The organism is Pedococcus soli, assembly GCF_054782575.1.
In genome coordinates, this window is sequence record NZ_BAAGSF010000004.1 from 1,295,384 (window position 1) to 1,352,838 (window position 57,455).

Annotated in this window: 48 protein-coding genes, 1 tRNA gene and 1 riboswitch (2 of these 50 running past the window's edge); of the genes, 18 read left to right on the forward strand and 31 right to left on the reverse strand. The window is 66.4% G+C overall.

The features are described 5' to 3' along the window. Positions 1-805: the 5' portion of a D-alanyl-D-alanine carboxypeptidase/D-alanyl-D-alanine-endopeptidase gene (locus ACYVKF_RS12245; RefSeq protein WP_460966622.1), read on the reverse strand. Its footprint begins 512 nt before the window's first position; 805 of the gene's 1,317 nt are visible here — the first part of the coding sequence; its start codon is at positions 803-805; its stop codon lies off the left edge, out of view. Positions 806-970: 165 nt separating this feature from the next. Here ACYVKF_RS12245 and ACYVKF_RS12250 point away from each other — a divergent pair, with 165 nt between their 5' ends. After that, the gene (locus ACYVKF_RS12250; RefSeq protein WP_056919732.1) at positions 971-1,192 is read left to right on the forward strand and encodes a hypothetical protein; all 222 of its coding nucleotides are present in this window, start codon (positions 971-973) and stop codon (positions 1,190-1,192) included. 24 nt (positions 1,193-1,216) lie between these two features. Here ACYVKF_RS12250 and ACYVKF_RS12255 read toward each other — a convergent pair whose 3' ends face one another. Both ACYVKF_RS12255 and ACYVKF_RS12260 read right to left on the reverse strand, forming a co-directional pair. After that, complete coding sequence (locus ACYVKF_RS12255) at positions 1,217-2,083, reverse strand: alpha/beta fold hydrolase (RefSeq protein WP_056916483.1); 867 nt, start codon at positions 2,081-2,083, stop codon at positions 1,217-1,219. 97 nt (positions 2,084-2,180) lie between these two features. Beyond that, the gene (locus ACYVKF_RS12260; RefSeq protein WP_460966624.1) at positions 2,181-2,675 is read right to left on the reverse strand and encodes a MarR family winged helix-turn-helix transcriptional regulator; all 495 of its coding nucleotides are present in this window, start codon (positions 2,673-2,675) and stop codon (positions 2,181-2,183) included. 73 nt (positions 2,676-2,748) lie between these two features. On the opposite strand from ACYVKF_RS12260, the gene ACYVKF_RS12265 reads away from it, so the two are divergent. After that, entirely contained in the window at positions 2,749-2,934 is a 186-nt protein-coding gene (locus ACYVKF_RS12265; RefSeq protein ID WP_460966626.1) for a hypothetical protein, read from the forward strand. A 3-nt stretch (positions 2,935-2,937) separates the two neighbouring features. Here ACYVKF_RS12265 and ACYVKF_RS12270 read toward each other — a convergent pair whose 3' ends face one another. Continuing rightward, on the reverse strand, positions 2,938-3,186 hold the full coding sequence (locus tag ACYVKF_RS12270; protein WP_460966628.1) for a hypothetical protein: 249 nt from the start codon (positions 3,184-3,186) through the stop codon (positions 2,938-2,940). Between the two features lie 130 nt (positions 3,187-3,316). Then, positions 3,317-3,727, reverse strand: coding sequence for an ankyrin repeat domain-containing protein (locus ACYVKF_RS12275; protein ID WP_460966630.1), 411 nt, complete (start codon positions 3,725-3,727; stop codon positions 3,317-3,319). Between the two features lie 166 nt (positions 3,728-3,893). On the opposite strand from ACYVKF_RS12275, the gene ACYVKF_RS12280 reads away from it, so the two are divergent. Together ACYVKF_RS12280 and ACYVKF_RS12285 are read left to right on the forward strand one after the other, a co-directional pair. Then, positions 3,894-5,144 (forward strand): AGE family epimerase/isomerase, encoded by a 1,251-nt coding sequence (locus tag ACYVKF_RS12280; protein ID WP_460966632.1) that lies wholly within the window; start codon positions 3,894-3,896, stop codon positions 5,142-5,144. Positions 5,145-5,378: 234 nt separating this feature from the next. Then, entirely contained in the window at positions 5,379-8,537 is a 3,159-nt protein-coding gene (locus tag ACYVKF_RS12285; protein ID WP_460966634.1) for a hypothetical protein, read from the forward strand. A gap of 61 nt (positions 8,538-8,598) precedes the next feature. On the opposite strand, the gene ACYVKF_RS12290 is transcribed toward ACYVKF_RS12285, so the two are convergent. Continuing rightward, positions 8,599-8,913, reverse strand: coding sequence for a DMT family transporter (locus ACYVKF_RS12290; protein ID WP_460966636.1), 315 nt, complete (start codon positions 8,911-8,913; stop codon positions 8,599-8,601). Positions 8,914-8,924: 11 nt separating this feature from the next. After that, positions 8,925-8,985, reverse strand: a riboswitch (guanidine-III (ykkC-III) riboswitch). Positions 8,986-9,041: 56 nt separating this feature from the next. Here ACYVKF_RS12290 and ACYVKF_RS12295 point away from each other — a divergent pair. After that, positions 9,042-9,563 carry a hypothetical protein gene (locus ACYVKF_RS12295; protein ID WP_460966638.1) on the forward strand — a complete coding sequence of 174 codons (522 nt, stop codon included), beginning with the start codon at positions 9,042-9,044 and terminating at the stop codon, positions 9,561-9,563. Positions 9,564-9,635: 72 nt separating this feature from the next. Here the strand turns inward: ACYVKF_RS12295 and ACYVKF_RS12300 are convergent, their stop codons facing one another. The 4 genes from ACYVKF_RS12300 to ACYVKF_RS12315 form a co-directional block, all read right to left on the reverse strand. Then, entirely contained in the window at positions 9,636-9,833 is a 198-nt protein-coding gene (locus ACYVKF_RS12300; RefSeq protein ID WP_460966640.1) for a hypothetical protein, read from the reverse strand. Between the two features lie 99 nt (positions 9,834-9,932). Beyond that, positions 9,933-10,577 (reverse strand): hypothetical protein, encoded by a 645-nt coding sequence (locus ACYVKF_RS12305; protein ID WP_460966642.1) that lies wholly within the window; start codon positions 10,575-10,577, stop codon positions 9,933-9,935. A gap of 314 nt (positions 10,578-10,891) precedes the next feature. Beyond that, positions 10,892-11,062: a PGPGW domain-containing protein gene (locus ACYVKF_RS12310; RefSeq protein ID WP_460966644.1), complete on the reverse strand. Its 171-nt coding sequence runs from the start codon at positions 11,060-11,062 to the stop codon at positions 10,892-10,894. A gap of 410 nt (positions 11,063-11,472) precedes the next feature. Further along, complete coding sequence (locus ACYVKF_RS12315; RefSeq protein WP_460966646.1) at positions 11,473-12,012, reverse strand: hypothetical protein; 540 nt, start codon at positions 12,010-12,012, stop codon at positions 11,473-11,475. A gap of 369 nt (positions 12,013-12,381) precedes the next feature. Between ACYVKF_RS12315 and ACYVKF_RS12320 the strand changes: the two genes are divergently transcribed. Genes ACYVKF_RS12320 through ACYVKF_RS12330 form a run of 3 tightly spaced genes read left to right on the forward strand, consistent with a single transcriptional unit; the run spans position 12,382 to position 18,248 of the window. Continuing rightward, a complete protein-coding gene (locus ACYVKF_RS12320) occupies positions 12,382-14,301 on the forward strand; it encodes a DNA methyltransferase (RefSeq protein WP_460966648.1) in 1,920 nt (639 codons plus the stop codon). Then, positions 14,298-17,222, forward strand: a complete 2,925-nt coding sequence (locus tag ACYVKF_RS12325) for a DEAD/DEAH box helicase family protein (protein ID WP_460966650.1) — start codon at positions 14,298-14,300, stop codon at positions 17,220-17,222. The genes ACYVKF_RS12320 and ACYVKF_RS12325 overlap by 4 nt, the downstream gene beginning before the upstream one ends. Before the next feature lie 30 nt (positions 17,223-17,252). Next, entirely contained in the window at positions 17,253-18,248 is a 996-nt protein-coding gene (locus tag ACYVKF_RS12330; protein ID WP_460966652.1) for a DUF2971 domain-containing protein, read from the forward strand. Positions 18,249-19,041: 793 nt separating this feature from the next. Here the strand turns inward: ACYVKF_RS12330 and ACYVKF_RS12335 are convergent. The 3 genes from ACYVKF_RS12335 to ACYVKF_RS12345 all read right to left on the reverse strand — a co-directional run bounded on the left by ACYVKF_RS12335 (position 19,042) and on the right by ACYVKF_RS12345 (position 21,472). Beyond that, entirely contained in the window at positions 19,042-20,211 is a 1,170-nt protein-coding gene (locus ACYVKF_RS12335; RefSeq protein ID WP_460966654.1) for a hypothetical protein, read from the reverse strand. Continuing rightward, complete coding sequence (locus tag ACYVKF_RS12340; protein ID WP_460966656.1) at positions 20,208-21,077, reverse strand: protein kinase domain-containing protein; 870 nt, start codon at positions 21,075-21,077, stop codon at positions 20,208-20,210. The genes ACYVKF_RS12335 and ACYVKF_RS12340 overlap by 4 nt, the downstream gene beginning before the upstream one ends. Positions 21,078-21,274: 197 nt before the next feature. After that, a complete protein-coding gene (locus tag ACYVKF_RS12345; RefSeq protein WP_460966658.1) occupies positions 21,275-21,472 on the reverse strand; it encodes a hypothetical protein in 198 nt (65 codons plus the stop codon). Between the two features lie 91 nt (positions 21,473-21,563). Between ACYVKF_RS12345 and ACYVKF_RS12350 the strand changes: the two genes are divergently transcribed. After that, positions 21,564-22,535 (forward strand): tyrosine-type recombinase/integrase, encoded by a 972-nt coding sequence (locus tag ACYVKF_RS12350; RefSeq protein ID WP_460966659.1) that lies wholly within the window; start codon positions 21,564-21,566, stop codon positions 22,533-22,535. 28 nt (positions 22,536-22,563) lie between these two features. On the opposite strand, the gene ACYVKF_RS12355 is transcribed toward ACYVKF_RS12350, so the two are convergent. The 8 genes from ACYVKF_RS12355 to ACYVKF_RS12390 form a co-directional block, all read right to left on the reverse strand. Beyond that, positions 22,564-22,639 (reverse strand) — tRNA-Arg (locus ACYVKF_RS12355). Between the two features lie 118 nt (positions 22,640-22,757). Continuing rightward, the gene (locus ACYVKF_RS12360) at positions 22,758-23,693 is read right to left on the reverse strand and encodes a M78 family metallopeptidase domain-containing protein (RefSeq protein ID WP_460966661.1); all 936 of its coding nucleotides are present in this window, start codon (positions 23,691-23,693) and stop codon (positions 22,758-22,760) included. After that, complete coding sequence (locus ACYVKF_RS12365) at positions 23,693-27,106, reverse strand: DEAD/DEAH box helicase family protein (protein ID WP_460966663.1); 3,414 nt, start codon at positions 27,104-27,106, stop codon at positions 23,693-23,695. The genes ACYVKF_RS12360 and ACYVKF_RS12365 overlap by 1 nt, the downstream gene beginning before the upstream one ends. Continuing rightward, positions 27,103-28,215, reverse strand: coding sequence for a restriction endonuclease subunit S domain-containing protein (locus tag ACYVKF_RS12370; protein WP_460966665.1), 1,113 nt, complete (start codon positions 28,213-28,215; stop codon positions 27,103-27,105). The genes ACYVKF_RS12365 and ACYVKF_RS12370 overlap by 4 nt, the downstream gene beginning before the upstream one ends. A gap of 8 nt (positions 28,216-28,223) precedes the next feature. Beyond that, positions 28,224-29,741, reverse strand: a complete 1,518-nt coding sequence (locus ACYVKF_RS12375; RefSeq protein WP_460966667.1) for a type I restriction-modification system subunit M — start codon at positions 29,739-29,741, stop codon at positions 28,224-28,226. A 344-nt stretch (positions 29,742-30,085) separates the two neighbouring features. Continuing rightward, complete coding sequence (locus ACYVKF_RS12380) at positions 30,086-30,610, reverse strand: hypothetical protein (protein ID WP_460966669.1); 525 nt, start codon at positions 30,608-30,610, stop codon at positions 30,086-30,088. A gap of 412 nt (positions 30,611-31,022) precedes the next feature. After that, the gene (locus ACYVKF_RS12385; protein WP_460966671.1) at positions 31,023-32,084 is read right to left on the reverse strand and encodes a hypothetical protein; all 1,062 of its coding nucleotides are present in this window, start codon (positions 32,082-32,084) and stop codon (positions 31,023-31,025) included. A gap of 81 nt (positions 32,085-32,165) precedes the next feature. Beyond that, positions 32,166-33,461, reverse strand: a complete 1,296-nt coding sequence (locus ACYVKF_RS12390) for a hypothetical protein (RefSeq protein WP_460966673.1) — start codon at positions 33,459-33,461, stop codon at positions 32,166-32,168. A 476-nt stretch (positions 33,462-33,937) separates the two neighbouring features. On the opposite strand from ACYVKF_RS12390, the gene ACYVKF_RS12395 reads away from it, so the two are divergent. Next, the gene (locus ACYVKF_RS12395) at positions 33,938-34,150 is read left to right on the forward strand and encodes a hypothetical protein (protein WP_460966675.1); all 213 of its coding nucleotides are present in this window, start codon (positions 33,938-33,940) and stop codon (positions 34,148-34,150) included. 1,050 nt (positions 34,151-35,200) lie between these two features. Here the strand turns inward: ACYVKF_RS12395 and ACYVKF_RS12400 are convergent. Further along, positions 35,201-35,563, reverse strand: coding sequence for a hypothetical protein (locus ACYVKF_RS12400; protein WP_460966677.1), 363 nt, complete (start codon positions 35,561-35,563; stop codon positions 35,201-35,203). Between the two features lie 46 nt (positions 35,564-35,609). On the opposite strand from ACYVKF_RS12400, the gene ACYVKF_RS12405 reads away from it, so the two are divergent. The 3 genes from ACYVKF_RS12405 to ACYVKF_RS12415 all read left to right on the forward strand — a co-directional run bounded on the left by ACYVKF_RS12405 (position 35,610) and on the right by ACYVKF_RS12415 (position 38,517). Beyond that, positions 35,610-36,437, forward strand: coding sequence for an LEM-3-like GIY-YIG domain-containing protein (locus tag ACYVKF_RS12405; protein ID WP_460966679.1), 828 nt, complete (start codon positions 35,610-35,612; stop codon positions 36,435-36,437). Positions 36,438-36,936: 499 nt separating this feature from the next. Beyond that, positions 36,937-38,034, forward strand: a complete 1,098-nt coding sequence (locus ACYVKF_RS12410) for a hypothetical protein (protein WP_460966681.1) — start codon at positions 36,937-36,939, stop codon at positions 38,032-38,034. Between the two features lie 6 nt (positions 38,035-38,040). Further along, entirely contained in the window at positions 38,041-38,517 is a 477-nt protein-coding gene (locus ACYVKF_RS12415; RefSeq protein ID WP_460966683.1) for a hypothetical protein, read from the forward strand. Between the two features lie 164 nt (positions 38,518-38,681). Here ACYVKF_RS12415 and ACYVKF_RS12420 read toward each other — a convergent pair whose 3' ends face one another. Beyond that, the gene (locus ACYVKF_RS12420; protein ID WP_460966685.1) at positions 38,682-39,254 is read right to left on the reverse strand and encodes a hypothetical protein; all 573 of its coding nucleotides are present in this window, start codon (positions 39,252-39,254) and stop codon (positions 38,682-38,684) included. A gap of 175 nt (positions 39,255-39,429) precedes the next feature. Further along, entirely contained in the window at positions 39,430-43,500 is a 4,071-nt protein-coding gene (locus ACYVKF_RS12425) for an AAA domain-containing protein (protein WP_460966687.1), read from the reverse strand. Positions 43,501-43,788: 288 nt separating this feature from the next. Between ACYVKF_RS12425 and ACYVKF_RS12430 the strand changes: the two genes are divergently transcribed. Together ACYVKF_RS12430 and ACYVKF_RS12435 are read left to right on the forward strand one after the other, a co-directional pair. Continuing rightward, positions 43,789-45,285, forward strand: a complete 1,497-nt coding sequence (locus ACYVKF_RS12430; RefSeq protein ID WP_460966689.1) for a hypothetical protein — start codon at positions 43,789-43,791, stop codon at positions 45,283-45,285. A 170-nt stretch (positions 45,286-45,455) separates the two neighbouring features. Further along, positions 45,456-47,987: a DEAD/DEAH box helicase gene (locus ACYVKF_RS12435; protein WP_460966691.1), complete on the forward strand. Its 2,532-nt coding sequence runs from the start codon at positions 45,456-45,458 to the stop codon at positions 47,985-47,987. 101 nt (positions 47,988-48,088) lie between these two features. Here the strand turns inward: ACYVKF_RS12435 and ACYVKF_RS12440 are convergent, their stop codons facing one another. The 4 genes from ACYVKF_RS12440 to ACYVKF_RS12455 form a co-directional block, all read right to left on the reverse strand. Continuing rightward, positions 48,089-48,487: a hypothetical protein gene (locus ACYVKF_RS12440; protein ID WP_460966693.1), complete on the reverse strand. Its 399-nt coding sequence runs from the start codon at positions 48,485-48,487 to the stop codon at positions 48,089-48,091. A gap of 248 nt (positions 48,488-48,735) precedes the next feature. Beyond that, positions 48,736-50,022: a hypothetical protein gene (locus tag ACYVKF_RS12445; RefSeq protein ID WP_460966695.1), complete on the reverse strand. Its 1,287-nt coding sequence runs from the start codon at positions 50,020-50,022 to the stop codon at positions 48,736-48,738. A 203-nt stretch (positions 50,023-50,225) separates the two neighbouring features. Next, entirely contained in the window at positions 50,226-51,191 is a 966-nt protein-coding gene (locus tag ACYVKF_RS12450; RefSeq protein ID WP_460966697.1) for a hypothetical protein, read from the reverse strand. 18 nt (positions 51,192-51,209) lie between these two features. Further along, positions 51,210-51,629, reverse strand: a complete 420-nt coding sequence (locus ACYVKF_RS12455) for a hypothetical protein (RefSeq protein ID WP_460966699.1) — start codon at positions 51,627-51,629, stop codon at positions 51,210-51,212. Between the two features lie 139 nt (positions 51,630-51,768). Here ACYVKF_RS12455 and ACYVKF_RS12460 point away from each other — a divergent pair, with 139 nt between their 5' ends. Next, positions 51,769-52,437, forward strand: coding sequence for a hypothetical protein (locus tag ACYVKF_RS12460; protein WP_460966701.1), 669 nt, complete (start codon positions 51,769-51,771; stop codon positions 52,435-52,437). A gap of 536 nt (positions 52,438-52,973) precedes the next feature. On the opposite strand, the gene ACYVKF_RS12465 is transcribed toward ACYVKF_RS12460, so the two are convergent. Beyond that, the gene (locus ACYVKF_RS12465; protein WP_460966702.1) at positions 52,974-53,324 is read right to left on the reverse strand and encodes a hypothetical protein; all 351 of its coding nucleotides are present in this window, start codon (positions 53,322-53,324) and stop codon (positions 52,974-52,976) included. A 159-nt stretch (positions 53,325-53,483) separates the two neighbouring features. Here ACYVKF_RS12465 and ACYVKF_RS12470 point away from each other — a divergent pair, with 159 nt between their 5' ends. Continuing rightward, positions 53,484-54,398 carry an NrtR DNA-binding winged helix domain-containing protein gene (locus ACYVKF_RS12470; RefSeq protein WP_460966704.1) on the forward strand — a complete coding sequence of 305 codons (915 nt, stop codon included), beginning with the start codon at positions 53,484-53,486 and terminating at the stop codon, positions 54,396-54,398. Between the two features lie 209 nt (positions 54,399-54,607). Continuing rightward, positions 54,608-56,731 (forward strand): GmrSD restriction endonuclease domain-containing protein, encoded by a 2,124-nt coding sequence (locus tag ACYVKF_RS12475; protein ID WP_460966706.1) that lies wholly within the window; start codon positions 54,608-54,610, stop codon positions 56,729-56,731. An 8-nt stretch (positions 56,732-56,739) separates the two neighbouring features. Here the strand turns inward: ACYVKF_RS12475 and ACYVKF_RS12480 are convergent, their stop codons facing one another. Then, positions 56,740-57,288, reverse strand: a complete 549-nt coding sequence (locus ACYVKF_RS12480) for a hypothetical protein (RefSeq protein ID WP_460966708.1) — start codon at positions 57,286-57,288, stop codon at positions 56,740-56,742. Next, positions 57,285-57,455 carry the end of a hypothetical protein gene (locus tag ACYVKF_RS12485; protein ID WP_460966710.1) on the reverse strand. The gene runs 306 nt beyond the window's last position, so only the last 171 of its 477 coding nucleotides appear in the window; the start codon falls outside the window, past its right edge; it ends in the stop codon at positions 57,285-57,287. The genes ACYVKF_RS12480 and ACYVKF_RS12485 overlap by 4 nt, the downstream gene beginning before the upstream one ends.

Sequence of the window (57,455 nt, forward strand, 5' to 3'; positions counted from 1 at the left end):
CGAGCAGCATGGGCCCGACGATCTCCCCGACGGTCTGGCCGGCCGAGGTCGCGATGACGGGGGCGTCGACGGCAGCCCGCCCGCGCCCGATCTTCGTGGCGGTCACGCCGTTGGCCTCGAGCTGGGCGGCGAACAGCTTCGCCGCGTCGATGGTCGTGTCGGAGTTCTGCCGTCCGTCGACCACGAGGGCACGCAGCCAGGTCGTGTCGTCGGGGATGTAGGAGGACTTCCACCCCGTCGCGATGGTGGGGGCGGGGAAGAGGGAGTCGTCGGCATACAGGCGGACCGTGGTCCGGCCGGCGGACCTGAGCGTCGCAGCGGTGGTCCGGGCCAGGGCCGCGAGCTGGCCGGAGCTGAACGCCGGGTCCCCGGAGCCGATGAGGATGACCTGGTCCGACCACGGTCCACGCTTGACGCTGGTGACGAACCGGTACGAGGAGCCGAAGACGCGCAGCGCGTCGGTCGCGGTGACGAGCTTGGTGGTGGAGGCCGGCATCAGGGCGGTGGTGCCGTTCCTGCTCCACACGACACGACCGCTCGCGGCGTCGACGACGGCGCCCGTGAACGACGACCCGAACCGTGCGGTCGTCGCCCGGACGTCCAGCTTCGCCTTCATCCGGTGCTCGGCGGGACGGAAGACGACGGTCGGCCGGGTCGGGTCGGGCGAGATGGGCACCGCGTGGGCGGGGGAGAGCGCGAGGCCGGAGACCACGGCGCTCGCGAGCGCTCCGGAGGCAAGCACCCGCGTCAGCCGCGTGCGGCGGGGCGGGGACGTGCGGGTGGAGCTCGTCAGGGATGGGGTCATGAGCGTCCTCCGGGGGCGTGGCGCGGTCTCCGTGGCGGAAGGGGCGCCTGTGACGTGGGAGGACGGTAGCGGCGGGGAGGGCGGGACCGGGGCGATGTCGGCGAGGTCTGACCGGACGGACGATCCCCCTGCGCGCGCCACAGGTGCGGGCCGCACACTGGTGGGGTGAGATCAGCCTGGCAGTTCAGCGCCATCTGCTACGGCGTCTTCATGGTGGTCTGGTACGCCCAGCGCGTCCGTCGCTGGCGCCCACGGGGGTATGCCGACGCCCCCCTGAGGTGGAAGGTCGCCAACTTCCACCTCATGTCCTACGGCGTGCTCGACGCGATCGTCATCGTCGGGTTCCTCGTCAGCCTGTTCAACGCGACGTTCCTGGCCAACGTCTGACCCTTCCTCCGTGGGCGCGTCGCGTCAGGCGTCGAGCACCTCGCGGAGCTTCGCGGCGAAGGCCTCCGGCTGGCCGCCGTACCCGTGCTCCCCGCCCATGAACCCACCGTGGTGGCTCGGGAAGACGACGACCTCCTGACCGAGCGCGGTGGCCAGCGCCTCGGTGGACCGCGCCGTGATCGTGCCGGCCGACTCGACCCCTGCCGCCAGCACCAGCCGCACGGGAGTGGCGCGCAGGACCTCGAGGTCGGGGCGGTAGGCGGTGATCGCATCGGAGACCCCGGACAGCAACGGGTCGTCCCGCCTTCCGTCGTCCTCGGAGGACATCCCGAACTGGGCGGGGTCGGGGAGGGGCTGGGCGGCATACGCCGGGGTGAACTCGCCCGACCACGAGGTGAGGCCGATGAACGCGGCCATGCCGGCGCCCTGGCCGCGCTGGTGGTAGGCGTCGTGGACTGCTCGTTCCGCGGCGAAGGCGGCGTCGGCGTCAGGGAGGACCGCCAGCAGCGGCGGCTCGTGGGCGACGACGGTCGTGACGTCCTCGGGGTGCGCGGTGACGAGGGCAAGGGCGCTCACGGCCCCGCCGCTGCTGGCGAACATCTCGACGGGACCGGCGCCGAGGTCGGTGATGACGGCGTGGTGGTCGGCGGCGTTCTGCTCCGGGGTCTGCACCAGCGAGCCGTCGGTGCGCTCGCTGCGGCCGAGGCCGCGGACGTCGTAGGTGACGACGGTGCGGTCGCCGAGCAGCGACGCCAGCGTCGTGAAGCCCTCGGCTCCCATCGGGGCGCCGACGAGGAACAACGGCGGGCGGCCGTCCGCGGTCGGGAGCGGGCCGTGGACGTCGTAGGCGAGGGTGACGTCAGGGGTCTTCAGGTGGCGGGTGGTGGGCATCTCGGGGCTCCGGTTCCTGGGTGGCAGGGGTGGCGCGTGCGGGCACCGCCCGGCGGTGGCTGCAGTGGAGACCGTCGCGCCCGCGAGAACTCATCGGTCAGGCAGACCCCTCGCGGTCGACGGCGTCGATCAGGCGGGTGAGGCCGTCGCGGAGGTCCTCGACCTCGGGCAGGCCCATGCCGAGGCGCGCCATGATCGCCGGCGGGATGCGCTCGGCCTGGCGCCGGGCCCGGCGGCCCTTCGTCGTCAGGGTGATCGCCAGGGCGCGGTCGTCCCGCGGGTCGCGGCCACGCGCCACCATGCCGTTCGCCTCGAGCCGCTTGAGCAGTGGCGAGAGGGTGGCCGGCTCGAGGCTGAGCCGCGCCGCGAGGTCGGACACCTTGAGGGGCGACTGCTCCCACAGGGCCAGCATCACGAGGTACTGGGGGTGGGTGAGGCCCATGGGTTCGAGCAGCGGCCGGTAGAGCCCGATGACGTTGCGCGACGCAACCGCGAGGGCGAAGCAGACCTGCCGGTCGAGCGCGAGCAGGTCTGGTGCGCCGCCAATTTCGGGGGCCGCGGAGGTCGGGTCGGTACGAGGGGAGCGGGACACGATTTCATCCTATGCATATGCGGGCTTACAGTTAGGTATCAAATCATTCGTGTACTAACTATTAGGCGGACGCATGGCTGGCAGGGGCAGGAACGAAGGCCTCTCGGTGGGCTACCGGATCGCGTACGGCGTGAAGTACGTCGGGTGGCACCTCTTCGGTCCCGCGCAGCTGACGGAGGCCGCCGACCCGCACATGCGCCTCAAGCGCGCGCGTGCGGCGAAGGTCGAGGCTGCTCGCGCGGCTCGGCGCGACGCCTGAGCGTCAGTCCCGGGGGGTCGACCCGGTCACCCTGGCACGGTAGAGGTCGTCCACCTTGGCGCCGATCCGGACCAGCCCGACGCCGAGCAGCGTCCAGCCCAGCAGCACGAGGAGGGCCGCGGCCGCAGGGTAGAACCGTGAGTCCTCCGAGCGCGTGACGAGGTGCACGAACAGGCCCGCCGGGATGGCGACGAAGGCGCCACCGATGAGCTCGGCTGACGAGCGTCGGGCGAGCTGGATGTCGGTGCTCATGGATCCCCCCGGGTCGGCGTCGCACGGCGAGCGTCGCGCGAGAGCGGCGAGGTTACCGGCGCGAGGCCTCGGGTGCGCCCCGAATGCGCCCCGAATGTGCCCCGAATGTGCTCGGAACACCCGAGCGCGGTCAGCTGGCTCGGCTGCTCGTGAGGTCGACGAAGTACTGGGCCACGTCGTAGTTCGCGATCCGCAGGGCCCCGATCCGTGGAGAGGTGCCGTGGTTGTTCTCGGCGTCCGGGTCGGCGCCGGCCGCGAGCAGGGCGAGGATGGTCTCTCCTCGACCCCGTGAGGAGGACATGGCCCGCCACAGCGGGGTGTTGCCCCACTGGTCGCGCGCCTCGAGGGCGGCCCCTGCCGCGACGAGCTCGGGCACCACGTCCGCCTGCTGGTTCTGGGCGGCGAGGTGCAGGGGGGTGTACCCGCCGGTGTCGGCGAGCGTCACGTCATACCCCTGCGACAGCAGCTGGCGCACCAGGGCCAGGTCGCCGTCCGCAGCCGCGTAGTGGAGGTCGGTGCGACCCTCACGGTCCAGTTCCATGCCCCGTATGGTGCCCAAGGCCGGCTCCGCACGTGGTGGGTTTCGAGCGTTCTCAGCCGGTCGGAGGAGGTAACAGGACTCCTCGGTGGGAGTGAAGTCGGACCCGGTGCCTGAATCAGTGGAGAATCGATGGAGCGAGCCCTGCTGCCACCTCTTGAAAGGCGCCATGACTGACATCAGACGGACCCCCGAGACCACCACCCGCTGGGCCGAACGCCCGGCGCACCGGCTCTGGGTGCAGGAGCGGTTCGCGCGGATGATCGAGTTCGTCGGCCCGAGCGTCCTGCCCGGCGGTGGGTTCGCCTACCTCGGGGGTGACGGATCCCCGATGCCGGGGCGCGAGCCGTCGCTGCTGCTCACCGCCCGCATGACCCACGTGGCCGGCCTGGCTTCGGTGCTCGGCATCCCCGGCTCCGAGCGTCTGCTGGCCCACGGGCTGGCGTCACTGGAAGGCGCCTTCAGTGACGAGGCGCACGGCGGCTGGTTCGGGACGCTGGAGCGGACCGGGCGCAAGACGGCATACGAGCACGTCCACGTCGTCCTGGCGGCGGCGTCGGCGCTGGCCGCGCAGGCCCAGGGGGCCGCGTCCGTCGGTGACCCACAGGCCCTGGCGCGCGAGGTGACGCGAGTCGTCGAGGAGAAGTTCTGGCGTGAGGACGAGGGTGCGCTGTGCGAGTCGTGGTCGGCGACGTGGGACGACCCCGAGGAGTACCGCGGGGCGAACGCCAACATGCACGCGGTCGAGGCGTTCCTCGCGATCGGTGACGCGCTCGATGAGGACGTCTGGCACGAACGGGCGCTGCGGATCTGTGAGCGCATCGTGAACCAGCACGCACGTGGTCGCGACTGGCTGCTCCCCGAGCACTACGACGCGCAGTGGCAGGAGCTGCCGGACTACAACATCGACAACCCCAACGACCCGTTCCGCCCGTATGGCGCGACGTACGGCCACCTGCTCGAGTGGGCTCGCCTGCTGTGCGGCCTGCACGCCTCACCGCGCGTGCAGGCCGGTCCCTGGGTGCTGGAGGCAGCCGAGGCGTTGGCGCGGAAGGCGTTGTCCGCGTGGGGAGTCGACGGCCGTGAGGGGCTGGTCTACACGGTCGACTGGAACTCCGAGCCGGTCTCCGACGTCCGGCTGCACTGGCCGATCTGCGAGGGCATCCAGGCGACCGCGCTGCTCGGCGGGCTGACCGGTGACGACGAGTGGGAGCAGTGGTACCGCCGGCTGTGGGACCACGCGGCGGCGTACTTCGTCGACACCACAGGCAGCTGGATCAACGAGCTCGACGAGGACATGAACGAGGGTTTCGTGGTGTGGCCGGGACGTCCCGACGTCTACCACGCGACCGGTGCCTACATGGCTCCGCTGCTCCCCGCCTGGCCCTTCATGACGGTGGCCGCCGCCCGGCTGGGCTGACGCACGTCGCGCGCCGGTCCACGCAACCGGCCGCAAACCTCACTCTATTGACGGAGACGCCCGCTGCCCCGCCTGCGGGACACTGGCAGGCGCATGTCGGACCGTCGAAGCGGGGATGCCATGGCCGAGGAGCAGGGTTCGGGCGAGGGAGAGGCACGCCGTCCGCCTCGACCACGGGACCGTGGCCAGGGCAGGACCGGTCCGGCGCCGTCACCCTCGAGCAGCTCCTCGAGCATGCCCGCGCTGGACCCGACCCAGATGGTCGAACGCGACTGGCTGCACGTCGGTCGACCCGGCAAGGCCCTCGAGGACCGCGCCATCGAGGTGGAGATCCGCACAGCGCGCAAGGTCTGGGCCGTCGTCGCGGCGTTCACCCTGGTCCTCCTGCTGCTCAGCCTGCTCCGCGCGACCGGAGTCCTCCCGCTCGGGGAGGTGCGCCTCGCCGAGGGCGAGTCACGCGTGCCGGTGGAGGACGGCGACAGTGCGTGGCCCCGGGCCATGCTCGCCCTCCTCCTGCTGCAGGTGGCGACCCAGTTCGTCCTGGTCCTGCTGGTCGTCGAGCACCGCTACACCGCCGGGAGCACACGGGTCGGGGCCCGCAGGGTCGTGGAGAAGCCATCCGCGAAGCATCCGTCGTTCAGCTCGTCGGTGCGAACCCTGCGCGGCTGGGTCCGCGCGACCCCGGCGCCGCCCCGGATCAAGGTCCTGCGCCTGGTCCTCTTCGTCCTGGTGGGTGCCGCGGTGGGGATCGACTGGGCCCGGTTGTCGTGGTGGCACACCGTCCTCATCGGTGCGGTCGCGGAGGTCATGGCCGCCGCGGCATACCTGCTCACCGTCCGTGGGCTCGCGGACCGGCGCCGGGAGCTGCCCGGGACCGGGGGAGGTGCGCCACCGGCCGGAGCCCCACCCACCGGGACCACCGCCGTGGTCGACACCCGAGACGCCGGGCCGCTCGCGATCGGTGCCTCCGGCGGTGGCATCCGCGCGACGGCGTTCGCCCTCGGGGGGATGCACGCGCTGCAGGACCACGCCAAGGAGCTCGGCCTCGACCGGGTCGAGGACGAGCCGGCGATCTTTGCCGTCAGCGGTGGCAGCTACATGGGCGCTGCGCTGGCCCTGCGGCGCCGCTTCGCCGGGGACGGCTCGCCGGTGCCGCCGATCCCGTGGACGCAGAGCTACCGGCCGAACTCGTCGGAGATCGAGCGGCTGCGTCGACACACCCGCTACCTGTTCGAGCCAGTGGCGCGATGGCGGGACGGGTTGGTCAGCCTCGTGCTCGGCGCATCGGTCAACGTCATCGTCGTCGGCCTGACGCTGCTGTTCGCGACGTTGGTCAGTGCGACCCTTGCCGTGACGGTGGGTTTCGTTGCAGCCCATCGGGTTGCACGAGTGGTGGACAACACGCCAGTCGTGCTGGTGGACGGGCTGCAGCTGGCTCCCTCGTGGGGCACCGGGCAGTGGCTGGGCCTGCTCAGCGTGCCCATCGCCTGCCTCGTCGTGGTGGTCGGGCTGACCGTGTGGGACTGGAGGGGGACGGCGGTCTTCGACGACACGGATCCCGACCAGCCGCAACGCGATGAGACCATCGCGACGCGAGACAAGGTGGCGCGCTGGCGTCCCCTCGTCCTCGGGGTGGCCGCGGTCTGGCTGGCTGTCGTCGCGGGGCTGCCGGCCGCCCTGGTGGGGGTGACGACCCTGACCACGAGCGACAAACCGACCACCCTCGGCGCGGCGGCACTGAGCGGGCTGGGGTTCGGGACCCGCAGCATCTGCGAGGAAGCGGCATCGCAGAACATCGCCAAGGCCGTCAGCAAGGTCAGCCTCGAGGCCCGGATCAGTCCAGACGAGGCACGCAGTGTCGATGCCGGCGCGTGCGGGTACGAGACCGAGGTGACCCGGACGCTGGTCACCAAGGGCGACAAGGACCCCGCCAACGACGTGCTGCTGAAAGGGGATGACCAGGCGGCGCGGGACCTGGCCGGCGCCACCCGCGTCTCGGTCCAGATCGGTGGCATCTCGGGGCTGTTCCTCGCGGTCATCGGGCTGCTCCGGCGAGGCCCGTCACCCGAGGCGGCGGCCGAGGCGAATGTGATGGCGCGGGTCAAGCGGTACCTGCTGACCTGGCTGCCGCTCGCGATCGTGGGACTGGTCGCCGTGTACCTCCAGCTGTTGTGGATGTTCCACTACCTGATCGAGCTCAAGGGTCCCTTCACGCCGACGTTCGTGGCGTGGAGCGCGCTGCTCGTCGCTGTGGCGTGCTTGCTCGCCTACCTCGTCGACGCCAACGCGACCTCGATGCACGGCTTCTACCGGGCGCGGCTGGCGGACGCGTTCTGCGTGGGGATCGACGCGACCACGGGCCGTGCCGTCGAGCTTCCACCTGCACAGGTATACCGCTACTCCGACCTCGACGGCATCGGGCTCAACATCGTCGCGACGCTCAACTCCAAGGCCCCGAACGAGGCGCCGACGATGCGCGGCGGGTTCCCGGTCGTGTTCGGACCACAGGGGATCCGTGTCTTCCGGGAGGAGGGCACCACGGTGACGGTCCCGATGCGGGAGTACGAGGACTTCGCCGGCGCCGGTCGCACGTCCGTGATGGCGTCGGTCGCGATCAGCGGCGCCGCCATCTCGCCACTGATGGGGCGCTTCGGCATCCAGATGGCGCCGTACCGGTTGCTGCTGACCCTGTTCAACCTCCGCGTCGGCACGTGGGTGCGCAACCCGCTCCACACCCACACCCCGGTCCTGGAGCGGCCGAAGGGCTGGCTGTGGCTCACGAGCAAGCCCGGTCTGACGAAGATCGCCGTGGAGGCCGCGGGGCGGCTGTCGGCAGACGACCGGTGGATCTACCTCAGCGACGGTGGGCACCTGGACAACACAGGGCTGGTCGAGTGCGTGCGCCAGCACGTCACCTCGGGTGGTGATGCGGCCCGGCGGATCCTCATCTTCGACGCGAGCAACGACCCGCCGCAGTCGTGGTCCGCCGTCGGCGACGCCATCGCCGTCGTCCGGGCCGACCTCGACATCGACCTCCAGCGGCAGATGATCGAGGACGAGCCGCCGTGGTTGCGCTGCTACCGCGACCCCCGCGGCCTCGAGGTGGTGGTGGTGAAGTCCGTCCGCGTCGAGCCGCCAGCCGCGGGGGCGACCGGCGTCGACTGGAACGCCGCGCTCCCGCCGAACGTGCAGTCGTTCCAGATCAACAACAAGGACTTCCCCCGAGCGCCGACAGCGCGGCAGAAGTTCGGCGACCTCGAGTTCGAGGCCTACCGCGGCCTCGGGTATGCCGCGACCGTCACCTCGCTGCGCATGTGCCACTGGATCCCCGGAGCACCGCGGCGGTCCACCGCGCGGCCGAGGCCACAGCCGCACATCGCCGGGCTGCCCTGACGGGTTCCGTCACCGGGGTGACCGTTGACCACGAACAGTGGAGTCACCCCGGTGAGCAAGGTCAGTGGGCGAGCTTGAGCCCGACCACGCCGGCGACGATCAGGCCCAGGCACACCAGCCGTGCCGCGGTCGCCGGCTCTTCGAGCGCGACGATGCCGTAGACGGCGGTGCCCACCGCGCCGATGCCCACCCACACGGCATACGCCGTGCCGACCGGCAGGGTGCGCAGCGCGAAACCGAGCCCTGCCATCGAGGCGACCAGGGCAACCGCGAAGATCGCGTTGGGGAGAGGGCGCGTCAGCGTGCGTGACTCGGCCAGGGCAGAGGCCCAGACGGTCTCGAGGACCCCTGAGACGACGAGTGCGATCCAGGACATGACACACCTCCGGGGCACCGTCGTGTCCGACCGGGTACGGCGCGCTCGTCCGGAGCCTTGCTGAGGCTTGCCCAGATTCTACAGGCCGACCTCTGGTCGCCGGCTCCGCAGGTTCCTAGGCTGACCTCATGGCACCCGGGAGGGCCTTGCAGCACCGAGTCGCGGCGGTGGACGTCGCCGAGGACGTCGTCGTGCGGCAGTACCGGTACCTCCTCACGACGGCGTCGGTCGACGCACTCCAGGGGATCCACGTCGAGGTGATGGGGAGCCTGTCCGTGGCCGACCGGGCGAGGGTGCTGGGGGCGTTGCTCGACGCGTTCGCGACAGGTCGTCACGTGGACGCCACCGAGACGGACAAGGTCGCCCACCTCGTCGCCGTCGGCGCCCATCGTGCACCGCTGGCGTGGTTGGACAGCCTGGGCCGCACGTTCGCCCGGCGGCTGGCTGCGGGGGTGCTCGACACCGAGGCGTCGTTCGGGCGTTTCAACGGGTATGCCGCGTGGGACGGCGAGTCGCCCGAACCTGTGGAGGATCCCGGGCCGAACGACGGGTTCGACCCCCGTGGGGTGGGGGATGCCAGCACGGCTCGCTACCGCACGCGCGTCAACAGGGACCCGCGGATCTACCTGTATGGCGCCACCGGAGTCTGACTCCAGCTGGCCCGCAAGGCTTGTCCGGCGGTAGGTCGGGCTCGGCAGGCGGGCTCGGCGGGGCTCAGCCGCCTACAGGGCGCCGTGGGTGGGGTCGAAGTGCTCACCCTGTCGTTGGCGCGCGGCCTTGGCCGCCCAGTCCTGCCAATCGTCCTCGGTCGGTTGGTAGCGCCGGCGCCGGACGATGGCCGAGATCACGATCAGGACCCCGAGCATGATCAGGAAGGGAAGCAGGATCCAGAACGCGACGGTCCAGAACATCGTCATCACCGCTTGCGGAGTAGGGATGATCGAGCTTCCAGTCTCCCGCGGCTGCGACCCTGGCGACAAGGGACAGATCGGACCACCTGAGGGCGCGAACGAGGACGGTCAGGCCTCGCGCCGCGACTCTCGTTCGTCGTGCGCCACCTGGCGACGGAGCTCTCCGTCCGGATCGAGCCACCGCAGGGCGCGCCGTTGGATGAAGAGGCCCAGGGCGATCGAGGCGGCCAGGGTCGCGAGGTTGAGGAGCCACCGCAGGAAGTCGCTGTCAATGTTCGGCGAGATCGTTCGGTAGACGAGGTACGCAGCCATCACGAGGACGACCCAGGCCACCATCGCGAGGTACCGGGCGAAGAGGAAGCCGCGGACCGACAGCCGCGCCGGGCGAGACCTGGGTTCCTCGCCCAGGCTCAAGAACGCGATGTTCGACGGCACGTCGTCCATGTTGATCCAGGGCCTCGGATCCACTCCGTGCTCCATCGCCCTGCGGATGAGGTGACCGGTGGCTGCTCGTCGCCGATCCCCGGGCTCGTGGACCGTGCCGGAGGCGTGCTCGTTGCGGTCGACGGGTTCGCCCGCGGCTCGGCGCTTCTCGATGTCGTCCCGGATCGACTCCAGCAAGGCCGTGAACTCGCGCTCGTTGTCGAAAGCGGCGACGACGACGTGCCGCCGCTCGTGTCGCGCCGGGTCGTACCGGTAGTGCCGGACGACGAACCGCCGGATGCTGTCGTCCTCCGCATCGACCCTGGCCACCTGGGCAGCCTAGGCCCACGGACGTCTCGGGCGGGGGTCGTCAGTGGCGCACGCCAGAGACCCCTCGCTCTGTTGTGGTCCGGTGGCGCCGGAAGGCGAGGACCGGGCACCGATGCGGTGGCGGAACGGCGGCACCGGTGGCACTGCGGAAACGTGGTGGTGCCCTCGGGCAGATTCGAACTGCCGACACCCGCTTTAGGAGCGAGCCCAGGGGTGGACAGGATCGCGGACTCCATTGCGCTGCAACGGTTCCTGCCCTTCTTTATGCCGGGTGGTTCTGGCTGTTCCGGACCCTGTGGGTACCTCTCAGGTACCTAGGCGGCAGGCTTGCGGTTTCCGGCTGCCGTTGTGGCACGGACGAGGAGTGCCGCCACGAGAAGCAGGACTCCAGGCACAAGGAGCAGCATGCCCGGCCCGGGCAGTGGAATCAGGATCAGGCCAAGGATGGTGAGGGTCACTCCTGCGGCGGCAAGCAGCTTCAGCACGCGTTTCAGTATGCCGTGCATCGACCCGAGCCGGATGTGCTTCCGGGTAACGGAGCCGAGCGTAGGTTTGTCGCGTGGGCATCATGGGCTGGCTGGGGCGACTCTGGCTCTTCCGTGCGTTTAGGCGGACAGAGGGTTGGGCTGACATCCCCCCTCCCACGGTTCCACCCACGGCGCCGCCCGTCTTCACAGACGCTCCCCGGGACCCGGGCGGTCACACGAAGCCACCGACCCGATAGCGGAGCAGGGGAGCCGGCCGGAGTGGTCGGGTCAGGGGTGGCCGCAGGCCATCACGTAGTGACGCGTAGCGCCCTTGATGCGACCCGGAGGCTGGCGGAGAGTGGAGCGCAGGGTCGGCGGCAGGTGACTTGGCGTCAGGCAAGTGGCACAGCCGTGTGTGGGTTGCGCCATCAGCCATGGACGCCCAGTTCCTGGCGCATTGCGTTCTGGGTGCCAACTAGTGCCAGCTGCACGATGCCCGGGTCAGCGTCTTGGTCGAGGATGCCGGCAACATCTTCGCGCGTGAGGGCTCGCGCCAACGAGCCAATGTGCTCGCGGACGTTGGGGCTGGCAAGCAAAGTTGCCTGCCAACGAAGCGAGGCGTACTGCTGCTCGAGACTAGCCATGCCCACGGTCGAATCAGCTGCTGTGCTGTCGGCGGAGGTCGGCCAGCCCTCCTTGGCGGCCAGGTTGTCGCCTAGGGTCGTCTCGCTCCTCGCGTGGTGTGCGAGTGCAACGGCGATGAATCGCCCGTACACATCGCGGCGAGCTTCCCAGAGGCGGCGTTCATGGTCTGCAGCCAACTGGCGGTCAAGGTTGGCGCTGGTGTTGACCAGGGTTCTAATGGCGCTCCGATTCTGCAGAAGCGTGCTTGCCAAAACGCCGAGGATGGTTCCGACCATCGCAATGGCACTCCCGACGACAACCGGCTCTCGCAGGACCTGGGGCATGCAGGCACCGTAGTCGGGGCGGAGGATGATTCCGACGGGGACCCATGGCGGGGTGCCGTCCTTCCTGTGGGCGCGGGGTGCGGTGGGGTGCGCGTAGGGCGCGAAGCGCCCGGAGCGCAGGGCCCCATCGCGGGGCCCCGCGTCTCGCGGCGAAGCCGCGCTTGAGCCAGTAAGGAAAGTTCTCACGAACCGCCACGACAGCACGCCACGACAGCACGCCACGACAGCACCAACCAAGGGCGCAGTCCGGCGTGGCATGAGACGACGGCTTCATGAGGTTCTGCCGATATTCGTCGTTTGGGAGGGTTCGGGGCCATTGACGGCGCAGTCCTCGTTAGAGTCGCGGCGAGTCCCATAAGGAGGATCTAGGTGAGCAAGTCGCTGTTGGAGCAGTTGCCGGGCATCGTCGCGACGGGCAAGCGGCAGGCCGCGCAGATACTAGAAGAGCTCGACCGGGACCACCGGGTCACGCTCCAGACCCGTGAGCTGGTGATTCCTAGCCGCGACACGGCAAGAGCGAACCTGTTCGGTGACGCCACCAAAGCAGAGGCCGATGTCATCCTTGCGGGCGGTCTCGGGCAGATGAATCGAATGATTTACGGCGACAACTTGCTTGCCATGGCCGCGCTCCTCGCGGGCGACGACGAGACACCTAGTCTGCGCGGCAGGATCGACCTCATCTACATTGATCCGCCGTTCGACTCGAAGGCTGACTACAGGTCGAAAATCGTGCTGCCAGGTGCCACGCTCGACCAGCGTCCGACCGTGTTGGAGCAGTTTGCGTACTCGGACACTTGGGCTGATGGGAGCGCGTCCTTCCTCGCCATGTTGACGCCGCGACTCGTCTTGATGCGCGAGCTTCTCTCGGACTCGGGGAGCATCGTCGTTCACAGTGACTGGCATGTCGGTCACTATGTGAAGATCGTGCTCGACGAAATATTCGGGAAGGAGAACTTTCGCAACGAGATCGTGTGGCACTACTACAACAAACTGCAGGGAAATGTCGGACGGTTTGCGTCCAACCACGATGTTCTGTTCGCCTACAAGAAGCTGGGCAAGCCGGTCTTCAACGTCATCCGCGAAGCTCGTGACAAGCCCAAGCGACAGCAGAAGAGGGCGTGGGACCCAGCGACGAAAACTCTCAAGCAGGCGCGAGACGAGCAAGGAAACCTCGTCTATTACGAGGACACTCATCGCATGCTTGACGACGTCTGGCGATTGCCTTACATCATGCCCGCGGACAAGATTCAGAAGTTGAACTATCCGACGCAGAAGCCCGAGACATTGCTCGAGCGAGTCATAGAGTCTGCGTCGAACGAGGGCGATCTCGTGGCAGACTTCTTCGCGGGGTCTGGTACCACAGCTGCGGTTGCCGAGCGCTTGGGGCGTCGATGGATTGCGTCTGACCTCGGCAAACCCTCGGCGATGATGACGCGAAAGCGGCTGGTAGATCTTGATGCGCGGCCATTTCTGTATCAGGCCATCGGCGACTACCAGGTGGAGCAAGCCCGGTCGACTCTGGGGCGCTCGTTTCGCGTAGGAGATCTCGCCAAAGTTGTGCTCGACATCTATGGGGCGCTTCCGCTCCCCCCCGGTGAGAACGTGAACGGCAGTCTTGGCCGGCTGCCCCACACGAAGACCTTGGTGCTAGCGGATAGCCCGTCGAAGCTCACGACCGTCTCGACCCTTCGGCGGGCTCAGGGATATCGCGACAGCAAGCTGGGTGGCTTCGACAGGGTCATTGTGTTGGGTTGGAACTTCTCCGCCGGAATTGGTCACGATATTGACGCGCTTGGCGACGACAAGCTCGAAGTTCTGGTGATCCCGCCTGATTTGCTCGATCGGCTCAAGAAGCGAGGGGCGGGGAAGCTTGCTGGCGAGGTCCGATTTTCCAGCCTTCAGTACCTCCAAGCCAGCGTCACGTCGAGGAAGTCCACTGCAGATGGAGAGGAACTGCAGGTAGCGCTGGACAACTACGTCCTACTCTCGCCCGATGCGATCAATCTGGACGAGAAGAACCGCGAAGCGCTTCAGAGGGTGATGAACAGCGAGCCGCTCGCCCTGATCGAGTACTGGGCTGTGGACCCCGACTACGACGGCCAGGTGTTTCGCTCCGTCTGGCAGGACTATCGGGGCAATACCGAGAACGACGATGACGCGTTACGTGTCGTCACGAAGGCACAACTCGAGTTGGTCGCCATGGACGGGACGAGAAATGTCTGCATACGTGCGGTCGACGTCTTCGGATTTGAGTCAGAGGTCGTCATCGAGGATGTGGATCTCGCATGAGTTCCCCGACGTTCCCGCTTGCTGACGGGCTGGCGAAGATGGTGGACCAACAAATCGCCGAAATTATGGCGGGTCGCGATCCGGCGCTGATTCACCAGGTCACCCCAGTCACTGCCGAACTGCTCCGGTTCTGGTTTCAGCAGGATTACTGCGACGTCCGGGACGCAAATTTTCACGAGGGCCAGCGCGCGGCCATCGCCCACGTTATCTACGCACACGAGGTGCTCGGTGCCCGATCATTGAGTGACCTTTATCAACTCGTAGCTCCGGAGGCGATGCTCGAGGACGGTCTGTTGGGAGAGGTCACACGCGAGCGCCACCAGCACCCGAAGTACGCGGCGAAGATGGCGACAGGGACGGGGAAGACCTGGGTCTTGAATGCGCTGCTCGTGTGGCAGTTCCTGAACAAGAAGGCTCTTCCGAGCGACGAACGATTCACTAGCAACTTCCTACTCGTCGCGCCAGGACTCATCGTGTATGACCGACTCCTTGACTCGTTCCAGGGCAAGACTGTCGACGGCGAACGCGACTTCACCACAAGCGACATCTATCGCCAGCAGGACCTGTTCATTCCCGACAATTACCGTCAGTCGATCTTTGGCTTCCTTCAGTCCTCGGTGGTGACCAAGACCGACATCGGACGCAAGGTGACGGGCGGCGGCATGGTCGCAATCACCAACTGGCACCTACTTGCTGGCGTCGAGGACGAGAACTTTGTAGATGCCGAATCGCGCGTCGAAGCCCCTGGCGAAGACATCGATGCAAAGGCGGCCGTTGAAAGCCTCTTCCCGTTGACGCCGGGGACAGCCGCTGGAAACTCCTTAGACGTCCTCGATCGTAGGTTCGCTCGTGGGGGTCCCCTGCAGTACTTGATCGACCTACACGACTTGATGGTGTTGAACGATGAGGCGCACCACATCCACGAGGTGCGCACGGCGGGAGAAGTCACTGACGTGGAGTGGCAGAAGAGCCTGCTGGAGATTGCTGCCACCAAGGGCCACAGGTTCATCCAGGTGGACTTCTCCGCGACTCCGTTTAACGAGATCGGCAACGGCAGGAAGAAGAGCCGCCAGTACTTTCCGCACATCGTGGTCGACTTCGACCTCACCAAGGCGATGAGGGCTGGCTTGGTCAAGTCTCTTGCACTGGACAAGCGCAAGGAGATCGCAGCTCTCCCTCTCGACTTCCGCTCCGAGCGAGACAGCGCCGGAACAGTTATCGGGCTCTCGCAGGGCCAGCGGGTCATGCTTCAGGCCGGGCTTACCAAGCTCCGAATCCTGGAAGAGCAGTTCGCCAAGACGGATCCTGGCAAGCACCCCAAACTCCTTGTGGTCTGCGAGGACACCAATGTCACTCCACTGGTGGAGCAGTATCTGCACGAGAGTGGCATGGGCGCCGATGAGGTCTTGCGCGTCGATTCGGGGCGCAAGGCCGAGCTAGCCCAGAAGGACTGGGAGCCAATTCGCGAACGGCTCTTCGACGTTGACCGTCACCTGACGCCGCGCGCCATCGTTTCCGTGCTGATGCTCCGAGAGGGTTTCGACGTCTCCAACATCTGCGTCATCGTGCCGTTGCGGACCTCGCAGGCTTCGATCCTCTTAGAGCAGACCGTGGGCCGTGGTCTGAGACTCATGTGGCGGGGCGACGACACGATCGATGAGCTCAAGCGTGAGACACGCCAGCGCATTGCCAACGCTCAGGAGCCGGACAACTACTTCGACGTTCTATTCGTAGTTGAGCACCCTGCCTTTGAAGAGTTCTACCAGGACCTGATCGCCCAAGGTTTGGCCGGAACCGTCGGTGACGACGCAGATGAGAGGAACCCCCGCGGCGACCTAGAGAGCGTAGACGTCAAGCCCGGGTATCAAGCGTTCGACTTCGAGATTCCAGTCATTTTTCGGGACGCGGATGAAGAGTTGAAGGCTCCGTCTCTCGACCCAAGCACGTTGCCGCCGAGCAAGTACCCCGTCGACTTTCTGATCAGACAGATTGGAAAGGGTGACCAGTTCGCATCGCACGACCAGCAGAGCGGCACTCAGTATGGCGACTACCGCGTTCAGGGCGGAATCCTGAGCGCCACCGGCTACAACGATTACCTGTCGCGCATGACAAACAGGATCACGCATGCGTTGGGTGCCAACATTACCAAGAGCGCAGCCAAGTTCAAGGAAGTGAGCCAGTACCCCATTCTGCAAGCGCACGCCCCCCTTCTGGTCGGCTGGCTTGATGTCTATATTCGCACCCGCCTCTTTGGAAAGGAGTTTGATCCGCACGCTAATGAGAACTGGCGAGTCCTTATGATTGATGATGTAGCGCAACATATCGCTGGCGCTTTCGCGACGAGACTTACCGAGCTGCAGGAGAACGTCCAGGCAAGCGAAGCCCAGGTGCGCCACATTCTTCTGTCTGAAGTAAAAACAATTCCCGTCCGCTCGACCTCCGCTGTCGAGGTCAAGAAGTGCATTTATCCGAAACTTCCGATTCCAACCCACAAAGGAGGTCTGGAGAAGCGCTTCATCGAGTGGGTCGACAAGGACACTAGGATTGAGGCGTTCTGCAAGATCCACGAGCACCGACACCAAAGCATGCGTCGACCTTACCTAAAGGCAGACGGGATGCCCGCGCAGTATTCGCCCGACTTCATTGTGCGCACGGATGGTGCCGTATATGTGGTCGAGACAAAGGCCCAGTCAGCAATATCGGATGAAAACGTCCGGCGCAAGGAGCGGGCTGCACTCTCGTGGATCGAACAGATCAACACGCTGAAGTCTCATCAACGGATGGATGCTGAGTGGTCGTATGTGCTCCTCGGCGAAGACTTCGTCAAGAACTGGGAATCCAAGGGGATGCGAGCCTCGGAGGCGTTGGAGATGGCTCGCCTCCGTCGCCCGGATGCTGCCACTCAGACGACGATCTTCTGATGTTTCGACCTTCCCCGAGGAGGTTGTGGCATGGCTCTCTATGAGAGTGTGAATTGGAGCCCTCCCCGTCGGCTGGACGCCTCCGCGAGCGTTTTTCACTACACGTCCCCGGGGGGCCTATTGGGAATGCTGGAGACGGGCACGATCCGGGCAACCGAAGCATCTGGCCTTAACGACGTCGCCGAGATTGTTCAGGGCCAACGCTTCGTGCGCGAGAAGATCGACGCCCTGCCGAGCGGCGAACTCCGTGACGACCTGCTGTTTGCCCTAGAGCAGGTGATGGACGCCAACGGTCCCGCGGCATCAGACGTTTTTGTTCTTGCAGCATCCCTCCAGAACGACGACGCGAACCAGTGGCGCCTTTATGGTGACGGGGGACGAGGCTACTGTGTCGAGCTCGACTCCTCAGCGCCGTTGACCGTACTGACCGAGCACGCGCCCTCGTCGACTCCCGTTGCCGGGGGCGCGAGCGGCTCGAAGCTCGACTTTGGTTTTATCCAGGATGTCGGCTACGTGTCTGCCTGGTCTCGGGTCCTCTACGATGACGCCGCGAGGCAAGAGGCGTTTGACGACTTGGTCATGTGGGCTGACACGGCCCGTTCACTCGCGGATGCCGCTGAATGGCCAGATCCTGAGTCCGGCGATCCGACGCCGCACCAGGAGTATGCATACGATCTGTCGCGCGCCGTGGCGTCGCTTACGCGGTGTATCAAGGCGTCAGGCTTTGCTGGCGAGGACGAGGCACGGGTCCTTGTCTCGTTCCTCGTTGGTGACAAGCACGCCCATTTTCGAGCCGCGGAGTACGGGATAGTCCGTCACTTCGAACTTGCGAAAGCGATCGGCGGCAACCCGAAAGCGGTGCACTTCGGCGTACGGTCCAGTTCCGAGGCCCTGCCGATACGATCAGTGCGACTGGGGCCCTCGCTGAAGCCCGACTTGTGCACGCCGGCCGTGCGCTCTTTGCTGGTGCGGCACGGTTACGCAGACTCCACAACGATCGAGTTGTCTGGGATCCCCCTTCGATGACAACGTAGCGACCGGGGGACGACTCGCGGCCGGGAGCCCTCGGCTATGGCTCACATGTTTGGGCCTGGTCTTCGGCGCGAAGTTCCGCAACTACTATTGGCCGACTCAAGACGCACGCGGATGAGGAGGTCTTGGTGGAGTTGAGTGCTGACCGCGGACGCGGACGCCGTGTTGGCGAACCAACTCATGAGCTGGCACTCACTCGCGCCCTCGGTTCCTCTATCGGTGAACTCTTTCGGCCGGGCCCGGGTCGAACGACGTACATCATCTTTGAGCCAGAGGTGGGGCGCGGTCGGCCGGACGCCATTGCAGTCCAGATCTCGGCGTTTGCACTAGGTGCGCTGCGTCGCGAGGGACTTCGGTTGCCCCACCTGACCGCATCGCGAGCTGCCCTAGCTTCAGACGAGACAGATGGCTTTGGGGTTACTGGTGCTTATGGCCGCCAGTTGAGGACGCGGATCCGCACGGCGGGGTGGACCGAGCGCCGAGCGACCTCGGTGTCCAACCTGATCGTGGACTCTCTCGCGGTAGAAGCGAAGATGAAGGACTGGCGCCGGGCGCTGCGTCAGGTTGCCGCGTTCCGTCCCTACGCCCATCGAGCAGCGCTGCTCGTGCCGCAGTCACTGACGGCGCGTGTTGACCCGGTTGGCTTGGATGTCTACCAGGCCGGCTTGCTGCGTGAGGATCATGGGCAAGTGGCTTGGGAGCGATCTGCGCCTCGTCGGGAGATAGATCCAGCGGCTTCGGCTTGGCTCGTCGAACTGCTCGTCCGAGGCCTCGACAACGGCACTGCTTACAGCGCCTCCGAGTTGGCCAGACCGTCTAGGGCGCCCAAGAAGTTCTCGATTCTCGAGGAATAGCTTGGTGGCAAGGCGATGCCTAGGGCGGCGGCCTTCTGCAGCCTTTTTGAGGCCCGCTCCAGCCTCTTGGTGACGGCATCAACCCTCCGCCCGATATCAGGCTCACCCGCGACCTCATCGGCCAGCCAAGCCAACACACGAAGGTGCTGTTCTTGTGCCTCCGAACGCGACCAGGTCGTGAAGGGTTCGGACGCGAATCGTTTGACGTATCGGTCGGCGAAGAGGTCGTCACGAAGTTCGCTGTCGAAGAGTGGCGAGGCCTCCGCCTCTGCCTTGAGCGGGACCCATAGTCGAGACAGGGAGATCCGTGCGATCGGCGGCTGCCCTCCAGCTGCACTGGGCTGCCATTTTGACACCGAGAATTGGCGAAGCGAGTAATTCCACCCGGAGCCGGACCCGTCTGCCCCAGCGGCCAGACCCAAAATCCCCTCGAAGTCCGAATAGCCCCATAGCACCTCGTAGTCATTGAGTACCGACAATCGGTAGATCATACGCAGGAGATTGGTCAGCCGGTTCTTATCCCAGGGCAGCGGTGGATACTCTCGGCGTCGTCTATCGACGAGCAGGTAGAACCCTCGAACGTCCAGCGTTGTTGCAACGTCAAGCCAGTCTTCGACTGTCTGCCAATCCGAGAAAGCCGCCTCCTCGACAACAATGGAGGCAAGGGTGTTTTCTGCCCCCCACTCGGACGCTGCAGTTCTCGCCAACTGAATGGCCAACGGCGTCCACACGTCTGCAAAAGCGCCTTGAAGAACCGTCGGAGCTATCTTCAAACCATCGACACCTATCGCCCTGTTGGCAAGTTCGACCGAACGAACCTGTGCCGTCGTGGCGGCGGCGTCTTGTGACCAATGAATCTCGCTGAGATCCAGTCCATGACTGTCATGGCAGCGCGCGGAGCCGGCCGGTGTTGCCGCGTAGATGTAGGCCTGAGGGTCAAGCAGGACTCTGAGGTCCCGTGACCGTGCGTCCTCCGCGGTCAATCCGAGCGCATCACGGTCCTCATCGGCCGGACTCAGTACGAGGCCGGATACGTGTCCCGCACTAGCGACATTGGCAATTTTGGACGCCTTGCCGTATCCATGCTGGATGAAGAAGGTCACGAGTCCTCCTCGAGGATCTGGAGTGGCTTGTCCACGGAGCGGTAGCGTCCCGCGGGGCGTTCCGCCAATAGCCGAACGATCATGTTGACCACGTGAGGCGGCAACGCATAGCCATCGAGTTCGATCGCGCTGAAGCTAGCCATTCTCCGCCGGTACTCGTCAGGACGGATGCCTGTCTGCCAGAAGGGGTGCTTTCCGGTGGCGGCCTCAAACGCGACGATCCCGATTTGATACAGATCAGTACGGAAGTCGATGGTGGCATAGCGACGTGCGAGGAACTGCTCTGGAGCAGCATATCGCGCTGTCTTAGGCGACGTCATGAATGACTCGGTGATCGCCGAAAGGTCAGAATGAAATGCGATGCCTAGGTCTAGCAGAACCAGGTCGTCGCCGTTTTGAATGATGTTCCCCGGCTTAATGTCGCGATGAACGATCCTCGACGGACTTTCCCACATTGCCTTAACTGCACGTAACATGTGAAGCAGGACCTTTTGAGAGAGTTGCGGTCCCGCTTGGCCGGCCGCTATTGCTTCCTGGAGGGTGGGCCCAGGATAGAACGGTTCGACATACCACAGGTGTTGGTTTAGCCCGACGTCGCGAATGCTAGGTCTCTCCGAGAGCGTCACTACGTGAGGGCAGTCAACAGACTCCATGGCTAGCAACTCGCGCGCGAACCGCTCAGGGATATCCGCGAGATCGTCATCCGCCCCGATGACGGGCTCTTTGATGATCTTGACGACGAGGTCGGCCTCATCTCGCCGTCCTCGGTAGGCGACCTTGAAGGCGCCAAGTCCGAGACGCGGTGTCACAACCCCGTACTCCTGGAAGGCGGCAACTGCCTGGGCTTCGGTGAAAGGTGGTTCCACGGCCCCCCCAGCGTGGTTGATCTAGTCGGGGCGATCTTGCCACGGTTTGAGGCATGCTTCGTCTGTTTCGCGGCTATTGATACAGGCGGTGCGCCACTCGACGTTTTCCGCGTCCCGGCAAGAGCGTGCGCTGTCGTGTCTCGAAATCGGAATCGTGAATGGTCCAGCATGAGTCGTCGATGGCTCTGCGCGTCCCTTCAAACTCTATTGGTGTCGATGAGGCGCCGTGTATAGCCAGCCGCGACCAGCCGCTGGAAGCCGTCCATCACCTCGGGTGCCAAGGGCTGAGGTGTGGCGAAGCCTTGGTCCGCGTAGACCCAGATTCGCTGAGTGTCGCCGACGAGCATGTTGAGGACCTTGTCCTGGTCGCCGATGGCATCGATGTAGGCGACCAAGGTTTGAGGCCGCGATGAACAGACGACGTCGAGTTCGGGCCACAGCTTCTGGCAGGTCGCGTACGCGCGGCGTTGTTGGTAGGGCCGGCTGATGACGGTCGCGGACCTGGCCGAGGAGTTTCGTGAGGCGAGGAAGGGTCAGGTGTCGGTGCGGGCCTGGGAGTCGGACGAGAGCGCCCTGCGGGTTCACATCGTGCCGGCCTTCGGGAAGCTCCCGATCTCGTCGGTCACGCCTCCCTTGGTCGAGCGATTCCTGGTCGAGCTGGCAGTGTCCCGGTCGGTGCGGACTGCGGCTCGGGTTCGGACCACCCTTGGGGGCCTATTCAGGTATGCCGTGAAGACGCGGCGGTTGCAGGTCTCGCCCGCGGAGCTCGTGCCACTCCCGCACCCGGACTCGAGGACAGGCAAGGTCGTCGAGGTCGACCCGTTCACCGTCGCTGCACTCCTTGATGTGGTCGACTCGCAGCGCGAGTTGTCGCCCGGAGGGGCCGACATCACGTTGGTGCTGGCTCTTACCGGTCTGCGGTTCGGGGAGTTGCGGGGGCTGCGTGTCCGAGACGTCGTGTCCGTTCCCTATCCAGGCATCGTGGTCAAGCGATCCATTCCGCAGTCCGGGCTGACGGGTGCGGTCATCGAGCGGGCCACGACCAAGAGCGGCCGATCCCGGATGGTGCCGTTGTCTGAGCTGGTCCTGCCGGTGGTGATGAAGGCGGCGGAGGGCAAAGGGCCGAACGACTTGCTCTTCCCTGCGCCCGAAGGCGGGTACCTCCACGCTCAGAACTGGCGACGGCAGATTCACTGGAACACGACGGGACTCGGGAGGCGTCCGCACGACCTTCGGCACACGGCGGCATCTCTGTGGATCGCGGCCGGGGTGGACATCAAGACGGTGTCGTCCTGGCTCGGTCACTCGACGGCGAAGCTGACCCTGGACACCTACGGGCACCTGATGGGGACGGACGCGGACAGGGCTGCCTTGGACCGGGTCAACAAGGCTCTTGGGAACCGAGCGGGCACCCAGCGGCCGAAAACGTCGGAGTCGGGAAGCGACGGCGAGGGGTGAAAATGGCCTCTGACCTGCGAAAACGTGGTGGTGCCCTCGGGCAGATTCGAACTGCCGACACCCGCTTTAGGAGAGCGGTGCTCTATCCCCTGAGCTACGAGGGCGGGGCATGGCTGAAACCCTCGCTGTAAGTCTCGCTGAAACCACGGGCGGTGGAGGCCATGCCTGAGGAAGAGTAGCCGACGCGCGGGACCGGTCGCGAAGGCGCACCCCGACTGTGTCCTACTTCCGTTTGGGGCTGTCGCCTTGGCACATCTCGATGACGCGGCTGGCGGCCCGGGTAATGGTTGACCAGTCGCCGTCGATCTCGGGGGCTCCGGGGTGGCAGTACTGGTCGAGGTGTGCCGGCAGCTTGGCCTCGGGTGCCACCCGTCGAAAGACGAGTTGGGCGGTTGTCTCGGCTTCGAACTCCTTCTGTACGTGGGGCACCGCACGGCGATCCTTCCACCATGCCTTCGGAGCGGTGCCTAGGTGGCCGCAGTAGAGGTGGCCGAGTTCGTGCGCGAGTGTCGCCAGTTGCTCAGTGCTGCTGTACGTGGAGTTGAGCATGCACTCGAAGTTGATTGGGACGATTTTTCCGACCACCTGTCCGTCCCTCGAGTCGGTTCGCATGGATTGACGAGACTTCGAGATCTGGAGAGAGCCAGCCAGGACGTGGCCGGTGCGTCCTTCGAGAACGCGGACACCATCGTGCTTCGCGTTGATCTTGACCCAGGACAGCGCGAAGTCGGCGTCCTGGATGTCCTGCATGGCATAGGGGTTCGACAGTTCGGGGGGAAGCGCTCTCGAGTCCTCGTTGCCTTCTGTTTGGGAGACGTCGTACTGGAACATCACCGGGCCGCCGGGGACAAGCAGAACGATCGGGCGCTCATGTGGCCGTATGGTCCGTCGCCATCGATCGCGCCACTCATGAGCAGGCAGTACATGCCGTACTTCCGGACGCTGGAGAACCGCCAAGATGCCGTTGAATGGGCGGTACTGGCGGAAGTTGGAGACCTGCCGCAGGAGGTCGTTGACGCTGGACGCAGCCCCTGAGGTGACAGCTTCGCGGACCATCCAGTCGATCGATCGGCGGGCGCGGACTACCTCGCTCAACTTCGGCTGTTCTTCGGTTGGCAGTCCGAGATCGAGAACCCATTGCCCTCCGATTTCAGTCATCAGGCGACCGTGGCCGTAGGTGCGGCGTTCGCCCGGATCTGGTCGAGGACCAAGATGATGCGGTCGACTTCGTGATCCTTGAAGAGCATGTCTGGCCCCTGCGGTGCGTTGTCGGTAAAGGGTGACTCGTACAGGCGTCGCGCTTCCACCTGTCCGTTGTCCGTCAGGTGCTGGATGATCAGGTTCACGAAGTGAAGTTGGGCTGCCGAGTACGTCGTCCCTTCCAAGTAGTCGGCGAACGCTTCTGTCGCCGCCTCCCGATCGAGCCCAACCAAGGACCGGACGAAGAGTCCGAGTCCGTGGGACTGCTCTGTGGCGATGGCGATGTCCTCCGGAGTCCCGGCGGCACTCTCGACCAACATTTGCTCCAGAGCGCTCAAGTCCTCGGGCGTAAGCGGCCGGTTGCGCCGCAAACGCTGCAGGGCGACGTGATCCTCATGGTCGCGCAGGTACGCCCGAGCCTTCGCGCGGAACCTCTCCGGATTCGTGCCGACGCTGACGCCGGGCAGGACGATGATGGTGCTGTCCCCGAGTTCATCCTCGAAGTCGGTGTAGATCGGAGTCCGCTTTGCCTTTTCGATGAAGCGGACAAGAGTGCGTAGTCGTCTGCGGGCGAGCTCGAGCATCGGCAGCGTGACGTCGAACCACCACTCGTCGCCGGCGACGCTCTCCAAGAGGACCTGCTGAGCGGCGACGGACGGAATGGCTGCCTGACCAAGAAGTGCGGAGGCGATGTCCTGGACCTGCCGCCGCAGTCGTTCCGCGAGGAGTGTGTCGCTCTCGAGCTGGGCCAGTTGAAGGCGCAACACGATCAGGTCGAAGCGCTTGGCGTCCTCGTCGTCGTCGCGCAAGGCGGAGGGTCGACCTGCCAGGTGTTGCGCGATTTCTCCGGCATCCTCGGGTGACAGGTCGTGCCATGCGGGCAATGCGGCATATCTCTCGACCCACTGACGCGCAGGGCGGACGAGGAAGTTGTCGACGTTCATCCCTTCGACGATCTGCTGGAGGTGACGTGCGGTGTCGGTCCGAAGGCCGCCGAGCGTTTGTGTTCCGTCCGCGTCGTTGTCGTAGGTGGGGTGTTCACCGTCGAGGGCGACGAGTAGGCCAAGCCGCGTCTCGAAGAGCCGCTGGGCCAGTGATTTCTGGACTGATCCCTCGGATCCGGCGCCAGCCTGACTGAAGAACTCGAGGTTCTGGCAGAAGTCGAAAACGTAGAAGTTCTGCTTATCGCCTCCCGGCCCGTACAACTCAGGCCGAAGTCGAGTGCCGCGCCCGATCATCTGCCAGAACTTCGACGTGGACCGGACGAGCTTGAAGAAGACGAGGTTGACCACCTCAGGCACGTCGATGCCGGTGTCGAGCATGTCGACAGAGATCGCGATGTGGGGGGCCTTCTCTGGGGTGGAGAAGTCGTCGATCAACGACTGGGCGTACTCGGTCTGGTAGGTGATGACGCGCGCCAACTGGCCGCCATACTCGGGGTAGGCGAGGTCGAAACGTTGCTGGATGAACTTCGCGTGCTCGTTGTTCTTGGCGAAGATGATGGTCTTGCCGATCCGGTCTCCTCCGGCGACCTTGTGGCCCTTGTCCATCAGCGTGGCCAACGCCTTGTCGACCGTGTCCGCGTTGAAGAGCCATCTGTTGAGTTCCTCGGCGCCAACGGCGTCAGGCACGACACCTTCCTCGGACCACTCCAGGGAGTCCCAGTCGTCCTTTTCCGCCTCGGAGAGTTGGGCGTAGCGGATGCCTTCACGCATGAAGCGCAGGGGCACTGACACCGGAACAGGAGGGACCAGGTATCCCTCGGCAACGGCCTCGTCAAGGCTGTACGCGTCGGTGGGGACCCCGTCCTCAAGGTGGAACAGTCGGTAGGTGTTGCGGTCGATCTCGTCCTTCGGTGTGGCTGTCAGCCCTACGAGACGGGCGTCGAACCAGTCGAAGATCGCTCCGTACTTCTGGTAGATCGACCGGTGTGCCTCGTCGATCACGATGAGGTCGAAGTAGCCGGGCCCGAAGGTGCGGCCGCCCGAGTCGGTGTCGTTGATGAGTCCGACCATGGTCGGGTACGTCGAGACGTAGATCCGTCCGTCCGTGATCTTCTCGGTCACCAGGTTGACCGTGGTCGCGGACGGCAGGTGGGTCTTGAATGCGTTGGTTGCCTGGTTGACGAGCGCGACTCGATCGGCCAGGAAGAGGACGCGCTTCACCCAGCCGGCGCGCATCAGCTGGTCGGAGAGCGCGATGACGGTGCGGGTCTTCCCAGAACCGGTCGCCATAACCAGCAGGGCGTCGCGCTGCTTGGCTTCGAACGCCTCGCCGACGGCCGTGATGGCTCGCGTCTGGTAGTGCCGCTCAACGATGTCGCGGTTGATCTGGGTGGTGGCGAGCGGCAGCTGGGTTCGCCGTCGCTGCACCATGAGTGCTAGCTCGTCTTTGGTGAAGAAGCCCTGAACTGGCCGGGGCGGGTAGCCGGCCTTGTCGTCCCAGAGCCAGTTCTCGTACCCGTTGGAGTAGAAGATTACGGGTCGTTGTCCGGTCATCTGCTCAAGGCAGTCGGCGTAGAGCTTGGCCTGCTGCTGCCCGACCGCCGGGTCGCGGCTGGTGCGCTTCGCCTCGATCACTGCGAGGGGCAGGCCGTCATCGCCCCAGAGAACGTAGTCGACAAAACCCTTGCCCTCGGCGTTTGGCATGCCAATCACCGGGTACTCGCGGTCGCGGCTGTCGGTCAAGGTCCAGCCCACCTCGAGCAACAGCGCGTCAATGATGAGCCGCCGGGTGGCGGTTTCGTCGTAGTCGTGCTGGTCGACGGTGTGGGCCTTGGCGGCCTGGGCCGTGGCGATCTGCTCGCGCAGCGCGTCTAGCTCCGCCTGGAGGGACGCGTTGCTCGTCTTCTCCGCCTCGATCGCGGCATCCTTCGCCTCAAACTTCGCCAGCAGCGCCCTCAGCTCATCCTGGGACAGCGGTGGCTGCGCTGATTGCCTCTCCGGGGCAGGAATCTGGGAGGGGTCGTATGGCGTGGCTGTGGGTATGAGGTCCGGCTCGGTGGAGTAGCGGAAGGCGGTCCAGAGCACTACGTCGTGCAGTTGGCGCAGCACGTTCAGGGCGGTCGCCGCACTGATGTTGCGATTCTCGTGGACCGCAGCGTTCCCGACGCGACGTATCGCGTCGAGTTTTGCCGCGACCTCTGAACCCGTGACGCGTCGAAAGGCCGGCTCGCCGATTCGCGCAGCGAGGTCGTTCCGATAAGGCAGGGACAATCGCTCGACGTCGTAGATCAGGGTCACCAGCTGCTCGACCACGCGCCGGGCGTAAAACGCCGCGGAGCGTGGATCGGTCCTTCCATACCCCTCGGCACGTGAACAGTCCGCGTAAGTGTCAGCCCATTCGTCCCTGACGAACTCGAAGTTGCTCATCGCTCAGTGCCAAAGGCTCGAGATCGCATGCAGGCGCCCAACTCAGCAAGGAGCCTGTCGTCGTGCATTTCCCCTACACGAAGCGCTTCGGTCAACCGAGTAGCGAACTCCATCTGATCCGCGTGATCCGGCCAGACGAGTGGCATCGCCTTCAGCTTCTCCTTGGAGATGTTCTTCATGGAGCCTCCCGTTCCGCTCGAGCGGGCGCTGAGCTGACGGCGCATGGCTGGGGTTCGAAGGAGTGACCAAACGAAAAGCGGCTCGACGCTGGCGGGATCCCGCCAGACAAACCGCCAAATCTTGTCCGGGAGAACGAGGTTCTTGGGCACTGAGCGAGCGAGCGCGACAGCACCGACCAGCGCTGTGGTGTTGGCGCGGCTCATGAGTAGGTCGTTGGAACGCACGAAGTGGTCATGAGGCGGTTGATAGTCATCGGGCAGGGGCTTCGACTCGTGGGGCCGAAAATGGCCGGTCGTCACCGCACTGATCTTGAGCACCCGATTCTGACTGCGGAGCTGGGTGTCGCTCGCGACAAGGCTCTTGCCGCCTCGGAGGTCGGCTACGACCTCCGAGAAAGGGATGACACGCCCAGAGCGAATGCACTCTTCGGGATCGCCGAACATGTCGAAGTAGATCGAGTGTGTCAGTTCGTCGGCCAGCGCAGCCGATTCCCGACTTTTGGACCGGAGGTCGTCATGCAAGTCCAGCATGGCGGTGATGCGAAGCTGCTCCTCTTTCGGCGGCCTTGGCACTTCGATCTGCTTCAAGAACTTGAAATGACGTGAGTAGCCAGCGCTGGGGATGTCCCGGGACCTTAGGTAGTGAAAGACGTACTTGGGGTCCCAACCGGGGCGAACACGAAGCACCTTGACCCCGTCGGCACCGACGATGAATGGAAAGTCGATGTACTTGAAAGCTCTCGTGTGATCGCCAAAAACGATGACGGGACCCGTGACAGAGCACAACTTCGAAGGGTCATTGCTGAAGCCGGCCACCAGCCGCTGACCCTGATCGACAACTGGAAAGCGCCCCGTGCTGAGGAAGGCAGACTGCGGAAGCTTGGGGTTTCCACCGGAGACGTCCTCAAGGACCTCGTCAAAGGCTGACATCGCGAGCCTCACGACAGGTGGGCCTTCAGTTGAGCCAAGGAGGTCTGAATGTTCGCTTCGACCTCTTCAAGGTCTCTGATGATGTCTAGTGGGTGGCGGTGAATAACCTCAGCGTGAACGGCCTCCTGGTAGCGGTTGAGGGAGAGGTCGTATCCGTTCCCGGCGATGCTGTCCTTCGGAACGCAGAACGATTGCTCCGTGCGTTCGCGCTTGAGTTCGCCGTCGCCCCTGTTCGCCCAACGAGCTAGCACGTCAGGGAGGTTGTTCTTGGAGTGCTCACCTCCGGTCAACCCGGACTGCGGCAGACAGCCGAGCTTGGCGTCCGGAAGAAGGGCTGCGCGCTTGTCGTCGAGGCTCCACCCGTCGGCCTGGATGTCGTAGAACCAGACGTGGTCGGTGCCGCCACTGTTGGTTTTGGTGAAGAACAGAATCGCGGTGGACACGCCGGCGTAGGGCTTGAACGCCCCGGCTGGGAGTTTGACGACGGCGTCTAGTTTCTGATCCTCGACGAGGATCTTGCGTAGCGCCTTATGGGCGGTGCTGGAGCCGAAGAGGACACCGTCGGGGACGATGACCGCCGCGCGGCCGCCGGGTTTGAGCAGTCGCAGGAAGAGTGCCAGGAAGAGGAGTTCGGTCTTCTTGGTCTTGACGACCTTGAGCAGGTCCTTGGACGTGGTCTCGTAGTCCAAGCTCCCGGCGAAGGGCGGGTTGGCCAAGATCAGGGAGAACAGCCCCTCGTCGCCACCGGCGCCCTCCGAGAGGGAGTCGCGGTAGCGCAGGTCGGGGGCTTCGACACCGTGCAGGAGCATGTTCATGCTGCCGATGCGGAGCATGACGTTGTCGAAGTCGTAGCCGTGGAACATGCTGTGGTGGAAGTGGCGTCGCTGCTGCTCGTCGGTCATCACGGACGGGTATTCGCGTCGGACGTGCTCCGCGGCGGCGACGAGGAATCCTGCGGTGCCGGCGGCAGGGTCGGCGATCTCGTCCTTGGGTGTGGGGGCGGTCATCTCGACCATGAGCTGGATGATGTGCCGCGGGGTGCGGAACTGGCCGTTGTGCCCGGCGCTGGCGATCTTGCTGAGCATGTACTCGTACAGGTCGCCGTTGGTGTCGCGGTCCTGCATGGGGATGTCGTCGAGCATGTCGACGACCTTTGAAAGCAGCTGGGCGCTGGGGATGGTGAACCGGGCGTCCTTCATGTGCTGGGAGTACGTCGTCCCGTCGCCGCCGATGTCGCGCAGAAACGGGAAGACCTGTTCCCCGATGGTCTGGAACATGACCTGGGGGTCGTCGTTCTTGAACCGGGACCAGCGCAAGGCGTCCTGCCCTGGCTTGAAGACGGGGTTCTCGATGGGTTGGCCGAGTCGGTTGGCCTTCTTCTCGGCGAGGGTCTGCAGGTCGTCGAGGCGGCGGATGAACAGCAGGTAGGTGATCTGTTCGATGACCTCGAGCGGGTTGGAGATGCCGCCGGACCAGAAGGCGTCCCAGATGCGGTCGATGCGGCTCTTGAGGTCTCCGGTGATCACCGGGGCAGGCTACCCTCCGCGGCGGGGATGTTTGGGCTGGTTCGCGGGGTCTCGTGCGGTTGGTGGCCGGTGTCAGAGCGGCGCCGGGAAGGTGGTCTTCACCTCCTTCTTCCCGGGGTCGTGCCGTGGTCTCCGACTGTCGGCGTGGGTGGGTTGTTGCGCGTTGAGCGTGGGTGTTCACCTCCTCGTGTTGTGCTCTGGCGCGGTGGCGGGTGGGGTGCGTCGCCTCCTTTCGCGGGGCGGGGTGCGGGGTGTTGTCTTCGCTGCTCTGTGGAGTTGTCAAGGTGCTTCGCCTGTGGGGGCAGGGGTGATGGTGTCCGGTTCCCGGGGTTGTGCAATCCCGGTCAGTAGGGGATCGCTTCGCTGCCCCACTGGCGGTCGACCGCCAGGAACGGGTCGGGCAGGCAGGCAAGGGCCATGAGGGCGGCTGCGAAGAGCGGCCGGACGGCGTTGCCGGCGGCCTCGCGGTCGAAGGAGCCGGCCCGGACGGCCTCTACCCCGCGCCAGGTGGACGCCGCGAGCCACCAGATGAAGGACGCCTGCTCGTCGGGGTTGCGCAGGAGCCCGGCCTGCTGGGCGTCGAGGACAAGCTGGCCCAGCGAGGGGTAGTTGACGGTGACGTCACGCTCGTGGACGGCGGCGTGCTGGATGACACAGCTGAGCTCCACACGGATCTGGTCTGCTGCGGCCGGGTGCGTCCGGCGCATGGCCGCCTCGAAGCAGGTGAGCAGCCTCTGGGCCTGGTGGATGTTGATGAGGGTGCTCTGCATGACCTGCAGGACGTACACCTCGGCGCACTCGACGACGTCGTCCAAGTGGGCGTCGCTGTCCTGCAGGGCGAGTGGGAGGGGCGGGAGCGTGACGATCATGGGGGTTTCCTTCAGTTGGTTGAGGTGCGCTTGCTGCGCCGCGTCCAGAGTGCGGCGGGCAGGGGGGCTGCGTCGTGGGACGGATGTCCTCATGGGAGGGGGACGATTGCCCTATTTGCTGAGGCGGCGGGATCCCTCGGTTGGGGGATCTCGCCGCTTCAGCGACGCGGACGTCAGTGCGGGGGGCTCGGATGTCGGTCCCTGATGAGGCGCTGCGGACATCCGACGCTAGGACCTGGCTTCGGCCTACAGACGGCAGCCACTCATGCACGGCATGAGTGGTCGCCCATTCGATATAGGCGATTCGGCAGGGGCTAGACCAGGTCACTGGCGGCGACGGCGATGGCCGCTTTTGTTGTATGTCGCGGGCGTGGTCCGAGGCGTTGGCGGCCGAGCAAACGTGCGCTTGTCCTTAGGCTGCGCGCGACGGCCGATCCGGTCGTGCGGTGGGCGAAGTCCCCCGGGTGAGCCGGCGCAGGCAGATGGTCTGGTCGGTGCCCATGACCGCGGCGCCGGCATCGAGGCCCCTGGGGGCATGCAGGGTGGCGTGCGCGGCGGCCCACTCGGCGAGGGCCATGGAGGTCAGGCCAGGGATCCAGGCCAGGTCGGCGGTCTCAAGGGTGAGGTTGATGTGGTGGTCGTAGCTGTTCTTGGCGGACTGGCTGGTCAGGGGCTGGCGGCCGTCATAGAGCATGGACCAGTCGGTCTGCAGGGGCCGCGCGCCATTGGCGGCCTCGGTGCGCCACTGGGTCAGGGCAGCGTCCGCCCACGCGTCGAGGACCACCGTGCGCGGCGCGATGTGCCATCCGCTGTGGGGGTCGTGCAGGTGGCGCCCGGACAGGTTGAGGGTGCCCTGGTCACTGGTGGATCCGGGCGTGTGATCGGCCCAGCGGACCTGTGCGCCTTCGGCTGTTGCGGCGCCGCTGGTGGCGATGGCGAGGGCTGCGGATCGGCGGTGCAAGGCCCCGATGCAGTCAAGTGGGGCGGACACGCGGGCGAGGAGGACCTCGTCGCTGGTGGCGACCCGGTTTCGGGGTCGCGCAACGGGCTTTGCTCCGTCGGCGGGTTCTTCGATGAGCGCCGCGGGCGGGCGGTGCCCATGGAGCCCCGAGAGCTGGTAGGTGACTCCGAGCATGGTCAGTGCGTTGTGAGCGGCCATCACGGTGTTCTTGCGCAGGTGCCAGCTGGCAAGGGTGGGTGCGCGGTCGACGAACGCGGCGCTGATGTCGTCGAGGTCCTGCGTGTCGGTGATCCCGGCAGCGATGGCATCCTCGAACCAGCGGTCCAGGACGGCGGTCATGGCGGTCTCGGTCTGGGGGTCGGGGTGGTCGGCGCGCCACTGGGCAAGCACGAGCTGCCGCTGCATCACGAAGGGCGACCCCGCGGCAGCCAAGGAGGTGCCGGCGTCGGTGAAGGTGGGGTCGGTGCGGTGCACCGTGGCGCTGATCTGCTGCTGGATGGTGAGCGTGGTCATGATGTTCTCCGGATGGTTGGGTCGGTGTTGACCCTCTGATCCGTCCGGTGTGCGCGGCGGCGCGCAATGCCACCTTTTCGGCTACGCGCCGTGCCGGTAGGCGTAGTGCGCCCACGCCTCGGAGTTGGCCAGGATCGCGGCCATAGCCAGGTCGGCAAGCTGGGCGCGGCGACCCCACGAGGCTGCTCGGTCCTTGTGCACGTAGCGCTGTTCGAGCCAGGAGAAGAACGACTCGGACTGGTTCCGGGCCCCGAACACGGCCCGAAACCGGTCGGTCCACGCCTCGGGGATTACCCGGTGTGCGGACAGCTCGGAGTCCCACGCGACCCTTCCGCGACCGTCTGCTCGGGTGGCCGTCAGGGGTACCTCGTAGTGAAGGTCGCCGTGCTGGCAGGGGATGACGTAGTGCAGTTCGACGTCGAAGGCGCTGCCGTTGTGGGAGCGGACCAGTCGATTCGGGGTGATGATCGGGCCGGTCTTGCGGGGCGTACCTGATCCGCTGGCTCGGTCGCAGGGATACACGGCGCCGTCGTCGCTGATCAGGTGGTGTGTGCAGAGTGACTTGTCGGGCCGCGAGTGGTGCTGCGAGGGCAAAGATGTGAAGAAGGTGCGGACTTTGCGGTCCTTGTACTGCCCGTGTGCACGGACGGTGACGCCGGCGTCGCCGTCGGCACCGGCGTCGTTGTGCTTGCTCTTGACGGCGTTGTGGTTCACCACGGGTGTCCCGTGCCGGGTCAGCAGCTGGAGGGCGTGTCGGGGGTAGATCTGGCCGTCGTAGGCGATGGCCTGGAAGTAGCCCGGTGCAGCTGCCAGCACCCGGTCGAGCATAGGTCGGGCTGCGTCGGATTCCGCCTGACCGGGCTCTGCGACGTCCACGTCAAGGATCACCCGGGTGTAGTTGTCATACCCCTTCGTGGAGAGGGCGAGGTGGTAGAAGCCGTCCGTTGGCCCGTGCTTCTTCACCTTGCTGTAGCGCCCACCCTCTTCGTGGGTGCGGGGTTTGCCGACCGTCGCGCGGCTGCCGCGGAAGAGGGTCACCACGTCACCGGTCTGCTCGTCGTACATGGTCTCTTGCCGGATATCCGAGGGCGGGTGGAACACGGACGCGTCACCGCACAGGATCTCCCCGAGACTCGGGTTGAGCGGGTCGCGAGTGGCGTGCCCTTCGGCGTCGCGGATGCGCTGGGCGAGACTGAGTGACGCAGACGTGAGGCAGGTCAGCAGTGGGGCCATCAGGTCGCCGTCGACCAGGTGCTTGGAGCGCCACCGGTTGTAGGCGTGATACCCAGGTACGGGGTTGGACGTTCCGTGCTTGACCGGCGGCAGGGCGACTCCCTGCGCTGCGAACTCAGTGGTGACGATCTCCCAGTGGGACAAGAGTTCCTGATCGGCAGCCTCAAAGCTCCCGAGCTCACGGGCCAGAGCCCCGTAGAACAGCCAGTATCGGGCCGGGGGCGTGGGGCGTCCTGTGCGCTGCACCGGGAACGGTGTCGTGCACTGCTCGAGGAGCGGGCATCGGATCAAGACGCGGATCGTTGTGGCCGTGGAGGTGGCACCGCCACGACCCAGCCAGTCGCGCCGTGGTCCAGCTAGCGGTAACTGCCTGATCCCAGGCAGGCCCACCGGGTCGGCCGGGAGCCAGTTCGGCGCGTCGACCGGCGCCGCGACTGACACCTCGTCCCGACCTTCGGTGGTAGGCGAGCCGGTGGGCGCGCTGGCAATGGTGACTTGAGCCGAGGTGGGTTTCGGGGGATGCACGGGTTCTCTCCTGCGGAAGATGTCAGGTGGACATCTGCAGAAGGTTCGGTACCGCCGGAGGTGGGCAATGCCGGGAGCTCTGGCAGGTTCTCCGAGTGGATGAACCGGTCACCGCTGCATCGCCCGCCTCGCTCTTCTTGGCCGGAGCGAGGCGGGCGAGCCAGGCGCAGTTGGGTTTGCTGGTGGTGTCAGGGTCGGGAGCGGGCGGTCGTGATGGCCGCGGTGATGGCTTCGGCGATGCGTCGGCCGCGGCGGCGGAAGCCGAGTACGTCCATGGCCTCAAGGAGGATGTCTTCCTCGGTGTGTAGTAGACCGTCGCTGTCGATCCATCGCACCAAGGCTGCGAGTTCTCCGTGGGAGTACTCCGTGATGGGCGATCCTGGAACTACGCGGGGTCTGGGTGCCGATCTTGTGGGCGTGGGTGGGGCGGGCCGTTCTCTCGAGCCACGAGAAGAACGACTCGGCTTGGTTGCGGGCGCCGAACACGGCCCGGTACCTCTTTGCGGTCGTGGACGCCGGGCTCAGCGGCGCCGACCTGGGCTGGGAGACACGCGAGCGCGCCGCCCCTGCTGCTCTGCGCACGTTTGAGGCCCCTGCTGTTCCGCCGTCCCTCCACCTGACGGGCGATCTGGGATGTGCTCAGCGGTGGCAGGTGTACCGCGCGGTCCTTGATGACCGTGCCGTCCGTGCCGGGCTGGAGGAGTTTCGGGGGGGCGGTCGGCCCCTTCGGCTCATGCGCGCACCGATGACCGGCTTGGCCCTGCTCGACCGGCCATCGCGGATCTCCCGGCGTCCTGAGCAACCGCCGCGGACGGTGGGGCACCCCATGCGAGGGTCTGAGCCGCCCGCGCCGCGAGGGGGCCGGGTCGACTACCGTGGTCAGCACGCGGAGCGTTCAGGCTCCTTCGTGGCCGATCGCCATCAGGCGTGAACCGCGCACCGGGCAGGATGTGAGCCCGCCGAGTGCGGCAAGTCGAAGGCCATCGACATGTCGGAATGCTCGAAGATCGACTACCCCAGTCGCGGGTCCGCCGTGCACGCGATGCGAGCGATCCGTCGCCGCTACGCGGAGCGCGGACTCACCGGCCCGAGCGGAGCGTACCTGTGCCGCTCCTGCCGGTGCTGGCACCTCACCTCCAGGGCGGGGGTCCAGACTCCGCCGTGGCTCAAGACACGAGCCAAGCTCTGACCGCGGCGCGGACCCCGGCGGCGGCGCCCAGCAGGCCGGCGTCCACGCCGCGTAACGCAGGCCGTGGTCCCGCGCCGACACATCCGCGGCCGGTGTTATCTGCGCTCTTGGTCAGCCCGGCCCGAGCCGGAAGGACTGCCTTGCCTCGGAAGGCGCACCACCGTCTGCGTCAGTGTTCGCCGCGCTCGCGCTGGCGCGACTTTTTGAGTGCCCGCAAACCCTCGGCTTCACCAGGGTCGATGTCCGCGAGCAGTTCAACTGCCTCGAGGTCCGTGTCTGGGTGGCGTGGCCAGATCCCAAGCTCGAGGACCAGCATGTCCAGCGAACCGGGCGCGGACGAAAGGTCATGCACGTCGCCGCTGTCGGTCACGACGAGCCCGCCCCCCTCCAAACCGGCGTCGGGGTCGGCAGGGTCTTGATACGACACGACCCACACCCCCCTTTCACGTGCTGCGCGGACGGCCACAAGCACGCTGCCTACCGCACGGAGATGGGCGTTGGCGACGCGCTTGGCCTCTTGGTGGGACAGCACGGCTCCCACCCTAGGTCTCTGCGAGCACGCCCGTACCATCAGCGGCATGCCCGCCGGACTTCAAGACTTCTACGTGTACGTCTACATCGATCCGCGCAACTACGAGGAGTTCTACTACGGCAAGGGCAGAGGGGCACGGCGCCATGCGCACCTCGTCGACGAGACGGACTCGGAGAAGGTCGCCCGGATCAGGGCGATCAGGCGAGAAGGTCTAGAGCCGATTGTCCGCACCATCGCCGCCGGGCTGACCGAACAGGACGCGTTGCTGATCGAGACGACCCTTATCTGGAAGTTGGGCAAGAACCTCACCAACCTCGCCTCGGGACACTTCGTCTCGCTGTTTCGCCCCCACAACACCCTCCACAAGGAACTGCCCGGCTTCGACTTCCAGAACGGCATCTACCTGGTGAACGTGGGCGAGGGCCCCACGCGCAACTGGGACGACTGCCAGCGACTGGGTTTTCTCGCCGCCGGCGGAGACCCGAAGTGGAGCACTCAGCTCCGCCGCCTTACGGAAGGCGACGTGGTCGTGGCTTACCTGAAGAGCAGGGGCTACGTGGGCGTCGGCACAGTGACAGCGCGCGCGGTGCCTTACCTCGACTACCGGCACCAAGGACGCCTGCTGAAGGACTTCGGTCTCGTCGAACCGAACATTGACCACGACGCAGAGGACCCGGCCCTGACCGAGTACGTCCTCGGCGTGGACTGGGCGAAGTCGTTTCCGCGGGAGGGCGCCAAGTGGCAACCCCTCTCCAAGCTGTTCACGACCCAACTGATCCGTGCATCCCTCGAAGGCCAACCGCAGACGGTCGCCTTCATCGAGGACGCGTTCGAGGTGAATCTTCGAGACCTCGCCGACCAGGGATCGGCGTAGCCACTAGCGTCTCGCCACCGTGCTCCAGGTGCCGCCGGCCTGCGCTGGCTCGCCCTCTTCGCCAGGGCAGGCGGATCTGGCTCTGGTCGAGAGCGTCACCGCCGCGCCGGCCCGACCGCCCCGCCCGACGGCCCTGAGCCGGTCCGGCCGCCTGCGCGGCCGGACCGTCTCGTGCTGGATCAGGTCCAGGAGTGGCCGTCCTCGACGTGGGACATCCGTCCTTCTTACGGGTGGAAGCGGGCGGCCCACGCACGCGTTCGCGGGTGCGTGATGCCGCGGGGTCGGGCGCTGACCCCCCGGGGCATCCTCACCACAACCGGGGCGCCGGTTCACGCAACCCGGCGCCCGATCGGTCGAATGGGTTGAAATACGCCGAATAGCCAGTTTCAGCTCTCTCGGGTTGATAGACACCACGAGCCCCAAGTCCCACCCCGGGCCGCTAACGGATGGACGTCTGCACGCTCCAGCCCTGGCCTCTTCCGCTTCGAAGGGAATCTCCTTGATCATGCAGGTCCCGCTCCGCGGGGATGTCGTGTCCTTCCCCCATGCCATCCCAAGCCAGTCGTGGATCGTCGAGCGGCTGCTGTGGGCCGACCGACTGGGCGCCCTGTGGCCCGGAGGCACGCCGCAGCCGCATGGACGACGTGAGTTTCGTCAGGCGCAGGAGGAGACCCTTCAATCCATCGAGCGTCTGTGCAGCGAAGACCTTTTCGTCGAGTACCACGTCGACCACTGCGCTTCGGAGCAGATCGTGGCCGACTTGGCGGACCTCGACGTCATCCCGCACGAACAGGTAGATCGCTTTCTCAAGGAGACCGGGATTGGCGACGCCCAACCCCCCAGCGAGACAGCTCCGGCGCCACGCCGCTCCGCTAATAGCCGCGACCTCTTCATGTACGTCAACAAGTTGCCGCCGAACGTCACCGACGGCCTCAAGCGGCTCGGCGTCGTCAAACCAAACCGTGAGGGGCTTCTCGAAGTACGCACGGCACAGGACGCCGACGCCCTGATGAGCGTCGCGATGAACCACGCGGTCCCGGTCTTTGGCCCTGACGAACGCGAGCCCATGATCGCCGACGCGAGCACCGACAGCGCCTTCTGGCAGGCCGCCATGGGCCGCGACGACGACCACACAGTCCATCCGGGCGTGGCGGTCACGTTCCCGCTCGCGGTTCCCCTTGGCAACGTCACGATCGAGCAGGTCCTCAACTTCCGTTTGAAGCATGACGCCGACCGGATCGCCTACCTTGGCCAACTCGCTGAGTACGCGGACCGTCAGGTCACCTCGTCCATCACCGGCACGCAGATGACCAAACGGCTCAGAGACAGGGTTGCGGGCGACATGGCCCTTGCCAGCCAAGGCATGGTCAGAAGACTCCGCCAGTACGGAGTCGCCCTCGCGTTGCAGACGACTTCTGCAGCCATCGCCGTGGCCAAGGATCCGCACGACCCTCTCGGAATCGCCCAGGCCGCCACCTCCCTGGCCGCTGCCACTCTTCCCGTCGCGACGGTGTCCTTGAGGCGGCCGCACCAATACCTACGCTCAGCCGGAAAGGCCGGGCTCCTCGCACACCCCGACGCCCTCCTGAACCGATAGGAAGCCATGTCCGACCTTGCACTCACCGCCCACATCGGACCCCCGGACCCGAACAGCGGCAGGATCAGCGACGTCGTCGCGACCCTGTGTCTGTACATCGGGGACCGGGGTGTGTGGACACTGACCCTTGCGGCGGAGCCCACCACCCGATTCTTCGACAGCACCGGCAACGTCGGCGAAGAGCTCGTTGGGCTCGCAGGCGTCGCCGCTGGGCTGCCCGCCGTCCTTCCTCTCGCCGAGGTCCATCTGGCTACCGCCGCTCAGCGCACGGTTGACCTGCCGGAGGCCCATTGGTCACAGCTTCGTGAAGCCGTGGACGATTCCCCGCAGTCCGTCGGCCTCGTGGTGGCAGCCGTGATCCCTTCGCTTGTCGCGCCGGTCCGTTCGGCCACCGAAGGACTGCCGTGGTCTGTCACGATCTGTGGGCCGGTCGTAGACGCACGACGTTCTCAGTGGGGCGCGGAGGCAGCACTGACGCTCTGACGAGTGCACAAGCGCAAGGCGGCAGAGGTGCACTGCGGGGCGCTCGGTCGTCACGCAGTGTCCTCCGAGGGTTCTGCTCCTTCGAATGGCTGCGGGCCGGCGGGCGCATGACGTAGCGGTCCGGACCCATTGGGTCCGGACCGCTGAATGGAGGGTTTGCCCGGCTACTCGCCGCGGACCTTGACCAGAGCGCGCTTGGTGAGCTCCAGCGCGGTCTCGACGGCCGCGTCGTCGACGAGTGGACAGTTGAGCGCGTACTGCTGGGTGGCCACCACCTCGCGTTCGCGGATGTGGGCATCGTCCAGGTCTTCGACGTCCTCCGGGCGCAGCCGGATAGTCAGGCCACTGTTGTGCGGCTTGACGTACGCCACGGCTCCGAACCGCTGCTTCCCGTCATCGCGGATCATGAGGTAGTTGTTGTAGCCGTCCTTGCTGTTCTGGCTCGTGCCCACCTCGATGTAGGTACCCAGGTCGAGCACCCGCTCGAGGTAGTCCAGAACACGACGGCAGCTCGCTGCACTGGTGGCTCGCGTGTAGACGAACTGCCGCACGAAGTACGAGTCCTCGTCTTCGCCGGAGAACTGGCTGACGCTGCGCGCCGGGACGGTCTCATTGCCGGTGTCCTCCGGCACGGCGTCGTTGCCCCCGACGGCGCCCCCCTCCGCGGCCTCCGATGTGGACGCAGTCAGCTTCTGGTATTCCACGATCTCCTGCACGGTTCCTTCGATGATCTTCATGGTTGCATCCCCCTTCGTGGCCACGGGCCGTCCGTGTATGCACCCACAATACATGCGTACATGTACACACACAAGCGATCGCGTACACGGGGCTCAACCGGGCTGCTCTTGCGTGCGCACTCGCACGAGGGGCTTGTGTACACGGGGGCAGTCTCGCGAGCGTCAATCTCGCAGGTTAGGTCCGGGCTGCCCGGATGGCGGCCGTGATGGCCTCGTCGATCCGCTTGCCTCTGCGTCGGAAGCCAAGTTCCTCCATGGCCTCGCGCAGGATGTCGTCCTCTGTGCGCAGCAGGCCGTCGCTGCCGATCCACCGTACGAGGGCCACGAGTTCGCGCGGCTGGTACTCGGTGATGGGCAATCCCGGAATCACCCGAGGCCGTGGCGCGGTGCGCGGGGGAGGGGCGCCGGTGTTGCGAGCGGCGATGCTTGGGGCATCCGCGTGGGGCGACTCGATCCGCTGGCCGCGTGCCGGGTCCGTCTGGGTGGGGGCGTCGGCTGCGGTAACAGCGGCGTCGTATGCGGCCTTGGCTCGGGCTACCTCGACGGCGGGGTTGCGGAACCATTCGGTGGACCAGATCCGGTGGAATCGCCAGCCGAGGCGCTCGAGGTGTTCTTGGCGCAAACGGTCGCGATCTCGGGCGCTGGCGGAGGAGTGGTACGCCGCGCCGTCAGCTTCGATGGCTAGCACCATCCGCCCCGGCTGTTGCGGGTGGGCTGCGGCGAAGTCGATGCGGTAGCCGCTGACGCCGTACTGGGCCGTGAGGGGGATTCCTGCGGCGGTCAGCCGGTCGCGCACGTCGATCTCGAACGGGTTCAGCGCTGGCGGCAGGGAGGTGGTGGGGCCGAGCTCGGCGCCACCGGAGGCCATGAAGCTGATGAACTGGCCAAGCAGGTGCGCTCCACGGGCGTTGAGCTTGGCGGGGTCGAGGTCGTGGTGGGTGAAGCTGCTGACCAGGGTCATGCGCTTCTTGGCGCGGCTGACGGCGACGTTGAGGCGCCGCTCTCCACCCTTGGTGTTGAGCGGGCCGAACCGGTATTGCATGCGTCCGTCGGGTGCCTTGCCGTACCCGATGGACAGGATGATCGCGTCGCGTTCGTCGCCCTGGACCCGTTCGAGGTTCTTGACGAAGAATCGTTCGGGGTGGTCCTCGTTGAAGTAGTCGTCGAGGTCGGGGTTGACCGCGATGGCGGCGCGCACAGCGTTCTCGATGCGGTCGGCGTGCTTGATGCCCATGGTGATGACGCCCAGGGATTCCTGCGGGCGTTGTCGTGCGTGCGCCAGGACGCGGTCCACCACGGCCTGCACCTCAGCCGTTGCGGATTCGTCCGATCCTGGTATCCCGGGAACGTGCGGTACGGGGACGTGGTCGAGAACCCCGTCCACGTGCGCACCGGGGAAGGTGGTCAGGGACGAGTCATAGATGTGGGCGTTGGAGAAGGCGATCAGCCGCTCGTCCTGGCTGCGGTAGTGCCAGGTCAGGGACCGGAACGGCAGGGCGGCCGCGAGGGCGTCGAGGATCGACTCGTACCCCTCGGTCAGCGTGATGGCGACGTCCCCCGTCTCGCTGATCTCGAGCCCCTCCTCGCTCTCGTTCCCCTCGGCGCTGGTGGCGGCGAAGAAGCTGGTGGGCGGCAGCTGCCGCTCGTCACCGGCGACCGCGACCCGGCGCCCGCGCAGGATCGAGGGGATCGCGTCCGCTGGGGGGACCTGGCTGGCCTCGTCGAAGATGACCACGTCAAACAGTTGCTCCAGGGGCAGGACCTGGCTGACCACGAGCGGCGACATCGCCCAGCAGGGTTTGACGGCCATCAGGACGTCCGGGGCTCCTCGCATCAGGTCACGCATGGGCCGGTGTCGTCGCTGCTTGTTGGCTTCGGCCCGGATCAGGGTGGCCTGCTCGGGGTGCGCGTCCAGGGCGGCGTACAAGCGTTCGGCGCACGCCCGCCGCACGCGGTCGGCCGTGCTGGCGACGTGGTCGGTGTCCCGGGCGCGGAACTCGCTGGCGACCCGGTCCTGCGTCTGGGCTTGGAAGGCGCCGTAGGCGCTGTCGCTCATCGCGACGGATTCGATGATGGAGCTGAGCCAGATCGCCTCGAAGATGCTGGCCGCTCGGTCTGCGGTGACGCCGTGCTGGGTGAGCTCGCTGATGAGGGGGCCGAGGCCGGCCGACACCAGGTTGGCTTCCAGGTGGTTGCGTCGCGGTAGGCGCGCCAGGGTGGCCTGATCGGCCGCGAGGTTGCCGAGCCGGTCGGGCAGGGACTCGGGGCTGAGGGTGTCGAGGTGCGCGGAGGCGTGCATGTGCGCGCCGAGGGCTCGTAGCTCGAGGTTCAGCCGCTCGTAGGCGCCGTGGGCGTCGCCGAGGTTCGCTGGGAGCCGCGGCCGGCCACCGTCGACGCACGCGTTCGACCACGACCGGAGGAACTGGTCGGCGGCGACGAGCTGGGCATGCAGCTCGGCCTTGCCCGCCTTGCCCGCCCCGCCCTGGCGAAGGAGGCTCACGGCTCGCTTGCGTAGCCGCCGTCGTTGGCTCCAGCCGATGGTGACGCCGTGCTCCTTGCGGAAGCGCCGGCTGCCGCTGGCCGCGACTAGGTCGGGAAGTGGGGCGGTGAACACGGCCGGGTCGAAGATGGTGAGGGTTTGCGCGACACCATCGAGCAATGCCAGTGCGTGCTGCCACTGCGCGACGCTGGAAGGGGGGACAAGCCCGGTCTCGCGCAGCACGGACTGCAGTGTGGCGCTGACCGCCGGGACGGTCTGTCGCTGCAGCGACAGCACGGTGTCGAAGGCCGCCTGGGCCTGCTCCGGCGATGCCACGGGCGACCCGTACCAAGGGCTGGCGGCGCCGTTGGGGTCCAGCCCGCCCAGGTCGGCGAACTCGACCAGTTGCTCCTTCAGGCGGGCAGCGCGCTCCTCGCCGATGTTGCGCAGGTCGGGGCCGCGAAGTCGGAAGGCCAGCCCGGCCGTTGACAAGCCCAGCAGGCGGGCTTGGGCGTCGAACAGGCTGAGCCCCCACGGATCGCGGGTCTGGTGCAGGGAGCGGTCGTGCGCCAGAAGCCGGTCGCGTTGCCCGACCAGGTCTCGGTGCAGGGACTGCAGCTGGGGCACTGGGGTGCGGCCGGCGCGGTCGAGGGTGGCCGCGAGCGCCTGGGCCATCTGGCGCCGGTTGCCGGCCCCGTCGTGCAGGTTCATGACCCACTCGCCGAGGTCGACCCGCTCAAGCCGTGACAGGACGGCGTCGATGGCCGCGCGCTTCTCCGCGACGAACAGTACGGTCTGGCCGCGGGCGACGAGGGTGGCGACCAGGTTGGTGATGGTTTGTGACTTGCCGGTCCCGGGTGGGCCCTTGATGACCAGGTTCTGACCGGCCACGACGGCGTTGATGGCGTAGCTCTGTGAGGAGTCCGCGTCGGCCACCACGTACTCGTCCTGGGGCGGGGTCTGGTCCGGGGAGAGCACGGTGGTGGCGGTATCCCCGCCGCGGATCTGCTGCTGGGCGGCGGCGTCCCCGGCCAGCGCGGCGACGATGTCGTGTTGTTCCAGCAGCTCCAGACCGTTCAGTAGGTCGTTGACCATGGGGAGCTTGGCGTACGTGAACGTCCCGACCACGGTCCGCGGGTTGATCGCGAACCCGTCGACGTCGCGCGCGAGCTTGTCGAGTCGGTCGAAGACCGGGGTGGGGTCGAAAGTCGCCTGCATCGACATCAGGTCCGCCATTTCGTCCGCGTCGCTGGTGACAGCGAACTGCTCGGCGAGAAGGTGCAGCAGGACAGGATTGACCTCGATGGTGTCCGAGAGCTCGAGCTCGAAGTCGTCCTCGGCTGCGCTGCGGGGCGTCAGGGTGACGGCGCGCAGGAGTACAGGCGCGGCGGGCGCCGAACGGCGTTTGGTCGGGTCCGGCTCGGTCCATGTCGCCATCCCGCTGGCGAGGTATCCGGCGTTGATGCCTCGTTCCTCACGCAGCTCACGGATCTTCTTGTGGATCAGCTGGCACCGTTTGCGGGCGTCCGCGCGCTCCTCAGCGGACGGGTACAGGGCTGTCAGCGTGACCGACCGTCCCGCGAGCAACCTGACCGCGGCCGCAGGGTCAGCGCCGGCCAGGTCGAGGGTGCCGCGAAGGTCCTTGTAGTACAGCAGCGTGTTGCGGCCGCCGAGGTCGATCAGCTCGCGAGACCACTTCTTGACCGCCGCGGCGACCAGCGCCGCCCGCTCGGCCGACACGGTCGTGTGGCGTGCCCCTGCCTCCATGTGCCGTCTACCCCTGCTCTCGCGCCCTACGCCCTGCCTGGTGCGGTGGCGCGGGCGAAGCCGAGGCTACCGGTGACCTTCCTGCGCTATGCGGCAAATAGTGCGTTGGTCCGTCGACTGAGCAGACCCAGCCGCGTGTGGCCGGGGGATCCTGCGTGGGCTTTCTCCGCGGCGCCGCCGTGATGAGGCCGGGGGGCCAGTTTCGTCGAGATCGGTTCAGCCGCTGCTTCGTCGGGGTTGAATAGGCCCCCGGCCCGGCCCAGCCAGTCCATCCCGAGAGGAGCCCACATGCTCGCATCGCGCGTCGTCCGCCCGCTCGGGTCCGCGCTGGAGGTTGACCCGGTCGATGGCAGGGGCGACTGGTCGCGGCACCTCGCGTTGGCTTGGAGCGCGTTGGCCGACCCCGACGGGTACGCGGCGCAGATGCCGTCAGCGCCCGGCCCTGATGCCGACCTGCACGAGCACACCGCCTGGTGGACACCGTTGGTCCACCTCACCCGTTTCGCCCTGGGTCTGCCTTGTCCCGCTGCCGGGCTGCAGCAGCTCTTGGGCACAGACCGGTCCGCGCTCGACCCGGGCGCCAACGCCGTCCTGCGCGTGGTCGACCTCTGGTGGGGTGACAGGGTCCTTGACTTCATCGCTTGGGGCACCGCCGGCGGTGACGAGCTCTTGGCACGTGGCAACCGCTGGCCGCTCAAGATCGATCCTCCCGTCCTCGACCTCGCGGCCGCCGACGATCCGGCACTGAGCCAGCGCCGCAGGACTCCGCAGTGGACGAGCGTGTGGCAGGGGGGTGGGGACCCGATGCACCTCTCATCGCACAGCGACCATCCCCTGGCCCGTGAATGCGCCGCCCCGATCAGTGCGGATGCCGACCACCTGACGGTCACGGCACCTGCCTACGGCGGGTGGTATCGCACGTTGCTCCTCCTCAGCGAGGTAGCCCCGCAGCAGGGGCAGCGAGTCGACGTGATCCTGAGGCCGTTCGGGCGACTGGGAACCTTTGCGGTCCAGCGGGACCAGCTGCCCCGCCTGGCAAGTCCGTCGCTGCCGGAGCGCGCCCCCAACGCCGCGGCCCCCGGCCGTGCGCACCACGAGGGCGGGGCCGCCTCACCTGAGCCTCAGTGGCACGGCGTACTCACCGCCCCGGACAGCTTGAACCCTGAGGCCGTCGACCAGGCCCACACGCTCGCCAACGCCGCCAAAGCGGGCGACTGGGAGCGGGTTCTTGCCCTGCTTGACGGCGGTCCGGGTGGCTCACACTGGGACGCGAACACGTGGCGGCCCGGCTCGCGAGGGTCCGGGTTCACCCCGCTGCACCAAGCCGCTTGGCACGGGGCGCCCGCCGACGTGGTCGAGGCCCTGCTGCGACGGGGGGCCTGGCGCTCGCTGCGGACCACGGAGGGACAGACCGCAGCAGACATCGCGACGGCCCGCGGTCACACCCACCTCGACAAGCTGTTGGACCCGCCGGCTCACCCGTGGGGCGCTGAAACCGATCTGTTCGCGGGGCTGGACCGCCAGCTCGCGGAGTTGGTCGAGGAGCGGCAGAGGCTGTTCCGATTGGTTGTCCCGGTCCGGCCGATGCAGACGCGGGTGCTGCTCGACCTCCCGGAACACAGCACCGTCTGGTTCCCTATCCCCGGGATGTACGGCGGGTTCGCCGTCCGGTACCTACGCAGCTCCCTGCTGGTGGAGAGCTGGTCGCGCGTAGCGGGCGGATCAGGACAGGCGCACCTGGTCACGGCCCACGAACGGATGCTGGTCGCACAGGGCTTCGTCTGAGCGCAGAGGCAAGACACGAGGTCGTCCGTTCGTCCGATTTGTCTTGGGAACGCGTGGTCCGCCAGTCGATTGCGCCTAGCCTCGCCCTCGTGCCCGGGGCTTGGTAAGGGCCACACGCACCGCACAACTATTGATTGCAGTGGGCGGCACGGGGAGCACGGGGGCACACGTTGGCGATCGATGAAGTGGGCCGGGTGCAGGGCCGACGCGCACCGAGGAACCCCACGTGGGAGTCCGCTGGCATCAGCTGGGCCGAACGAGAGCAGTTCCTCTCTGCCGGGCTGGGCTTCGACCAAGCCGACGCCGCCGCCCGATGGAAGGCAAACGGGCTGACTCCGCGTGATCTGGCCATGTCGGTGGACGGGCGGACTGCGGCGGCGCGGATCCGCGATGGGCAGGACGTGGACGAAGTTCTGCGGGGAGCACGCCGGGAGTCGTGGCGAGCCGCCCTCTGGACGTTGGATTGGCAACCCAGCACTACCATCACTGGTGTCGACGGTCAGCCCGAGAACGACGTTGATCGCATCATCTTGGCTCTCGAGGAGCTGGCTCAGCAGCAGGTAACAAAACCCGTGGCCGTCCGTGCCGACGATATCGGCGTTCGCATTCTCCTCGACGGCAACGGGGCCACTCTGCGGCTCGCCGCCCTGGGCGCGGGCCGGGCGCCGGACATGACTGGCTTCGTCTGCACCTGCCATCCCCTCGCACTCGTCGACGAACTTGCAGTGGATGTGCCGGGCAGCGAGATCCTGGTCCGGAGCGTCTCGCTCGGCTGCGTCCCCGCCCTTCTGGGGGGTGCGAGGCTGCTGCTGCAGGAGGCGGATGACGAAGACTCCGGGGCGCGAGTCGTGATGGACCGCGAGGGTCTGACACCCGCGCTTCGGCAGTCCGTCGACAGCCACGGAGTTCCGGTACGCACACCAACGTCGCGCCCTGGATCCTTCGCCTTCCCGCTCGACTTGGCCGAGATGCAGCTGCGTGGGACCGCCGAGAAGGTGATGGCGAACTCACCGTTCTCGGAACGACTGCCCCGACTCGGCCGGTCCCGCACAGAAACCGAGGCTCGCGGCGGTCGCTCGGCCCCGGGCGGGGAGCCACGCTGGTCTGGTTTTCCGGTGCCACCGTTATGCCGGCGAGATCTGAAGACGATCCTGAACACGATCGACGATGCCGTTGCGATGGCAACCGAGGACGTGCTGGCCGCTGTTCGGCAGCAACCATGTCCAGACCATCCCCCAGGCGACTACGCGGCCCTGCTGACCGATGGCACGTTGATCGAGCCACGCGCTGACGGCCTGCTTCGCCTGACGGTCGAAGGGCAGCGTCGCGCCGACTCGCTGGCCCGCCAAACCACCAACTTCGCCCGGAGCACCTCCATCAGCAGGCCAAGCACCATCTACGCGTGGCAGGACGAGGCGCTTCAGGCATGGGTACGCCACGGCCGATGCGGAGTCGTGGAGGCTGTGACGGGAACCGGGAAGACGCGCGTGGGGATCGAGGCGACAGCGGAGGCGGTCGATACAGGGATCAAGGTGGCGATCTGTGTTCCGACTCTCGTCCTGATGCAGCAATGGCACCGCATGTTGCGCATCTACGGCATCCGTCGCGTAGGGCGAGTCGGCGGGGGAGACCGGGACAGCTTCAAGGACCACGACGTCCTGATCGGTACGGTGCAGTCCCTTCGTCGGGTCCAGCTCCTGGGCGCAGACACCCGCGCGATGTTGATCGTCGACGAATGCCACCGGGTGGGTGCCCCAACCTTCCAAGACGCACTCGACGGTGGGTACGAACGACGCCTTGGCCTGACGGCGACGTTCGAACGATCCGACAACCGCTTGCGTGACCTCGAAGCATTCTTCGAGGGACCTCCAGTCTTTGGCATCGGCTACGAACGCGCGGTGCCCGACGGCATCGTCGCCCACTACGTCGTCGCACGGGTCGGCGTCGACTTCAGCTACGAAGAGCGTGCGGACTACAACGACGCGGACGAGGCATGCCGAACCCACCGCGGCAACCTCATCCGATCGGGAGTGCCAGCCGAACCGTTCGGGGTCTTCATGGAGGCAACCGCCGGCTTGGCTCGCGACGACTACTCGATCTTGGGCACGTGGGCCAAGGGCTACCTCGAAGCGTTCAGCAGAAGGGCAGAAATCCTGTCTATGGCGCAGGGCAAGGTCCTCGCCCTGCGTCAGCTAGCCCCAGCCATCGCCTCCGCCAGTGGCGCCCTGGTGTTCACCATGCGGGTGAGCAGTGCTGAACTTGGCGCCCAGATCCTGCAGGAAGAGGGTGTGCGAGCAGTGGCCATCCACGGTCAATCCAGCGACGACGAACGCGAATCGGCTTTGACGAGCCTTCGGAACGGCGAGCTGGACGCTGTCGTTGCCCCACGGATTCTTGACGAGGGCGTCGACGTTCCCGAGGCTGACCTCGGCGTCATCGTCGCCACCTCCTCCCGCAGGCTGCAGATGATCCAGCGGATGGGAAGGGTGCTTCGTCTCAAGAAGGGTGGACGCCGCGCTCGGTTCGTCCTGATCTACGTGAGGGACACATCCGAGGACCCCACCGGCGAAGGCGGCGCGCACGAGGCGTTCTTCGACGCGATCGAGTCCACTGCCGACGGGATTGAAGACTTCGATCTCGACCGAGGCGACGAGCTGGCCCACTTCCTGACAATGGCCTCGCAGCCTGCCCCGACCCCGTGATGTCAGGGACCGACTCACGTGAGGCAGCATCCCTGGTGGACCTTCTGTGTTCGACGCTGGACGAACCTTCGAGGCGCTGACCTCGGCTCTGGAACGTGGGCTCAGTCTTGAGGCTCATTCATGATGTCGATGTCGGAGGACGTGTCGACAGGCGCTGCCTTCGGCGCCAGAAGGGTGATGGACCTGATGGCCGAGCAGAGTCGCCACTGCTCCTGAGTCGGGTCCTGCGGGTCGTCGAACCAGACCAAGCTCCGGCCTCCCACTCGGGGCCAGAGGTCGACGGCGGTGATTGCAACCTCGACGTTGTCGTAGGCCATGACCACGGACTGTGGCCCCGCACGGCGGGTGTAGGTCATCTGGTCGAGGTCCCACAGGTGCTCCGACAGTTTGGTGCGAACTAACCAACGCCCTCCCATCCCCGGACCAAGACCGACGGTCTCGTCTCGGGCAACGCCCGACTCGGCGTCCCCGCCGCCTTGCTGGGCACCGATGGCAACCATGAGAGACACGATTGCCAGGCGCCAGCCCACGCCCACGCAGATCCGAGCAGCGGAGGGAACCGGCCATTGCGCGCGACGCGCGATGCCCGACAGTCGCCTGAGTCCCCAGCGCGCGTGCCTACGGTGAAGGCGACGGAGGACCTGAACATAGAGAACTGCACAGTGGAAGGTAAGTCGACGCCACGCCCGCGGGGGCGGCACACGAACGGACGCGGCCCAAGAGAGGAGGTGAAGTCGTCGGTCGCGGATCATGGTGTGCCCCCGTGCGGTCGTGCCCTTGTGGCGGTCCATCCGCGCGTGAGTGCAGGCTGGCCGTGGGTGCTGCGCCACCGAACGATGGAGTTGTTCAACAAGGCGAAGCAGTACTGGTCCAACAACCCGCGACGCCACCCCAAGCTCATGGCCCGCCCGACCAGCAGCGTGCGTTTGAAGTGGTAGTGGTGGCTCTCGGCGTCGCTACGGATCCCGACTATGCGCTGCCCGTCCGGGTCGGTGGCTGCGATGATCCGAACGTTCTCCGACCGCCGAGCGTGCAAGTCCGCGCGGTCCGCGTGCGGGCTGACCCAGACCCAGAACGCCCCTGCCTGGCACGGCATCTCATAGCCGACGCTGAAGTGGAACCGGCCGTCTGCGCGACGTGGTCTCTTGACCTGACGGCGAGCCAACTGCCCCAGCAGGACCGGATCCCCCGACTCGTCGAGCCCGATCTCGCTGACGGCGCCGTTGACGGCGGCCAGGATGTGTGTGCACGGACCGGTCGGAGTGTCATGAGTCCATGTCCCGAGTGGGAAGCTCTTGGCGGATCGACCGTTCGGTAACCGCACCGCAGACGGTGCGGTTTCTGCGGCGGCATACGTGCCGGGTTTGGAGATGGGAACGTAGCCGTAGCGTCGCATCACCTGGTCCAGGTGAACGCCCCGGAACGCACCGTCGTAGACCACGGCCTGAAGCTCATCGCCGAAGGCCCGCCGTAAGTCGCCCAGCAGGGTCACGGCGGTCTCCGCTTCGCGACCAGCCGCCTCGACCCGGCCGATGGTGAGGATGACTCGCTCGTAGTACGACCCGCCTCGTACGTGCCAGGCCACGTAGTTCGTCGCGTGCGCCGGCCCGGCCTTGCCGTGGTGTTCCATCGCGTCCGGGTCGTAGCGTCGTCGCGGCTGCGGGAGCAGCTCGCCGGTCTCTGGGTCGGGATAGAGCACGGCGATCGTGCCATCGGCCAGAGTGTGCCGGACCGCGGTGGGTGGCCTGTAGATCGGGGTGACCAGGGTGCCGTCACCGTAAGCGGTGCGGGTCTTTGCTGGGTGTGACCACGATCCTCCGCACGACGGGAGGCACAGCCCGATGTCGTGAGCCAGGTCCACGGCCTGCTGCAAATGGACGGCGCTGACGCGCCTGAGCCCCTCGTCGGTCGCCAGGTGGGTGTTGCACGCCGTGACCCACGCCCCCCACGTCGGTGGCTGCCCGGCGGGGGCGATGCTGATGCCGAGCGCTGCACCCGCCTCGGCAACCTGTGTGAGGGTGTGGTCCCAGATCATCGGTGTGTGCAGCTCGGCGTGCGCCCGGGCGGCGGAACGGTAGTGCCGTGCGAGTGCCCCGAAAAGCATCACCGACCAGCCCGGGTGCACCCGGGGACGTCCCACCTCGGCGCGGGACGGGACCAGCTCGCCGAGGGCGTACAGCTCCGGCGAATGCAGCAGCGCCGTGATGGTCTCTGCAGTGTCCGGGACCCCGCTACGGCCTAGGACAGCGGGTCGGCCGGTTTCCACTCAAGTCCGATCTCGGCTGCGGTGGCGTCCAGGCCGTGACAACCCATCCGCACCGCGACCTGCTCGATGGGGACGCCGGCGCTGTACATCCGCGCGCCGGCCCAGCCACGCAACGACCTCGCACGGACTGCCGGGTCTTCGCCGAGTCCGGCCAGGTTCAGAACCTTGGTGACTTGGGTGCACACCGATGCCTGAGCCAGATACGCCCCGGCTGGCCCGGCGCCGCCGTACGCCAACAAAGCCGACCCGTCGGCACCCGAGTCCATCAACGCCACAGCCTGCCGAGCCACGACCTGCGAGCCCCAATCCGTCAGGCGCGCGAACCTCGCGGTGTACCGGCGTGAGTTGTGCAGAGTGAGCCAGCGCGGCCGTGTGGCCGAGTCGAGATCGGCAAGGCGCACCGCTCCGATCTCGCTGGTTGCAGCCGTGGCTTCCCCCAGGGCCCAGGCCACAGCTCGGCGCAGACTCGCCGCGCCTGACTGGCCCAACCGGCTGCTCGCCCGACACAGCAGCACCTCGTCATCGGTCAACGGTCGGTACGCCCGCGGTTCCCTCGGCGGAAGCACCAGATCCAGGGTCGGGTCGCCGACCACGAGTCCGCGGGCGCGCAAGGTGCGGAACACGGCCCGGACAGTCGACCGGCGCAGGTGCTGGGTCGCCACGCTGGGGCTGCCGCAGGACCTGGTCGTGGCCTGCACGAACGACTGGCAGTCGACCTGGGTCACCTGGACCCAGTGGGTGCGACCGGAGTTGGTCAGGCGGGTCACGAACCTTCCCCCGATCTCCTCCAACCGGGCACCGGTCTGCTCGGCCATCAGGTCGTCCCGGCCCCATGCCGCGATCACCAGCCGCCACCCCTCCTGCAACGCGAGTCCGTCGCCGTAGGCGGGCGCGACGCCGCTCGACGAGACGGGGGGTTCCGGCACCCGGCGGGTCATCGCCAGCCCACAAGGAAATCAGGTAGGAGGGCGCGGGGATCTGGTGACCAGTTCGGAGACAGCTGCAGCCAGGACGGTCTCGCCCATCCATGACTCCCCGAGCAGGCACCTGCTCCACAGCTGCTTGGAGAACCCGAACCGCTGGCATACCCGACGCGCCAGTTCCCGGTCGCTGCGCGAGCGCAGGGCCAACACCACATCGTGGGTGACCATGGCCACCTGGAGGGAACGGGGGTCACCGTTTGCCGGCAGCGTCCAAGCGGGTCGCGGATCCAGCCCGAACTGGTACTGGTCGTGGAGGTAGGCGCGGGGAACCAGCGAACGGTGTCCGAGGCTGCGTGACGGCATGCCGGGCACCGTGATCTGGTGTCCGTCCACGGCATTGCCCCCGATCCCGTCCTCCGGGCCGTTTCCGCAGGCATGGAACGAGAGCAGCACACCGACGCTGCGCCAGTCACTGGTGCTGACGAAACGTCCACAGCCAGTGCGTGATTGAGGGACATCGGACCTGAGTCGTTGAGTAGCGACGCCATGCAGTCGCACCCTGAAGAGGACTGGCGAGGAGGGATCGGCGACGATGACGAGCGAGGCCGTGGACAGTGCTGGGTCGGCGCGACTGCGGTGCTGCAGCTGGGGGCATGAGGCCATGCCAGCGGTGGCGCTGGGGGTCCATGACGATGGCGCGCAGTCGACGCCGCAAACGCCGTACTGCGCCGGCTGCGCGCAGGCGCTGATCTTGGCCGGCGAGTTCGTCGTCACCGAGGTGCTGGATCCGGACGCGTTGGGCTCGGTTGTCTGCCCCGACTGTGGAGGTGCGGGTCGGATCCAGCTGCGTGACGGCGCACTGAAGCCACTGACGTGGTCGTCCTCGCCGTCCGCCGACGATCAGGACGATATGACTCATGCGGCCTTGATGAGGTGGGGCGACGGGGTGCCGGCGACGGCTGTCGGCGAGAGCGGCCGTTGGCGGGTCTGGACCGAAACAGCCCGTTACGACATCGACCTCAACGACCGCACCATCCGGCGGCAACCGGCCCAGCCTGGGGCGGGGGAAGTCCGCGACAACATCGGGGTTGCGCAGCTTCGTCGCGACAACGAGATCACCCCGCTGCTCGGCCCCGTCGACTGCAGGCTCGGTGAGCCCATGACCCTGCGGTTGGGTCTCCGATCAGACGGGTGCGCGACCCTGCGATTGACGACGATCGTGACGGCCATCGAGCAGGTCGTCGGCCGTGCACGGCGCTGACTCCCCAGAGGGAGCCCCCGGCGACATGGGTCTCTGCACGGTGGACTTGGGAATGGTGTGCACCTGCGTTCCCCGGGACCTGGCAGCTGCCGAGGAGGTCACCCGTCGGGTCCGTGAAGTCCTGCTGGAATCGGGCGGACCCCTTGTGACGGCGATCTGTGGCTCGTTGCTGATGAACCACGGCATCGAGTGCATCGAGATCCGTGCGGACCAGTGGTTCGCCATCACCGCGACTGCCCGTGACCGGACCCGGTACAGGGTCAGCTGTGACGAAGTCGAGCATGGGGTGGCGCGGATCTGGAAGCGTGTTCACGCCGATCACGGATAACCCCGACACCCCCGTCGTCTGGGCAAGCCGATTTGTGCGGAAGGCTCGCGAGCGTGTCAGAGGGATTCTTCCAGCGCTCTGCGAAGGGCGTGGAGCCCTGCCAGGGTATGGCTTCGCGGATGGAGATTGCCTCAGTGCACTTCCCGAAGCGGTCAGCGAGTGAGCCCCACTACGCCTTCAAACGGATGACGTTGGTGGGGCTCACCCTTCACGCGTGAAGAGCTGTTGGTGCGAGCTGCCGAGAGAACACGGCAAGTGCATCGTCGACGGTGAGGGTGCTCCGCAGTCGGACCAGTTCAGCCTGTGCGCGGCCCAGGGCCTCGACGAGCGCGTCCACCACGGACTCGGTCATCGACTCCGCGGTGTCGGCGGCCTTGTTCTTGATGTCACCCCGACGTTCAAGTAGGAACTGCACCGCCCTGTCGACCAGACGACCCACCTGACTCATAAGCCGATCAACGACTGCCCGGGCGGCCGAGCCCAACACGGCGCGGATGATGTCGCTCGCAACGTCGAGAGCGATCCGTCCGACGGCGGTCCCAATGGAGGTCATGTTCATGAAGGGTTCCTTTCGTGACGGCGACGTTCAGCACGTGCGCCTGTGGTGTTGTGTATGTCGACCATCAACGAGCGATCTTGTTGATGGGCAAGATCAAAGCATGTGGAGTTGCATTTCACAACAAAAGTCGGCGAAAATAGTCATGTGACTAGTCCCGACGTGAATGTCGTCGTCTTGCCCGTAGCCCTGTTCCCCGCCTCAACGGGGCATCTCGGCTTCCTTGCCTTCAGGCCGGCCGGCGAATGGCTTCGCGCGCATGCAGGAGTTAAACCTCGAGCGGTTGCCGAGGAACTGATCAGGACGGGCGGCCCGCGAATGTTCGACAACCTGCCCCATTGGCGTGCGCGGCTTGAACGAGTCGCATTCACCGACGTCGCCGGCGAGCTCACCCTCATCTACACCGCGGCTGTACCGATGACGACGCCGCTGATGGACCAGGAGCTGCGTGCTACTCAACCTGATGATGTGCCCAAGGACTGGATCGACCTCATCGGACACGTTCGACCCGATTCCGAGCAAGAACATTCGACCAGTGATGCTGTTGATTTGGTCGTCTTGGACTACTGGCGACAGCAGCTCGAAGAGACAACCGCCGCATTCGACCTTCTTCCGCGCTACTTCACCACTTCGCAGATGCGCCTCGCCTACGAGGCGGTGTGGGGTAGGGCGCAGGATGCCGGGAACTTCCACAAGTGGCTGCACGACGACAACCAAGGCATCGCAGCGCCTGCCAACGAGGCGCAGATCATGAAGGAAGTCGACGCGGTGGCGAGAGCCGCTTGGATGCCGAGCCTTAAATCGGCGGCTCCGGGACTCACCATGAAGCAGGTTGCCCCGAAGCTGGTTGGCGCCTCCCCACTGCTGGCGATGGGTGGTGCACTCGGTGCGGTGGTCGGCGTCGCTGTCGGAACTGCTGCTGCAGGCGGGCTTGTGGCTTACCAGTCCGCGCGAAGCGCCGGCCGACAGCCGAAGTGGTACGAGCGGACCACGCCGTCCAGGGTGATTTTGAAGGACCTGTACTCTCCGCGACCTGCTTGGCTTGTTGCAGGGCGATCGGTCTTCGATCGTCCCTAAGCGGCGGTCGGGCACTCCGCGCCGATGGGCAGGCCGCTCCACGCTGGCCCTTCTCGTTGGGCCGTCGCTGCGGAAATCACCCAACAGCCAGTCGCGAACGGCCAGACTCAAGCCTGGATTCCTCGTGCGGAAGGCTGACTAGTTCGTCCGCATTGAGCAGGGCGGCTGGCTACTGTGGCGATGACGAAGTTCGTGCTACTGGAGGTCCCGTGCAGACGCTGGTCCTGACGCCTACCGAAGTGTTCTTTCTGCCTCAGCGGCTGCTTGTGCCCCTGTTCCAGAGGCCATACGTCTGGAGCCGAGACGGCCAGTGGTCATTGCTGTGGGACGACATCCGGCGCCAAGCGGAGCGACGTTTGGAGGGAAGAGCGGCAATACCTGCGCACTTCTTGGGGGCGGTGGTACTGCAGGATCAGTCGGCCCCGGCTGGGCAACTGCCGCGGCGAACCATCATCGACGGCCAGCAACGCCTGACCACCCTCCAGGTGGCTATCGACGCCGCGCACGCAGTGATGAGCGGTCATGGACAGGCCAAACTTGCGAGCCAGCTGCAGCGCCTGACCGCGAATCCCGAGGATTTCTGGTCAGAGGACGAGGATCGGTTCAAGGTGTGGCCCACCAACCGCGACCGCACGGCCTACAACGAGGTGATGGCGGCCGAGACGCCCGTCGACTACGCCAGCCTCCAGCACAAGGACAGTCGGCTCGTCCAAGCCCACGCCTACTTCTCGGCGGTGATGGCCGAATGGACCTCGAGCGACGGCGACGCTCAGATCGAGCAGCGTTGCGCCACCTTGGCAGGCGTGCTCACCTCTGGCCTCCAGCTGGTGGTTATCGAACTCAGGGCGGACGAGGACTCCCAGGAGATCTTCGAAACGCTCAACGCGCGAGGCACGCCGCTGAGCGCGGCGGATCTCATCAAGAACTTCGTGTTCCAGCGACTTGCCCTGGAGGGGGCCGCGGCCGAGCAGGCGTATCAGACCTACTGGCACTTGTTTGAGACCAAGTTCTGGGAGGGCGAGATCAGCGTCGGCCGCTACCTGATGCCGCGCAGCTCGCTTTTTCTGGGTCAGTGGCTGGGCGCTCAGACCGGTGAAGAGGTCAGCCCTCGCGCTACGTTCAGCAGGTTCAAGCACTACGTCGAGCACGAGATGACTGCTCCCATGGAGCAGCTGCTGCCGACCCTGCATCAGCAGGCCACCCAGTACCAGCACTGGGTCGAGCGGGCCGATGACCCCTATGCCCAGCTGACGCCGGTGGAGATGTTCGTCTACCGCACTCAGGCCATGGACTCCGAGGTCGCCAAGCCCCTGCTGCTATGGCTGCACGACCCCCAACGGCCTGCCATTCCACAGGAACAGATCGAACGAGCACTCGGAGCTGTCCAGAGCTGGTTGGTCCGCCGAGCTCTGCTTCGCCTCGCCAGCGCTGACCTCGGTCGAGTCGTCGCCGATCTCATCAGCACGAACTCCCACGCCGCTCCAGACCAGGTCGGAGACCACATTGCCGCGTACCTGGCTCGCCAGGACAGCGCCAGCACCTATTGGCCCGGCGATACGGAGGTTGAGCAGGGGCTGCGTACCCTGGCGGCGTACCGCCGGTTCAAGCGGGGACGTCTGCGCATGGTGCTCGAGGCGGCCGAGGACCACGCCCGGTCCTTCACTCATGCGGGACCATCCCCCACGGGGGCGCGCGTCCCGCGAGGTGTGCTGCACATCGAGCACCTTCTGCCGCAGAAGTGGCAGACCTACTGGCCTGTCACCGATCTCGAGGATGAAGCGGAACGCCAGGAACACGTCCATGTCCTGGGTAACCTCACGCTGCTCACCGGGTCCCTGAACGCCAAGGTGTCCAACGGACCGTGGCTGGGGGACGGCGGCAAGCTCTCCCATCTTGAGCGTCACGACGTGATCCTGATGAATCGGCGGATCCTGCGCGACGCAGTAGACGGCTGGGATGAGCACCTCATCGACAAGCGCACTGAAGCACTGATCGAAGCCATCCTCCAGACCTGGCCAGTCCCAGAAGGACACGCCGGGAAGCTTCGCGACGACGCCCGCCCGACGGCTGACTACATCGAGCTGAAGCACCTCGTACAGGCAGACGCGATCGCCGTCGGCACCGTACTCACGGCGTCTGGCGGAAAGCACGCCCAAGTCAGGGGCACGGTGCTACCCGGTGGCCGCATCCAGGTGGACGGCAAGGACTTTGACAGCCCGTCCGGTTCGGCTCGGCACGTCCTCGGACGAAGTCAAAACGGATGGACTTTTTGGCGGCTCCCAGACGGGCGCCGCCTCGAGGACGTGCGTATCGAGTTCCGCGAGGGTGGCTGAGGCCGAACTCACTCCTGGTTGCCTGGCACGTAGTCCATCGAGCGGCCGGTCTCTGCCCACGACAGGCGCTGGGACCAGTCGGGCTCCGGGGCAAGAGCCCACCAAGAAGTACCCGAGTTGTAGCTCCAACGTCCGGTGGAAGGCCCCCAATGAAACAGGACGCTGCCGATTCGACTCAGGTCGCTGAGGGTCCTCGCCAGGAACGCGGACGTGGTGTAGGGCTTCGCCCTAATCGCCGTGTGGCCATAACGATCCACGAGGAACGTGAAGTCCTCAGGGTTGGCAGTCGCATAGGCGTGCTCCAGCACCCCGTACTCCACCCACTTTCCCCTGAAGGCGCGCAGCGCAGCGGGCAGTTCCACCGCGAGACCAAGCTCTGCGGCCAGCCCACCGATGGCGGGGATTTCCGGAGGAGTCGGGACATGCAGCCACGTGTATGGACCCGACTTGGGGTGTCCATCTGCCAACGGGCAGGTGAACGTCATCATCCCGTCGTCATCGACGCGAGTCCCGCGCACGCCCTCGTCGGCGTGAAAGTGGCAGACCTGCATAGTCATCGAATCGTCCCCTTCCGGGCATCGGTCCACCACTGAGCGACCACCGTGTCCATCCGGTAGGAGTACGCGCCTCGCTCCTTCTTCCACTCCATCGGCCAGATCGCCTCGCCGAACAGCTTGATGGACTTCTTGCTCAGGGCGCCGAGCTCGTTCCGGAGCTGGATGGC

What these genes read in the sequence shown, in the direction of transcription:
- ACYVKF_RS12255 (WP_056916483.1), bottom strand. Translation starts at nt 2,083, where the DNA reads ATGCCCACCACCCGCCACCTGAAGACCCCTGACGTCACCCTCGCCTAC.
- ACYVKF_RS12265 (WP_460966626.1), top strand. Translation starts at nt 2,749, where the DNA reads ATGGCTGGCAGGGGCAGGAACGAAGGCCTCTCGGTGGGCTACCGGATC.
- ACYVKF_RS12270 (WP_460966628.1), bottom strand. Translation starts at nt 3,186, where the DNA reads ATGAGCACCGACATCCAGCTCGCCCGACGCTCGTCAGCCGAGCTCATC.
- ACYVKF_RS12275 (WP_460966630.1), bottom strand. Translation starts at nt 3,727, where the DNA reads ATGGAACTGGACCGTGAGGGTCGCACCGACCTCCACTACGCGGCTGCG.
- ACYVKF_RS12280 (WP_460966632.1), top strand. Translation starts at nt 3,894, where the DNA reads ATGACTGACATCAGACGGACCCCCGAGACCACCACCCGCTGGGCCGAA.
- ACYVKF_RS12285 (WP_460966634.1), top strand. Translation starts at nt 5,379, where the DNA reads ATGCCCGCGCTGGACCCGACCCAGATGGTCGAACGCGACTGGCTGCAC.
- ACYVKF_RS12290 (WP_460966636.1), bottom strand. Translation starts at nt 8,913, where the DNA reads ATGTCCTGGATCGCACTCGTCGTCTCAGGGGTCCTCGAGACCGTCTGG.
- ACYVKF_RS12295 (WP_460966638.1), top strand. Translation starts at nt 9,042, where the DNA reads ATGGCACCCGGGAGGGCCTTGCAGCACCGAGTCGCGGCGGTGGACGTC.
- ACYVKF_RS12315 (WP_460966646.1), bottom strand. Translation starts at nt 12,012, where the DNA reads ATGCCCCAGGTCCTGCGAGAGCCGGTTGTCGTCGGGAGTGCCATTGCG.
- ACYVKF_RS12325 (WP_460966650.1), top strand. Translation starts at nt 14,298, where the DNA reads ATGAGTTCCCCGACGTTCCCGCTTGCTGACGGGCTGGCGAAGATGGTG.
- ACYVKF_RS12330 (WP_460966652.1), top strand. Translation starts at nt 17,253, where the DNA reads ATGGCTCTCTATGAGAGTGTGAATTGGAGCCCTCCCCGTCGGCTGGAC.
- ACYVKF_RS12350 (WP_460966659.1), top strand. Translation starts at nt 21,564, where the DNA reads ATGACGGTCGCGGACCTGGCCGAGGAGTTTCGTGAGGCGAGGAAGGGT.
- ACYVKF_RS12360 (WP_460966661.1), bottom strand. Translation starts at nt 23,693, where the DNA reads ATGACTGAAATCGGAGGGCAATGGGTTCTCGATCTCGGACTGCCAACC.
- ACYVKF_RS12365 (WP_460966663.1), bottom strand. Translation starts at nt 27,106, where the DNA reads ATGAGCAACTTCGAGTTCGTCAGGGACGAATGGGCTGACACTTACGCG.
- ACYVKF_RS12370 (WP_460966665.1), bottom strand. Translation starts at nt 28,215, where the DNA reads ATGTCAGCCTTTGACGAGGTCCTTGAGGACGTCTCCGGTGGAAACCCC.
- ACYVKF_RS12380 (WP_460966669.1), bottom strand. Translation starts at nt 30,610, where the DNA reads ATGATCGTCACGCTCCCGCCCCTCCCACTCGCCCTGCAGGACAGCGAC.
- ACYVKF_RS12385 (WP_460966671.1), bottom strand. Translation starts at nt 32,084, where the DNA reads ATGACCACGCTCACCATCCAGCAGCAGATCAGCGCCACGGTGCACCGC.
- ACYVKF_RS12405 (WP_460966679.1), top strand. Translation starts at nt 35,610, where the DNA reads ATGCCCGCCGGACTTCAAGACTTCTACGTGTACGTCTACATCGATCCG.
- ACYVKF_RS12415 (WP_460966683.1), top strand. Translation starts at nt 38,041, where the DNA reads ATGTCCGACCTTGCACTCACCGCCCACATCGGACCCCCGGACCCGAAC.
- ACYVKF_RS12420 (WP_460966685.1), bottom strand. Translation starts at nt 39,254, where the DNA reads ATGAAGATCATCGAAGGAACCGTGCAGGAGATCGTGGAATACCAGAAG.
- ACYVKF_RS12425 (WP_460966687.1), bottom strand. Translation starts at nt 43,500, where the DNA reads ATGGAGGCAGGGGCACGCCACACGACCGTGTCGGCCGAGCGGGCGGCG.
- ACYVKF_RS12430 (WP_460966689.1), top strand. Translation starts at nt 43,789, where the DNA reads ATGCTCGCATCGCGCGTCGTCCGCCCGCTCGGGTCCGCGCTGGAGGTT.
- ACYVKF_RS12440 (WP_460966693.1), bottom strand. Translation starts at nt 48,487, where the DNA reads ATGGTTGCCATCGGTGCCCAGCAAGGCGGCGGGGACGCCGAGTCGGGC.
- ACYVKF_RS12445 (WP_460966695.1), bottom strand. Translation starts at nt 50,022, where the DNA reads ATGATCTGGGACCACACCCTCACACAGGTTGCCGAGGCGGGTGCAGCG.
- ACYVKF_RS12450 (WP_460966697.1), bottom strand. Translation starts at nt 51,191, where the DNA reads ATGACCCGCCGGGTGCCGGAACCCCCCGTCTCGTCGAGCGGCGTCGCG.
- ACYVKF_RS12460 (WP_460966701.1), top strand. Translation starts at nt 51,769, where the DNA reads ATGACGAGCGAGGCCGTGGACAGTGCTGGGTCGGCGCGACTGCGGTGC.
- ACYVKF_RS12465 (WP_460966702.1), bottom strand. Translation starts at nt 53,324, where the DNA reads ATGAACATGACCTCCATTGGGACCGCCGTCGGACGGATCGCTCTCGAC.
- ACYVKF_RS12480 (WP_460966708.1), bottom strand. Translation starts at nt 57,288, where the DNA reads ATGACTATGCAGGTCTGCCACTTTCACGCCGACGAGGGCGTGCGCGGG.